Below are 57,671 nucleotides of genomic sequence, written 5' to 3' on the forward strand. Positions count from 1 at the left end.
TCAAGGGCGTGGCGATCCAGGGCGCCAATGACGGCTGCATCATCCTTGCCGAGGGCATGGCCGGCAGCGAAGACCAGTTCGCGGCCTCGATGACGCGGCGCGCTCGCGATCTCGGCATGGACAAGGCCGTCTTCGGCAATTCCACCGGCCTTCCCGACGGCAAGAGCAAGGTGACGGCCAGGGAACTGGTGACGCTCGCTGCCGATCTGCAGACATCCTATCCCTCTCTCTATTCCTATTTCGCCCAGCCGGATTTCGAGTGGAACAAGATCTTCCAGCGTAACCGCAATCCGCTGCTCGGCATGGATCTCGGCGCGGACGGCCTGGCGACCGGCTTTACGGAAGGGGAGGGCTATTCGATCGTCGCCTCGGTGCAGCGCGACGGACGGCGGCTCTTCGTGGCGCTTGCGGGCATCGCCTCCGACAAGGAGCGCACGGAAGAGGCCAAGCGCGTGCTGGAATGGGGGCTGACGGCCTTCGAGAGCCGGCAGGTCTTTGCCGACAAGGAAGTCATCGGCGCGGCAAGCGTCTATGGCGGCACGGCGCGCACCGTCGATCTCGTCGCCAAGGCGCCGGTCAGCGTCTATGTTCCGATCAACAATCCGGACCGGCTGGCCGCCCGGATCGTCTATCACTGGCCGCTGACGGCGCCCGTGAAGGCCGGCACGGAAGTCGGCACGCTGCGCATCGTATCCGGCAACAGGATGCTGCGCGAAGTGCCGCTCTATACGGTGCAATCGGTGGAAGTCGGCTCGCTCAGCAGCCGCGCGGTCGACGCGCTGCTCGAGCTTGGCGAATCGCTGTTCTTCTCGTGGCTCTGGGATACGTCCGAGCAGAGCTGAGCCGAACATTGTTGCCGCAATTTGCCGGGGAAGGTGAATATGTCGCCGCGGCAAAAGGTTTCGTTCCGCACTATCTTCGGATAGATAGAGGATGAGCGCGGCGCTCAGAATGCGGGAAAGTGTCATTGTCGTCCGGTACAGGATTGTTCGTTACGTTTGAAGGCGGAGAGGGCGCGGGCAAGTCCACGCAGATCCGCCGCCTCGCCGAGGCCCTTCGAGCCGAAGGCCATGACGTGCTGCTGACCCGGGAGCCGGGCGGCTCACCGGGCGCCGAAGCGGTGCGCCACGTGCTGCTTTCGGGTGCCGCGGAAGCCTTCGGGACCCGCATGGAGGCGATCCTCTTTGCAGCCGCCCGCAACGACCATGTGGAAGAGGTCATCCGGCCGGCGCTTTCCAGGGGCAAGATCGTGCTCTGCGACCGGTTCATGGATTCCTCGCGCGTCTATCAGGGCGTTACCGGCAACCTGGAGCCGGAATTCATCGAGACGCTGCAGCGCATCGCCATCAACGGCGTGGTGCCCGACTGCACGCTGATCCTCGACATTCCCGCCAAGCTCGGGCTGGAACGCGTTATCAAGCGGAATACCGGCGGCCCCGACCGTTTCGAGAAGGAAACGCTCGAAACGCACGAGAAGCGGCGCGAAGCCTATCTCGACATCGCCGCGCGCGAGCCGGAGCGCTGCCATGTCGTCAATGCCGCGCAGCCGGAAGAGGCGATTGCCGCCGACATCCTCGCCATCGTCAGGCAATTGCTGGAACCGGCCGCCGCAGAGCGGATGCCGGAAGCGGCCCATCATGAGTGAGGAAAGGCCCGGACTGCTCGACGGCGCCATCTGGCCGGCCGAGAACACGAAGCTTTTCGGCCATGACGAGGCCGAGGATTTTCTGGCGCAGTTCTACCGCTCCGGCAAGGGCCATCATGCGATCCTGATCGAAGGCCCGGAGGGCATCGGCAAGGCGACGCTCGCCTTCCGCTTCGCCAATCATATCCTGTCGCATCCCGATCCCGCCAGCGCGCCAGAGCGCATTGCCGATCCGGACCCGGCCTCTGCCGTCAGCCGGCAGATCACCTCGGGCGCCTCGCACAATCTCCTGCATCTTGCCCGCCCGGTCGACGAGAAGACCGGAAAGGTCAAATCGGCGATTACCATCGACGAGGTGCGCCGCGCCGGCAAATTCTTCTCGCAGACATCAGGCACCGGCAACTGGCGTATTGTCGTCATCGACCCCGCCGACGACATGAACCGCAATGCCGCCAACGCCATCCTGAAAATCCTCGAGGAGCCGCCGAAGCGGGCGATGTTCCTCGTCCTCTCGCATGCGCCGGGAAAGCTGCTGCCGACGATCCGCTCGCGCTGCCTGCCGCTGAAACTTTCGCCGCTTGACGACAACGCGCTGGTCGCAGCCCTTTCGCATCTCGGCATCCAGGGGGAGGGGCAGGCCCTGCTTTCGGCCGCCAAGGGCAGCGTCGGCGAGGCGCTGAAGCTGCTGAACTATGGCGGCGGCGAGATCATCCAGGCCTATAACGACGTCCTGTCGTCCGAGGGGCCGGCGGCGCGCAAGGCCATGCACAGGCTTGCGGATGCGCTTTCGGGCAAGGAAGCCGATACGATCTTCGATTTCTTCGTCAGCCATGTCGGCGACGACATCATGAACCGCGCGCGCCTTGCGGCCGGCGGGGGGCAGATCGCGGCGGCCGAGCGCCTGGCGCGGCTCTATTCCGAAATCACCGGGAAGCTGACCGTCTCCGACGCCTATAATCTCGATCGCAAGCAGACGATCATGGAAGTGCTCTCCGACATCAAGCAGCCGCGCGCCTGAAGCGTGCTCGACATGCTGGTCGCCTGGGTTGCCCGGTCAGCCGGCCAGCAGCTTCCAGGCGACGATGGTCAGCGTGACCGCCAGCACGATGCGGATCGTGCGCTCGTGCAGTTTCGGCGCAAGCAGGCTGCCAAGCACGATTCCGGGAATGGAGCCGACCAGCAGGGCCAAGAGCATTGCCCAGTCGATCTCGCCGATGAACCAGTATCCCATGCCGCCGACAAGGGTGAGCGGTACGGCGTGGACGATATCGGAACCGACGATCTCGCGCACGTCGAGCCGCGGATAAAGCACGAGCAGGATCGTGACGCCCATGGCGCCTGCACCGACCGATGTCAGGGTCACGAGCACGCCGAGAACGATGCCGAGAACGACGGTGAAGAAGGCGATGGTCGCCGGCTTCGGCGGCATGCGCTCGCCGATCGCCCGGCGGGCGAATGCAAGGATCTGGCTGCGGAAAACGAGCATGATCGCGGTCATGACCAGCAGCCAGCCGAGTGCCGTCGTGATGGAGCTGGTGACACCGATGCTCTTGCGATCGACACCGGCCATAAGCCAGAGCATGAGGAGGGCGGCCGGGACGCTGCCGGCGGCAAGGCTGCCGACGATCCTCCAGTTGACACGCCCATGCATGCCGTGAACCGCGGTGCCCGCCGTCTTGGTGATCGCCGCATAGAGAAGATCGGTTCCGACGGCGGTTGCCGGATGCACGCCGAAGAGAAGCACGAGCAGGGGCGTCATCAGCGAGCCGCCGCCGACACCGGTAATGCCGACCAGCGCTCCCACCATGAGACCGGACAGGGAATAAAGAGGCTCGAACGTCAAATATGCGCCTCCGACGGCGCGCGGCCCTGACGACTGCAGATCAAGAAAAATGGCACTTCGCTTCTGTCCCGCCCTGTTGCGGCACAAGGGGTAGATTGCGTCAGAACGCGAGTCAAGTTCACGACTGAGTGTCCGCGAAATCGTCGGCGGCTGCCAAACTTGATGTTTCGCTTACCCGAGACATGCGCTAAGAGCGGCTGACGATTTTTATAGAGTAAGCCGGAATTGGCCGCCATGACAGACAAGACCCCCTTCTACATCACGACTGCGATCTCCTATCCCAACGGCAAGCCGCATATCGGCCATGCCTACGAACTGATCGCGACCGACGCCATGGCGCGCTACCAGCGTCTCGACGGCAAGGATGTCTTCTTCCTGACGGGGACGGACGAACACGGCCAGAAGATGCAGCAGACGGCGCGCGCCGAAGGCATCACGCCGCAGGCGCTTGCCGACCGCAATTCCGGCGAGTTCCAGGCGATGGCGGCGCTGCTCAACGCTTCGAACGACGACTTCATCCGCACCACGCAGGCGCGTCACCACGAGACGTCGAAGAACATCTGGAACCTGATGGCCGACAATGGCGACATCTACAAGGATTCCTATGCCGGCTGGTATTCGGTGCGCGACGAGGCCTATTACCAGGAAAACGAAACGGAGCTGCGCGCCGACGGCGTGCGCTACGGCCCGCAAGGCACGCCTGTCGAATGGGTGGAAGAAGCAAGCTATTTCTTCAAGCTCTCCGAATACCAGGATCGGCTGCTGAAGCACTACGAAGAGAACCCCGATTTCATCGGCCCGGCCGAGCGCCGCAACGAGGTGATCTCCTTCGTCAAGTCCGGCCTGAAAGACCTGTCGATTTCGCGCACGACTTTCGACTGGGGCATCAAGGTGCCGAACGATCCCTCGCATGTCATGTATGTCTGGGTCGATGCGCTGACCAACTACATCACCGCCACCGGCTATATCGAGGACCGCAACGGACCGCGGGCGAAATACTGGCCGGCCGACGTGCATATCATCGGCAAGGACATCATCCGCTTCCACGCCGTCTACTGGCCGGCCTTCCTGATGTCGGCGAAGCTGCCGCTGCCCAAGCGCGTCTTTGCCCACGGCTTCCTGCTCAACAAGGGCGAGAAAATGTCGAAGTCGCTCGGCAACGTCGTCGATCCGGTCAATCTCGTGAACCATTTCGGCCTCGACCAGGTGCGCTATTTCTTCCTGCGCGAAGTCTCCTTCGGCCAGGACGGCAGCTATAGCGAGGAGGCGATCGGCACACGCATCAATTCCGATCTCGCCAACGGCATCGGCAACCTTGCCAGCCGCTCGCTGTCGATGATCGTCAAGAATTGCGACGGCAAGATCCCGGAATGCGGGCCGCTGACCGATGAGGACAAGGCGATGCTGGCGCAGGCAGACGCGCTGCATGCCTCGACGCGCGAAGACATGGGCAAGCAGCTCATCCACCGCGCGCTCGCCTCCATCATCGCCGTCGTCTCGGAGACCGACCGCTATTTCGCCGGCCAGGAGCCCTGGGCACTGAAGAAGACCGATCCGGCGCGCATGGGCACGGTGCTCTACGTGACCGCCGAAGTCGTGCGCCAGATCGCCATCCTGCTGCAGCCGTTCATGCCGGAATCGGCGGGCAAGCTGCTCGACCTCGTGGCCGCGCCCGCGGACAAGCGCGACTTCGCAGCGCTCGGCGAAGCAGGCCGCCTGGTGCCCGGAACTGCGCTCGAAGCGCCGACGCCGGTCTTCCCGCGCTACGTTGCCCCGGTGGAGGCCTAAGGCCGTGCTGGTCGATACGCATTGCCATCTGGATTTTGCCGATTTCGAGGCGGAGCGCGACGAGATCGTGGCGCGCGCCCATGCGGCCGGCGTCGCACAGATGGTGACGATCTCTACCCGGGTGCGCAAGCTCGACGGGCTGCTTGCCATCACCGAAAAATATCCTTCCGTCTTCTGCTCGGTCGGCACGCACCCGAACAATGCGGCCGACGAACTGGATATCCAGACGGAAGACCTTGTGCGGCTTGCCAATGAACATCGGAAGGTGGTCGCGATCGGCGAGGCGGGTCTCGACTATTTCTACGATACGCAGAAGCCCGAGGACCAGCAGACCGGCTTTCGCCGCCATATCGCCGCGGCGCGGGAAACGCAGCTTCCGCTCGTCATCCACAGCCGCAGCGCCGATGCCGACATGGCTGCGATCCTGACCGAGGAGACGGGGAAGGGGGCTTTCCCCTTCATCCTGCACTGTTTCTCGGCCGGTCCGGAACTGGCAAGGACCGGCGTCGAGCTTGGCGGCTACATCTCCTTTTCGGGCATCCTGACCTTTCCGAAATCGGAAGAGCTGCGCGAGATCGCCAAGACCATCCCGCACGACCGGCTGCTCGTCGAAACGGATGCGCCCTATCTCGCGCCCAAGCGCTGGCGCGGCAAGCGTAACGAGCCATCCTATGTGGTGAACACGGCCGAGGTTCTTGCCGAGACGACCGGCCTTGCTTACGAGGAGCTCGCGCGGATCACCACCGACAACGCTTTCCGCCTGTTTTCCAAAATGCCGAGGATCTAGCGGCGTGATACGGCGGCAGCGGTTCACCATTCTCGGCTGTTCGTCGTCGCCCGGCGTGCCGCGCATTACCGGTGACTGGGGTGCCTGCAATCCGGACAATCCGAAGAACAGGAGAACACGCTCGGCCTTCATGGTGCAGCAGTTTTCGGCGGATGGCGCGGCAACGACCGTGGTTATCGATACGGGTCCGGATTTTCGCGAGCAGATGATCAGGGCAGGGGTCGATCATGTGGATGCGGTCCTCTACACCCATCCGCATGCCGACCATATTCACGGCATCGACGACCTTCGCGGCTATTTCCACAATACCCGCCGGCGCGTGCCGATCTTTGCCGACCAGTTCACCATGAGCCGGCTGCGGGAGGCCTTCGGCTATTGCCTGGAGACGCCGCCGGGCAGCAACTATCCGCCGATTGCGCTGCCGATCGTGATAGAGGACCTGGAAAAGCCCGTCGAAATCCACGGGCCGGGCGGAACGATTACCTTCATGCCGCATCTGCAGCAGCACGGCGACATTCATTCGCTCGGCTTTCGTATCGGAAATGTGGCCTATTGCAGCGATGTCAGCGATTTTCCGCCGCAGACGGTGGAAAAGCTGCGGGATCTCGACATGCTCATCATCGACGCCCTGCAATATGCCTACCATCCCAGCCACCTTTCACTGGAACAGTCGCTGGACTGGATCGAGCGGCTCAAGCCCAGGCGGGCGATCCTGACGCACATGCATACGCCGCTCGACTATGACGTGGTCATGGCGCAAACGCCGGACCATGTGGTGCCGGCGTTCGACCAGATGAGCTTTGAGGTCGAAGTCTAGGCGGCGATATAGTGCGTGACCTCGAGGTATCCGCGGTAGATCATTTCCAGGGAAACATAGAGGATGATCAGCAGGCCGACATAGGCGATCCAGCGATGCTTGTTGAGCAACCGGGCGATGAGGTTCGCGGCGATGCCCATCAGCGCGATGGAGAGGCCGAGGCCGAGGACCAGGACGCTCGGATGTTCGCGGGCTGCGCCGGCAACGGCCAGCACGTTGTCGAGCGACATGGAAACGTCGGCGATGACGATCTGAGTCGCGGCCTGAAAGAAGGTCTTCCTCGGCGCTGACGCGCCGGCTTCGCTCGCATGCTCTTCGCCATGGCCGGCGCGCAGCTCACGCCACATCTTCCAGCAGACCCAGAGAAGCAACAGGCCGCCGGCGAGCAGCAATCCGACGATTGCCAGCAGATAGACGGCGACGGAAGCAAACAGGATGCGGAGCACTGTGGCCGCGAGAATACCGACAAGGATCGCCTTGCGGCGCTGTGTGGCTTCCAGGCCGGCGGCAGCAAGGCCGATGACGACGGCATTGTCGCCGGCGAGAACGAGGTCGATAGCAATGACCTGCAGCAGAGCCGTCAAACCGGCTGCTGTGAAAATGTCCATATTGAATTACCCCCAAATACGCTTGGAGCGTGCTAGCGTCTTGAGGGTTTTCCGTCAACCTGAGAAGGGATGCATTGACGGCCATCCACGGCCATGCCGTGTATCCGGCTGATGCGATCGATACGGTGTCGCGTATCGGCGGATCGATGTAGATTATGGAACGATTCTTTTCTTCGATCCGCAGGCCCATGGAAACGTCGCTCTATCTGCCCGTCAAAGGCTTTCTCGAAAAGGCAGGTTATGTCGTCAAGGGCGAAGTCGGCGGCTGCGATCTCGTGGGCTTGAGCGACGACGATCCGCCCGTGGTCGTGGTCTGCGAACTGAAGATGAGCTTCAATCTCGAACTCATCCTGCAGGCCGTCGATCGCGCGGCCATTTCCGACGAAGTCTGGATTGCGGCGCGGATTTCGGCCAAGGGCAAGGGCCGCGAGGCCGACAAGCGCTACCGCGACCTCTGCCGCAGGCTCGGTATCGGCATGCTGGGAATCTCGGATGCCGGCGACGTCAGCGTCATCGTCGGCTCCGTATCGCCGATGCCGCGGACAAATCCGAAGCGGCGTTCGCGGCTCATGCGCGAGCACCAGAAACGCCGCGGCGATCCGGCGCTCGGCGGCAGCACGCGAACTCCGCTCATGACGGCATATCGCCAGCAGGCACTCGGCTGCGCGGCAGCTCTGGCGTCAGGACCGCTGCGCACACGCGACATCAGGACCGGCGTGCCGGAGGCAGCCAAGATCCTGCGATCCAATGTCTACGGCTGGTTCGAGCGGCTCGACAGAGGCATCTATGGGCTGACGGATGCCGGGCGGGAAGCGCTGCAACGCTGGCCGCAGCCGGAGATGCAGGCGGCCGAGTAGAGCCATCCGGTATAGGTTTTAGTTCCATAATCTATCTTATGCGATCTTCATATGTAGCCGGGTACATTCTATTTCCAAGTGCGACATGCCAATGATTTCAACGGCTTCACTTTGGAGATTTTAGCATGTCCCGATGCTATACGCAGCTTGCTCTCGCCGACCGACGACGCCTACATCAGCTGGTGGCGGCAAAAGTTCCCGTCACCGAAATGGCACGTCAGCTTGGCCGCCATCGTTCGACGATTTACCGCGAGATCAAGCGCAACACGTTTCACGATCGCGAACTGCCGGACTACGACGGCTACTACAGCACGGTAGCGCACGATATCTCTAAGGAGCGGCGACGCCGGCTGAGAAAGTTGCGGCGGCACCCGGATTTACGCACGGAGATCATCAACCAGTTGGAGGCACGCTGGTCTCCGGAGCAGATTGCCGGGCGCCTGTTGCTGGAGGGGCGCAGCCTCGTCCGCGTCTGTAAAGAGACAATCTACCGCTTCATTTACAGCAAGGAAGATTACGGGCTTGGTCTCTATCAGTATCTCCCGGAGGCGCGTCGCAAACGTCGTCCACTGCGCTCCAGGAAGCCGCGTGACGGTGTGTTTCCAGCCTCGCATAGCATATCCCAACGTCCTGAATTTATTGGAGATAGATCGCAGTTTGGGCATTGGGAGGGCGACCTTCTCATCTTTGAGCGTCCCCTCGGCCGTGCCAACGTCACGTCCCTGGTGGAGCGTAAGAGCCGCTACACCGTTCTCATCAAGAATCCAAGCCGGCATTCTCGCCCGATCATGGACAAGATCATCAGAGCTTTTTCTCTTTTGCCGGCTTTTGCGCGTCAAAGCTTCACGTTTGATCGCGGTACCGAGTTTGCCGGATTCAGGGCTTTGGAAGAAGGGATCGGCGCGCGGAGCTGGTTTTGCGACCCAAGTGCGCCTTGGCAAAAAGGAACCGTCGAGAACACCAACAAGCGCATTCGACGTTTTCTGCCAGGCACCACAGACCTGACAATTGTGTCACAACGCGACCTTCTCCATCTCACGCGCCATATCAACGATCAACCGCGCAAATGCCTCGGATACAGGACACCAACCGAGGTGTTCATGGCGCATTTGCAAGAGGGAGGCTGATCCCCTACCCTCTAAGACAGGCATGATGCACTTGGATTAGATTCTCCACCGCAAAGTTAGAATGTCCTGTTTCTGCAAAGTTGGAATGTCACTCTCCTGACGTTTTGATGACGTGGGAGACAAGCGGATGGGACTGATTGCGATGAGCGAACGCGATCTGCAGCGCACCCTCGCCGATTGACGGGATGGCATCCCGGCTCCACGTCGTCGAAAGCTGTGAGCGCCGATCGCTTCTGTCAAACGACGTATATTGTTTTACGCATACTGATCTTATAAGCACGCGCAGTCGGGTTTGGGCGTCGGTCGCTTAGCGTCTCATTGGCTGCGGCGCCCGTCAGGCGTTGGAATTGAGATGATTTCATTTGCGGATTCAGCCAAGGCACAAAACCTCCATTTTGGAGATGTTATCATAGACGAGACGTGCATGTTCGTGCATCGCAACGGGCAGACACTGCAATTCACCAGGAACGAACGCGCCCTTCTTCTGGCCTTCACCGGCAATCCGCGACGCCTCATGACCCGCAGCCGCCTGCTGGATGAGATCGCTCAACCGGGCTCCGATCCATCCGACCGCAATATCGATTTTCTGGTCAACAGGTTGCGCTTGAAGCTCGGCGACAACGCGAAGTCACCCAGTTTCATTGCAACGCAATATGGCGAGGGCTATGTCTGGATCGCGACCCCGTCCCGGACCGATCCGATCGATGCCTTCCTCATTATCGGTCCGACCTTCGAGCTCCAGAGCCACCCGCTGCGTCAGCAGAGCCTGTCCCTGATGGGCAAGCTTCAGGAGATGATTGCCGCCGGTATCGGCGCCGGCTACAAGGTCGTTGTCCTCGAGCGGCATCTTCTCGCGGCCTATGACAGGTTGCGCTATTTTCTGCAGGTGGGTTTTCACGCTGATGCCGGACGCATCAACTGCGCGGCCACCTTGCGGGAAATGCCGTCGAAGCGCATCGTCAAAGCGTTTCGCCTGCATCTCGATTCTGCCGACGACGGGGCCTTTGCAAACGAGGCGTCGCGCGTCTCCGAAGGCGTTGTCAGCGTGCTGCAACAGGCCCTCAAAGAGGCGTCGAACGGGCTCGGCGTCCCCACGGATGAAGCGCCTGAAGTTCGGCACCGAAGCGCTTCCACGCTGTTGTCCGTCTCAAATCCGAAATGGCTGGCAAGCGGCGAACAGCTTGCCAAAGGCCGCGAGCAGGATCCTTTCGATGCGGACGCCGCGATCCAGTGGGGTTTGCACCTCTTTGCGCGCCTTGTGCTTACCAGCCCGTTCGAAGGCATAGACCTTGCGGAACGCGATCGCATAGAAGGCGAGATCGAAACCACCGTGCTGGAGTGCCTGCCAGAAATAGAGGACAAACCCCTGCTGATGCTGGGAGCCGCCAAGCTCCTCTATTTCATCAACCGCGGCCATCTTGAACTCGCCGAGGAAATCGTCGAGCGCGCCCTCACCCGGATCCAGGATTTCACTGCCGCCCTGCCCATTCTCGGGCAGCTCCGGTTTGCGCGCGGTCATTTCGACGAAGCTGTCGGTTTCTTCAATCAGGGCATCCGGGCGGCCGAACCGGGCTCGGAATTCCACCGCCATATGAGGGTCCTGAAATATATCGCGCTGCTCGCTGCAGGCCAGAACGCGCCTTCGGCAGCCCAGGCCACCGATATGGGCAACCTCGGTACGGATTGCCCGCCCGAGATCGCCCTGATGATCGGCTGGCTGGCCGTTCAGCCGGACCAGGCCTTACCGAACGTATCAGAGCGTGCTGCTGCTGAACTCGGCTCCCATCGCGCGACAAGGGCGATAGAGTATCTCTACTTTACGTCCACGCGCCATGTCAGATCCGAGGAAGGGCGTGCAAACATCATGCGCAACATGATTGCGCATCTGTCGCGACTGTACGGCCAGAAGGTCGTGCCTGACTTCGTGCTTAGCAGCATAGGCTCCCTCACCTCAGCCTGAACATCGCTGCCAATGGTGCAAGCGGCTAGGCCAGAGAACGCTCTGGCGGCAGGCGCTGCCGCTCGGCCTGCTCAAACCAATCACGAGACCGGTTTTTTCAATTCTCAAATATTGGGCAAACAATTGCCTGATAGCCACGACCGCTGTTGCCGATCTGACGATCCAATCCCTCCAGAAGGCGGAGACAGAGGGCAATAACTGGCTGAAACCATCACGAGCGCGACGCGTCAAAGAAAACCGCGCGCAGATTTTTTGCTGAGGGACCCTATTCACATGCCAATTCAAGTCCGGCGTATCAAATACCTAACTCTTGCTTCCGGCAGCGCTGTCAATCGCAGCGAGCCTCCTCCAGGGGTGCACACTCGTCAGTGACGGGAGGGAATTGGCGAAAGAACAGCAGGAAAACCAGGAGCTCCTTGATAATCTTTCCAAATTTTCACCAAGCGAAGCGAATGGGAGCTCGAGCACGGTCCACCCGTCCAATTCAACTGCTCCATCGGCCCCGAGCGGCCCGCCCAGCACCGGCGTCGGCGGAATTCCCCTGTAGCTTCCGCGCCCCTGCCTGGATGTCCTTGAACCGACCAGGTGCCGCCCCGCATATTTCGCGGGGCGGAACTACGGGCGAAATACAAGGGACCCTTCCCTGAATTGCCCAATCTGCAGGCAAGCGCGCCTTTCAACTCTTATCCGTGACGGAAAATAGACGTTGATGCGAGTCGCGACCTGCCTGATAGTCCGGCCGATGTCACACACCTCCCAATGGCCGCGCCAGGACAAAATGCCCCTCAAATATATGAATTTCCCTATCCTTTCGAAACTCCTGGCGGCAGCGCTTGCCGCGCTCTTCGCATCGGGTCTGCCGGCCTTTGCGGAAAATCCGTCCGTACCCTGGCCCCAGACGCAAAGCGACCTGCAGGCGGAACCCGGCATTCGTTTCGGTACGCTCGAAAACGGCATGCGGTTTGCGATCATGCGCAATGCCACGCCGCCGGGACAGGCGGCCATCCGCTTTCGGATCGGCGCCGGCTCGCTCGACGAGCGGGACGATCAGCAGGGACTTGCGCATTTCCTCGAACATATGGCCTTCAAGGGCTCGACGCATGTCGCCGGCGACGAGATGATCCGCATCCTGCAGCGCAAGGGCCTGGCCTTTGGGCCTGATACCAATGCCAACACTTCCTACGACGAGACCGTCTATGCGCTCGACCTGCCCGAGGTCGATACGGACACGCTCGCCACCGGACTGATGCTGATGCGCGAAACGGCGAGCGAACTGACGCTCGATGCCGGCGCTTTCGATCGAGAGCGCGGCGTCATCCTGTCGGAAGAACGGCTGCGCGACACGCCGCAATATCGCGCCGCAATCGGCGTCACGAACTCTCTGCTCGCCGGCCAGCGCGTGAGCGAGCGCGCTCCCATCGGCAAGGTCGACATCATCAGCAACGCACCTGTCGATCTGCTGCGCGACTACTACCGGGCCAACTACCGGCCCGAGCGCGCAACGCTGATCGTCGTGGGCGATGTCGATCCCGACACGATCGAAACCCAGATCCGGCAACGCTTTGGCGACTGGAAGGCCACCACCCCTGCCCCGCCTGAACCCGATCTCGGCACGCTCCGGCCGAAAAGCGAAAGTGCCGAGATCATTACGGTCCCCGGCGGCACCACGAATGTAAAGATCGCCTGGACGCGCCCCTACGACGCCTCTCCCGACACGTTCGCCAAGCGCCGCCAGCAGCTGATCGAAGATCTTGGACTTCTGGTTCTCAAGCGTCGGCTGGGCGCCATGTCCAACAGGGCCAATGCGCCTTTCCTCAGCGCCACCGTCGGATCGCAGGATCTTTTCGATTCTGCCCATCTGGTCGTCGTCATGGCAAATTCCGAGGCGGACAAGTGGCAGGCGGCGCTTGCGGCCATCGATCAGGAGCAGCGCCGCTTCCAGCAGTTCGGGGCCGACCAGACAGAGGTCGATCGCGAAATCACGGAATATCGCTCGCTGCTCGAGGCCGCTGCCGCGGGTGCTCAGACGCGCACCAGCACCGATATCGCTTCGCTGCTGGCCAACAGCGTCGATGACAACCAGGTCTTCACCTCGCCTGCCGAAGACCTGTCGATGTTCGAAAACATCGCGACTGGGCTGACGGCGGCCGAGGTCAACCAGACGCTGGCTCGGCTCTTTTCCGGCAACGGCCCGCAACTCGTGCTGCAGACCGCACAGGCACCAAAGGGTGGCGCAAACGACCTGCGGCAGGTCTATGACGCCTCCCGTGCGGTTCCCGTCACGGCGCCCTCCTCCGCGGCAGCCGTCGTCTGGCCCTATACGCATTTCGGCGAGCCCGGTGCTGTCGTCGAACGCAAGGCCGTGGAGGATCTCGGCCTGACGATGGTGCGCTTTGCCAACGGCGTGCGGCTCACCATCAAGCCGACCAAGCTGCGCGCGAACGAGGTGCTGGTGCGCGAGGATATCGGTCACGGCCGGCTGGGCCTGCCGAACGACCATCCCCTGGCGATCTGGGCATCGCCGGCTGTCGTCCTGTCAGGCACCAGGGCCATGGACTATCCGGATCTGCAGAAGGCGCTGGCCGCCAAGATCGCCGGCATCGACTTTTCCGTGGGCGACAGCTCCTTTCAATTCACCGGCCAGACACAGACGGGGGATCTTGCGACCCAATTGCAGATCATGGCCGCCTACACTTCCGATCCCACCTATCGACCGGAGGTTTTCAAGCGCGTCCAGCAGGCGTATTTGAACAATCTCGATCAGTATGATGCGACGCCGGGGGCCGTCATCAGCCGCGATTTCGCCGGCCTCGTGCATTCCGGCGATCCACGCTGGACCTTTCCTGACCGCGCACAATTGTCCGCCACAAGGCTTGAAGATTTCGAAGCACTGTTCCGGCCCCACGTCTCCACCGGTCCGATCGATATCACCATCGTCGGCGATATAGGGATTGACGATGCGATCCGCCTGACGGCCGAAACCTTCGGCGCTTTGCCGGCCCGACCGGACACGGCGCCAGGCGATATGGCAAACGACGTGCATTTTCCCGTCCCTGCCGAAAAGCCGGTCCTGCGGACCCATAACGGCCGGTCCGACAATGCCGCAGCGATCGTGGCCGTTCCCGTCGGGGATATGCTTTCAGACATGCAGCGGGGCTTTGTCGCGAATATTGCCGGCCAGATCTTCGAAAACAGGCTGATCGAACAGTTCCGCATCGCGGAAGGCGCAACCTACAGCCCGCAGGCTGCAATGGACCTGTCATGGGACATTCCCGGCTATGGCTACGCCTATCTCTATGTCGAGACGACACCGGGCAAGGTCGAAAATTTCTATGCGCTCGTGGACAGGATCGCCGCCGATCTCAGGTCAAACGATGTGTCGCCGGACGAACTGGTGCGCGCCCGCGCGCCGATTGTCGAGACGCTGAGGCACCAGCAACAAGGCAACGAATATTGGGTACAGTATCTGAACGGCGCTCAAACGGACCCTCGCCGCCTGGATCGAATACGCAACAATCTCAGCGGCTACGAGAAAGTCACCGCCGAGGATATTCGCCGGTTCGCCACGACTTATTTCCAGCCGGACAAGTTCTGGAAATTCGAAGTGTTGCCGGCGGCGGTAAGATAGGCCCTCACTGCAGCTGAAGCGGAAGCCGTGCCGGCGCCAACGCGGCGCCCCGGCAAAACGCACCCCGCCTGCCGGGGAAAAGCCGCCTGCCCCGGGGTCCGCCGGGCGAGTGGCCGGACCGCATCATGCGTCCGGCGCCTGGCCCGGTTTTGCTGGTTTCCGCCGGCAAAGCGTCGCTTTCGGGACGGCGCATCGATCTTTCTGGTCTACTCTGTGACAGGCAACCGCAGCGGGAGGAGCTGCTCGCGCGTTGCCCTGACTTCAACGGAGGAGACGGAAATGAGCAAGAACCGTGGCGTCGTCTATTTGCGGCCCGGAAAAGTGGAAGTCCGCGACATTGACGATCCGAAACTCGAAGCGCCGGATGGCCGCCGCATCGAACATGGCGTTATCCTGAAGGTCATCTCCACCAATATCTGCGGCTCGGATCAGCACATGGTGCGGGGCCGCACGACAGCCATGCCCGGCCTTGTGCTCGGACATGAAATCACCGGTGAAATCATCGAAAAAGGCATCGATGTCGAAATGCTCGATGTCGGAGATATCGTGTCCGTGCCCTTCAATGTGGCCTGCGGGCGCTGCCGCTGCTGCAAATCGCAGGACACCGGCGTCTGCCTGACGGTCAACCCGTCACGCGCCGGCGGCGCCTACGGCTATGTCGACATGGGCGGGTGGATCGGCGGCCAGGCGCGTTACGTCATGGTCCCCTACGCCGATTTCAACCTCCTGAAATTTCCGGACCGCGACAAGGCGATGGCCAAGATCCGCGACCTCACCATGCTGTCCGATATCCTTCCGACCGGTTTCCACGGCGCGGTGCGCGCCGGCGTCGGCGTCGGTTCGACGGTCTATGTCGCGGGCGCCGGTCCGGTCGGGCTCGCGGCGGCCGCCTCCGCGCGCATCCTCGGTGCGGCCGTCGTCATGATCGGCGACTTCAACAAGGACCGCCTCGCCCATGCGAGCCGGGTCGGCTTCGAAGCCATCGATCTCTCAAAGAGCGACCGGCTCGGAGACATGATCGCGCAGGTGGTCGGTACCAATGAAGTGGACAGCGCCATCGATGCCGTCGGCTTCGAAGCGCGAGGACATTCCGGCGGCGAGCAGCCGGCGATCGTGCTGAACCAGATGATGGAAATTACCCGCGCCGCCGGCTCCATCGGCATTCCCGGCCTCTATGTCACGGAAGATCCGGGCGCGGTGGACGATGCCGCAAAACACGGCAGCCTGTCGCTGCGCTTCGGCCTCGGCTGGGCCAAGGCTCAATCCTTCCACACGGGCCAGACGCCGGTGCTCAAATATAACCGGCAGCTGATGCAGGCGATCCTGCACGATCGCCTGCCGATCGCCGACATCGTCAACGCGAAGGTGATTTCGCTGGAAGACGCCGCCCAGGGCTATGAAAGCTTCGACCAGGGTGCGGCGACGAAATTCGTTCTCGACCCGCATGGCGCAATCGCCAGGGCGGCGTGAGCGACAGGATGCGCCGGGGCGAAGCCGTCCCGGCCCTCCTGCCCTTCGGCCGGCCAGCTACTGTTCGCGGAACGTATGGCTGATCTGGTCCATCAGCGGCTTCGTCATGTAGGAGATGACGGAGCGGTCCGCGACCTTGATGAAGACCTCGGCCGGCATGCCGGGATAGAGCGCCATGTCGGTGAGCTTCTCCAGGCTTGCCGGTTCCGGCTTGATGCGCACAGGATAATAGTCCAGGCCGCTGCGCTGCTCGGTCACGACATCGGGCGAAATCGATACGACATCGCCCTGCACTTCCGGCGTGGTGCGCTGGTCGAAGGCGCTGAAGCGGATATCGACCTTCTGGCCGAGCGTAAGCTGGTCGATATCGCGCGTGGCGATCTTGGCTTCGATGGTCAGGTCGCGCTGATCCGGCGCCAGCAGCATCAGAACCTCGCCGGGATTGACGACGCCGCCGACAGTATGGACAGTCAGCTGATAGATGCGCCCGCTCATCGGGGCGCGCAGCTCCAGCCGGTTCAGCTGATCGACGGCTGCGATGCGGCGCTCCTGCAGCTCCGAAATCCTGGCCTCGACATCGGTCAGGTCCTTGGAATTCTCCGTCCTTCGATCCTCGTCGAGCTGCAGGATCTGCAGGTTGATCTCGGCGATCTTGCCTTCGGCCTGCGCACGGGCCGAAAGGCGCTCGCCGCGATTTCCGTCGAGCTCGACACGCTGGCGCTTGAGGCTGTTGACCCGCTGCATGGTGACGATCTGCTGGTCATAGAGCTTGCTTGCGGCATCATATTCCTGATCGACGAGCCGGATCGCCTCGTCGATCGATGCGAGTTGCAGCGTATCGCCCTGTATCTCCTCGGCTAGCTGCGCCTTGCGCTCTTCCAGCTGCCTGCGCATGCCGAGCAGCGACGACTGGCGAGCGTTGAAGAGCTGGAGCTCGCCGTCGACGAGGTTCCTGTTGGCGGCGATATCGATGCCATCCGCGGCAAGGTCGTCGGTGGAAAATTCCGTCGCGCCGACGCGTTCGGCCTGCAGGCGCGCGCGCCGCACATGAAGCTGGGCAAGATTGCTGTCGATGATGGCGAGATTGGCCTTTACCGAGGCGCTGTCGAGACGCAGGAGGACGTCACCGGCCTGCACATGCGCCCCTTCCCGCGCCATCAGTTCCGAGACGATGCCTCCCGTCAGATGCTGGATCTTCTTCACGTTCTGGTCGATGATCACAGTCCCCTGCCCGACGACGGCATTGGACAGCGCGGTCGAAGCGGCCCAGCCTCCCATGCCGCCGACAAGGGCGACGGACAGGACCCAGACGGACAGGATATGGCGGTTCAGCGAGCGTTGCGACTGCATCGTCATCTGCCTTGCTCCGTTTCGTCGCCAACCACCTTCAATGCCGCATGTCTTGGCTGTTCGGTCAGATTTTCGGTGCGGACGACCTTGGCAAGCACGAGGTCCTTCGGACCGAAAGCCAGCGCCTGCCCGTCGCGCATCGCCAGGACGAGATCGACGCTCGAAAGCGTGCTTGGACGATGGGCGACGACGATGACGATGCCGGCCCGCTGGCGAATGCCCGCTATCGCACCCGCCAATGCCATCTCGCCGTCGATATCCAGGTTGGAATTCGGCTCGTCGAGCACGACGAGGAAGGGATCGCGGTAGAGCGCGCGGGCAAGCGCGATGCGCTGACGCTGGCCGGCGGAGAGCATGGAACCATCAGGCCCTATTTCGGTCTCATAGCCTTTGGGGAGCCGCAGGATGAGATCGTGAACGCCGGCATTGCGCGCTGCCGCGATAATTTCCTCTGCCTTCGCATCCCTGCGAAAACGCGCAATGTTCTGCGCGACGGTGCCGGCAAAGAGTTCCACATCCTGCGGCAGGTAGCCGATATGGCGCCCGAGCGCGGCGTCATCCCACTGGCCGAGCGCTGCGCCGTCGATGCGCACCGAACCGCGATACACGGGCCAGAGGCCCACGATGGCGCGCACCAGCGAGGATTTTCCCGAAGCGCTCGGGCCGATGATGCCGAGCGCGCTGCCTGCCGCCAGCGTGAAACTGACCCCCTGGACGATGAGTTCCTGCCTGCCGGGCGGGCCACTTGAGACCGCCTCGACGGAAAGCTCATGGGAGGGTGCCGGCAGCGCCAGCGGCGAAACCGTCTCCGGCAACAGGGCCAGCATCTGGCGCAGCCGGCTCCAGGATTGCTGGGCCGCGACGAAGCCCTTCCAATTGGCGATCGCCTGCTCGACCGGTGCCAGCGCCCGCGATGTCAGGATGGATGCGGCAATGATGATGCCGCCCGAAGCCATGTTTTCGATAACCAGCACGGCGCCGGCGGCAAGCACGCCCGATTGCAGCGCCATGCGGAAGATCTTCGAGACGATCGCATAGCCGTTGACCGTATCGGCATTGCTGCCTTGCACTTCGCGATAGGCATCGTTGCGTGCCGACCAGTTGTCGGCGAGTTCGTCGGCCATGCCCATGGCCTGGACCACTTCCGCATTGCGCTGCGCCGCACTTGCGAGCGCGTTTCTTTCGGTCGCGAGTTCGTGGACCCTCTTGGTTGAAGCCTGCGAACTTCTGTTCGTCAGATAGGTCAGCACCATCAGGATCAGCGCGCCGCAAATGGCAATGATGCCGATGATGGGATGGAACAGGAAGCAGATGCCGACATAAAGCGGCACCCAGGGCAGATCGAAAAAGGCTGATGGGCCGGAGCTGGAAAGAAAGCTGCGAACCTGATCGAAGTCGCGCAGCAGGGAGAGGCCATCGCCCGCCGCCCTGCCCTTGAGCGGCGCCTTGAGCGTCGCCTTGAACACACGGCGGCTCATCACCTCGTCGAAGACACCGGATATGCGCACGAGGATGCGCCCGCGCACAAGATCGAAAGCGCCCTGGAAGGCATAAAGCAGCAATGCCAGAAGAGCGAGCGCAATCAGCGACGGGATGCTGCGGCTCGGTATGATGCGGTCGTAGACCTGCAGCATGAAGAAGGAGCTGGTCAGATAAAGCAAATTGACCAGGGCACTGGCAACGGCGACGGCAATCAAACCTCCGCGGCTGCGTCGCATCGCCTCTGCGGCGAGGTCTTTCCCGCCCTGACGAGCCGGCGAGATGCCAAGTCCGTTCAATATCGAATCTCCGTGGAACATCCTGGCTGATTGTACAGGGCAATTCAGTCGCCGCTTCGCAAACATATTGCGAGCAATACAATATGATTAACAGACCATAACTTTGGCGGATTCCACTGTATAGAGTCAAATTGCTTTTGAAGAGAATCACTATACCATCAAAGCAGCAAATTCTACTTCCGGGCGAGGAGCGCAATAATGGTCCAAGCTGTTAGAATTAATGATGTTATCGACTCCTTCGGAATTGATACGCACATCGATTACACGGATGGAAAATACGCCAATATCGCAGAGGTTGTTGAAGCCCTGGACTATCTCGGCCTCGACACGGTTCGCGATCATGCCCCTACCCCCGCTTCCGACCCCTATGGCCAGGGCCATCTCGGGGATGCGGCGGATGCCGGCGTAAAATTCGTCTTCGTCTCGGGGCGTGACGATACTCCTGCCACCGTCGTCCAGAGGCTGCACGCCTTCGTGGAGGCGCATCCCGGTTCGATCGTCGGCATCGAAGGCCCGAACGAAGTCAACAACTGGCCCGTCTCCTACAAGGGACTGTCGGGAGAGGCCGCCGCACTCGCCTACCAGAAGGACCTGTTCAACGCGGTAAATGCCGATCCGCTTTTGAAGGACATTCCGGTTCTCGGCTTTACCGGTTACACGGTTGCCTCTTCCAACGACTACACGACGATCCACACCTATGCGAAGGAGGGCGACCAGCCCTTCACCTGGCTCCAGCGCGAATCCGGCAACCAGATGAGCGCCGACCCCGGCAAGCCGCTGACCATCACCGAAATCGGCTACCACACGTCGCTGACCGCCGATACAAATGGCGGTTGGGAAGGCGTCGATGAGACGACGCAGGCGAAGCTGCTTCTCAACACGCTGATGGACGGCGCCTTTCTCGGATCGAAAGGGACGTTCATCTATCAGCTTCTCGATGCCTATTCCGATCCGGGAGGCGCCGACCAGGAAAAGCATTTCGGGCTGTTTCGCCTGGATTATTCCCCCAAGCCGGCTGCAACGGCGATCCACAACCTGACGGAAATTCTTGGGGATGACGGGGCAACGCAGGCGACCTTCAATCCGGGAACGCTCAACTATTCGATCAGCGGGCTGCCATCGACGGCGCGAAGCTACCTGACGGAGAAATCCGACGGCAGCTACCAGATCATCATCTGGAACGAACCGGATATCTGGAACCAGACGACCGACAAGGCGATCCAGGCGGCAACGGCCAGCGTCAACGTCAATCTGGGTGGCGCTTTCGGGACGGTGCAGGTCTACGATCCGCTGACGGGCAGCTCGCCCGTCAAGAGCTTCAGCAACGTCTCCTCGCTGAACGTGGATGTCGTCGACCATCCGATCATCATCAACATCGCAGCGGGCGCAGGGGCGCCGCAGGAACCCGGCCACATTTATGGCAGTACCGGCGACGATATATTCACCGTCACCTCGCCGACCGACATCGTCGACGAAAGCCGCGGCGGCGGGACCGATACCGTCATGTCGTCGATCAGTTTCAGCCTCGGGGATCCTGCGCATGTGATCGGCGCCGTGGAGAACCTGACCCTGACCGGCAGCGCCAGCATCAACGCCACCGGCAATGGCCTCGCCAACATTCTCGTCGGCAATTCCGGGGCAAACGTGCTGAATGGCGGCGCCGGCGGCGACAGTATGACAGGCAAGGCCGGTGACGACACCTATATCGTCGACAATGCCGACGACATGGTCATAGAGGCCGGAGGCTCCGGCAAGGACACGATCAAATCCTACATTTCCCTCAGCCTGGGAGACACGGACCATGTGACCGGGACCGTCGAGAACCTCGTCCTGATCGGCACGGCCGATATCGATGCGACCGGCAACGGCTCAGCCAATATCCTCACCGGCAATTCAGGGGACAACAATCTCAACGGCATGAAGGGCGCCGATCGCATGGCCGGCGGATTGGGGGATGATACCTATACGGTCGAATCTGCCGGCGATATCGTCGACGAGACCAACGGCGGCGGCAACGACACCGTCGTCTCCTCCATTTCCTTCAATCTGGCGAATGCGTTGGGCACGGTGGAAAATCTGACGCTGTCAGGTTCGGCAGCGCTCGGCGCCACCGGCAACGATGCGGACAACGTCCTGACGGGCAATACCGGCGCCAACATCATTTACGGCGGTCTGGGGAACGACCGGCTGATCGGCGGCGGCGGCATAGACACCCTGAACGGCGGCGCCGGGGCGGATTATTTCGTATTCAGCACAAAGCCGAGCAAGGCGAGCAATGTCGACAAGATAGAAGATTTTTCCGCAGCGGCCGGCGACAAGATCGTGCTCGACCATGACATCTTCGCAGCGATCGATCCGTCCAGCTTCTCATCGGCCAATTTCGTTATCGGCATCAAGGCAATGGATGGGAACGACAGGCTCATCTACAACCAGTCCAGCGGCGCGCTTTTCTACGATGCCGACGGAAACGGGCGCGGTGCGGCCGTTCAGGTTGCGACGCTCACCAATCTGGCGACGCTTCATCACGACGACTTCCTGTTTCTTTGAAAGCGGCGCGACGTCTTCAGGCGGCGGACCTCACGGGGCTCCTTTGCGGAGCCCTTTTTCTTGCCGCATGCCGATGTGGATGCGCCCCATCGGCCACGCGGGGATCTCGTAACCGGCGTTCTTCCGGCGCAGATTTTCGGGCGGGACAAAGACTGACAAGTGACTTGCATGATGCAAGTGACTTCTGTAGTGACTTGCATCATGCAACGAACAAGCTTCGCCAATTTCAGATGCCCGGCCGCGCGCGCGCTCGACAGCGTCGGCGACTGGTGGAGCATGATGATCCTCCGCGACGCCTTTCAGGGGCTGACGCGTTTCGACGAATTCCAGAAGAGCCTCGGCATTGCGCCGAATATCCTGACGCGACGGCTCGCGCATCTGATCGACGAGGAGCTGTTCGAGAAGCGGCTCTATAGCGAGCGCCCTGCCCGCTACGAATATGTTCTGACGGCCAAGGGGCGCGATTTCTTCCCTGTTCTGATGGCTCTGTTTTCCTGGGGACGCCGGCACGTTCCGCAAGAGGACCTTGCCTTCCTGCTCGGCAATGCCGCCTCCGGTGAGGAACGCCGGCCGGTCCTGGTGGATGCGGCCAATGGCGAAGAACTCAAGCCCGAAAACACCTGCCTGCTGCCCGGGCCGGCAGCCGAGGAAAGCGACCGCGAGCGGATTGCTCGCATGCGCGCTTATTATCTTGGCATCGATGCCTAGAAAACCTCGTTTCCCCCGGAGTGCCGGAAATGCTCGATCTCTTTGTTTTTGCGCAATTCCGAACGCAAACCGACTGCGCATTTATGCTGGACTTGCTCTAGAAAGGACGAATCCATGGAACGCATTGTTGTCACCGGCATGGGACTTGTTTCGCCGCTCGGCGTCGGCGTGGAGACCGCATGGAACAGGCTTGTCGCGGGTGGTTCCGGTCTGCGCGTGCTGCCGGAGGACGTGGTCGGCGACCTTGCTGCAAAGGTCGGCGGCGTCGTTCCCTCGCTCGAGGAGGATGCGGGAGCCGGCTTCGATCCCGACCGCGCGGTCTCGCCCAAGGATCAAAAGAAGATGGACCGCTTCATCCAGTTCGCGATGATGGCGACCGACGAAGCGGTGCGCCAGGCCGGATGGATGCCCGAGGGCGTGGATGAGCGCGAGCGGACCGCGACGATCATCGCGTCCGGCGTCGGCGGCTTCCCCGCGATCGCCGATGCGGTGCGCACGGCTGAGACACGCGGCGTGCGGCGGCTCTCGCCCTTTACCGTGCCGTCCTTCCTCGTCAACCTGGCGGCCGGTCAGGTCAGCATCCGCTATGGTTTCAAGGGACCGCTCGGCGCGCCGGTGACGGCCTGCGCCGCAAGCGTTCAGGCGATCGGCGATGCGGCGCGGCTGATCCGCTCCGGCGAGGCGGATGTCGCTATCTGCGGTGGTTCTGAAGCCTGCATCGACAAGGTGAGCCTCGGCGGCTTTGCGGCGGCCCGCGCACTCTCGACCGGTTTCAACGACAGGCCGGAACTTGCTTCGCGTCCCTTCGATACGGCCCGAGACGGCTTCGTGATGGGCGAAGGGGCCGGCATTCTCGTCATCGAAACACTTGAGCACGCGCTGGCGCGCGGGGCGACGCCGCTTGCCGAACTGGTCGGCTACGGCACGGCAGCCGATGCCTATCACATGACGGCAGGGCCGGAAGACGGCGACGGCGCCCGCCGGGCGATGGAAGCGGCATTGCGGCAGGCGAAGATTCCGGTCTCCGAGGTCAAGCATCTCAACGCCCATGCGACATCGACACCAGTCGGTGACAAAGGCGAGATCGCTGCGATCGGTACGGTCTTCGGCCGCGACGGCGGCATTGCCGTCAGCGCCACCAAATCCGCGACCGGTCATCTCCTGGGTGCCGCAGGCGGGCTTGAAGCCATCTTCACGATCCTTGCGCTGCGCGACCAGATCGCCCCGCCGACGCGCAATCTGGAGACGGCCGATCCGGCGGCAGAGGGCATCGATCTCGTCGGCAGCACGGCCCGCAAGGTGGCGATGGAATACGCGATCACCAACGGCTTCGGCTTCGGCGGCGTGAACGCCAGCGCCCTCTTCCGCCGCTGGTCCTGACCGGCTCTTTCCTTGCGCCGAAAATCGCCTACACTTGTCCGGATATAGCCGGAGGCGATCCCATGCGCGCATTCTTCGCAGTGCTGATCCTGTGTGCCGTATCCGTGATGTCGGGCGTGCCCGCCTATGCCGAAGATCCCGTCCAGACGACGCAGACGATGATCGAGGCGCAGATCCGGGCCTTCCTCAAGGACGATGCGGATACGGCCTATTCCTTCGCCGCGCCCGGCATCAAGGCCATGTATCCCGACAAGAATGTCTTCTTCGCCATGGTGAAGAAGAGTTACGAGCCGGTTTATCACCCCGGCAACTATGCCTTCGGGCGCAGCAGATCGATCGACGACGGGGCCATGATCTATCAGGAAGTGCTGATTTCAGGCCGCGACGGCAAGGACTGGACGGCAATCTACCAAGTCGCTCGTCAACCTGATGGCAGCTTCAAGATCAACGGCGTGCAGATCGTGCCCAATACCGACAGCAAGGGCATATGAGGTGCTGTCTGGCCCCCATATCTTCTTTTTCTTCCGGTTGGCCTGGCCAGCTACGCCCTTAAAAACGGATGGGATGTCTTCAAGCTGACCGAGCTTCCGCTGAAAGCGGCCCTGTTTATTCCCAGCACAGGCGTGGAAAGCCTCTTTCCCTTCAACGGCCCCAGTTGGTCTCTGTTTTTCGAGCGTTGGGTTGGGCTGTTGACGAGCCGGTGCGCAAGAGGTTGAAATCGATGCTTGTGCCCGAAACTCCAACCGCCAAACCTGTCGCGTCCGCCGCGAGGACGAACTGATCCTTACACCGGTTCGATATCGCCCCTTGCCCATTCCTCGATCGTCTCGGCCATGAAATCCGCGAAACGGCCTTCGGCAATCGCCTTGCGGATACCCTGCATCAGTTCCTGATAGTAGTTCAGGTTATGCCAGGAGAGCAGCATGCCGCCGAGCGCCTCGTTGGCCCGGACGAGATGGTGGAGATAGGCGCGGGAATAATCGCGCGTTGCCGGGCAGTTCGACTGTTCGTCGAGCGGGCGCATATCCTCCGCATGACGGGCGTTGCGGATATTGACCTTGCCGCGGCGGGTGAAGGCCAGGCCGTGACGGCCCGAACGCGTCGGCATCACGCAGTCGAACATGTCGATGCCGCGGGCAACGGATTTCAGGATATCGTCAGGCGTGCCGACGCCCATCAGGTAACGCGGCTTTTCGCCCGGCAGGACCGGCAGCGTCTCTTCCAGCATCTTCAGCATGACGTCCTGCGGCTCGCCGACCGCAAGGCCGCCAACGGCGTAGCCCTTGAGGTCGAGCTTGGCGAGTTCCTCGGCCGATCGGACACGCAGGGCCGGCACGTCGCCGCCCTGGACGATGCCGAACATGGCTTTGCCGGGCTGATTGCCGAAAGCGACCTTGCAGCGTTCGGCCCAGCGCAGCGAGAGCTCCATGGCGCGCTCGATTTCCTTCGGCTCGGCCGGCAATGCCACGCATTCATCGAGCTGCATCTGGATATCGGAGCCGAGCAGGCCCTGGATCTCGATGGAACGCTCCGGCGACATGTGATGCAGGCTGCCGTCGACATGCGACTTGAAGGTGACGCCCTGCTCGTCGAGCTTGCGCAGGCCGGAAAGCGACATGACCTGAAAGCCGCCAGAATCCGTCAGGATCGGATGCTCCCAGCGGATGAGCTTGTGCAGGCCGCCGAGGCGGGCGACACGCTCGGCCGTCGGACGCAGCATCAGGTGGTAGGTATTGCCGAGAATGATGTCGGCGCCGGTGTCGCGCACCTGGTCGAGATACATGGCCTTGACCGTACCGACCGTGCCGACCGGCATGAAGGCCGGCGTGCGGATGACACCGCGCGGCATGGAAACCTCACCGAGACGGGCGGCGCCATCGGTCTTCTTCAGGGTGAACTGGAAGTTCTCAGTCGTCATCGGTCTTTCCGGAAAAGGAGGCTCGCATCGCCATAGGAATAGAAGCGGTAGCCTGTCGCAATGGCGTGTTCATAGGCCGCGTGCATGGTTTCGAAACCGGCGAAGGCGGCAACCAGCATGAAGAGCGTCGAGCGCGGCAGGTGGAAGTTGGTCATGAGGACATCGACCGCCTTGAAACGGTAGCCCGGCGTGATGAAGATGCCGGTGGCGCCAGCCCAGGGCCTGATGTTGCCGCTTTCTTCGGCGGCGCTTTCGATCAACCGCAGCGAGGTCGTGCCGACGCAGATGATGCGCCCGCCCCTTTGCCTGACCGCATTCAGCCGCGCGGCGATCTCGGCGCTGACGTAACCACTTTCCAGATGCATCTTGTGATCGTCGGTATCGTCGGCCTTGACCGGCAGGAAGGTGCCGGCGCCGACATGCAGCGTCACGAAATGCCGTTCGATGCCGGCCCTGTCGAGGGCCTCGAAAAGAGCAGGAGTGAAATGCAGGCCGGCGGTGGGGGCAGCAACAGCACCCTCCTCCCGCGCGTAGATGGTCTGGTAATCGGCGCGGTCGCGCTCGTCCTCCGGCCGCTTCGCCGCGATATAGGGCGGCAGCGGGATATGGCCGACGCTGGCGATCGCCTCGTCCAGCGCTGGACCGGAAAGATCGAAAGCGAGCGTCACCTCGCCTGCCTCGCCCTTCTCCTCGACGGTGGCATCGAGCGCGCCGATCAGGCAGCTTTCGCCGCTGTGGCCGAAGGCGATGCGATCGCCCTCCTTGATGCGCTTGCCGGGCTTGGCAAAGGCTTTCCACTTGTTGGCGCCGACGCGCATGTGCAGCGTCGCCGAAACCTGCTGGCCGCCTGCGCCCTCGCGATGGCGGATGCCCTCGAGCTGGGCCGGAATGACCTTGGTATCGTTGAAGACCAGTGCGTCGCCGGCCCGCAGGAAGGACGGCAGATCGAAGACGCGGTGATCCGACAGCTGCGCCTGCCCATTCGGATCGACGACGAGCAGGCGCGCGCTGTCGCGCGGCTCGGCGGGCCGCAGCGCAATGCGTTCATCCGGCAGGTCGAAATCGAAGAGGTCTACGCGCATCGAGGCACTTTCGGGCAAAGCGAAACCCGCCCCGCGCTTTCGCGCAAGGGCGGGTTCCAGCAGAAATCACAATCAGACGTCGGCGGCAACCCGCATGGAGACGATCGAATCCGGATCGGAAACGGGCTCGCCCTTCTTGATCTTGTCGACGTTTTCCATGCCCTCGATGACCTGGCCCCAGACGGAGTACTGCTTGTTCAGCCACGGAGCGTCGGTAAAGCAGATGAAGAACTGGGAATTGGCCGAGTTCGGGTTCTGCGAACGGGCCATCGAGCAGGTGCCGCGGACATGCGGCGTTGCGGAGAATTCAGCCTTGAGATCATCCTTGGAAGAGCCGCCCATGCCGGCGCGGCCCGGGTTGAAGTTCTCGCCGCCCTTCTTGCCGAACTCCACGTCGCCCGTCTGCGCCATGAAGTCGGCGATGACGCGGTGGAAGACGACGCCGTCATAGGCCTTCTCGCGGGAAAGCTCCTTGATGCGCTTGACATGTTCGGGGGCGACCTGCGGCAGAAGCTGAATGACAACCTTGCCCTTGGTGGTTTCCAGAATGATGGTGTTTTCCGGATCCTTGATCTCGGCCATTGTCGTTCTCCTTCTCGTCTTGAATTTAGTTCTTGCCCAGCGTGACCTTGATCATGCGGTCAGGATCGCTGACTTCGCCGTTCTGGCCTTCGCCCTTCTTGATCTTGTCGACGTTTTCCATGCCCGAGACAACCTTGCCGACGACCGTGTACTGGCCGTTCAGGAAGGAGCCGTCGGCGAACATGATGAAGAACTGCGAGTTGGCGGAGTTCGGATCCTGGGCGCGCGCCATGCCGACCGTGCCGCGCACGAAAGGCGTCTTGGAGAATTCCGCCGGAAGGTCCGGCAGGTCGGAGCCGCCGGTGCCGGCAAGGCTCGCGTCGAAGTTCTTTTCCATGTTGCCATACTTCACGTCGCCGGTCTGGGCCATGAAGCCGGGGATGACGCGGTGGAAGGCGACATTGTCATACTCGCCCTTCTTCACCAGCGCCTCGATCTGCGCAACATGCTTCGGCGCCACATCGGGAAGAAGCTGGATGACGACCGGGCCGCTCTTCAACTGGATGGTCATGTAGTGATCGGCAGCCTGCGCAAAGGCGTCGCCCGCGAAGGAGGCGAGATAGAGCACGCCGGCAAATGCAAGATAGAAGAGTTTCATGTGAGCTCCGTTGAGGCGAGGTCCGCCTAGGCTTTGCGCTTGGATTTCAGGGCTTGCAGGACGGCCGCCGGCACGAAGGCGCTGACATCGCCGCCCATGGCTGCGATCTGGCGCACCAATGTGGCGGTAATGGGCCGCGAGGCCGTGCCTGCCGGCAGAAAAATGGTCTGGATATCAGGGGCCATCTGCCGGTTCATGCCGGCCATCTGCATTTCGTAATCGAGATCGGTGCCGTCGCGCAGGCCGCGGATCAAAAGGCTTGCGCCATGTGCGCGAGCGGCGTCGACCACGAGATTGTCGAAGGAGACAACGTCGATATGGGCGCTCTTATCCGGAAAGACCTCGGCCAGAGACGCGCGGATGAGCGCTGCCTTTTCCTCGAAGGAGAAGAGCGGGGTTTTGCCGGGGTGGATGCCGATTGCAACGATCACTTTCCCGGCGACGTTGAGCGCCTGGACCAGCACGTCAACGTGTCCGTTGGTGATCGGGTCGAAGGACCCCGGATAGAAAGCTGTCGTCATCTGGCCCGGCCGTTTGTTTCACGCCTTTTGTCATGGAAGCCGGTTTCCCGCAAGTGATTTAGCCGTGCCGGCCGATGCGGCTGAACGATGAATGAACGGCGCGTTCAAGACCTCTTCAGATGCGATCTGCTTTATTCGGATCGTCAACACAGATGCCGCCGGCCCCGGTGGCATTTCCCCCGGAAAGACCTTGATCATGCTGATCATCCTGATTGCAATTGCCGTTATTTTCTCGCTGGTTGCAGAACTTTTCTACGGCTATCTCGCAGATCGGCGTCAGCCTGGCTGGGTGCGTCCCGAGGTCAACGAACATGCGGCCATCATGCGCCAGCTCGGGCGCATGCGGTCTAATCGATTTGAATTCTGAACGGCAGATGAACGAGGTATTCAAGGTCGCTTCAGAACACGGTTGGTAAACACCCCGTCAACATCCGGCGGGAACCATTTAAAGACGGATGCGTTCATTTGATCGACACATATGAGATGCGAAAGCGCGGCAGGAAGGGAATGAAGATGCCTGGTAAGATCACCATGATTAACGTGCTTTGGATGGCAATGGTTACAGGCATGCTGACTGCCACAGTCGCTCTCTATGACAACCAGAAGATCGATACCTCCAAAGTATATGGTCCCTACGCTTCGGCTCGCTCCGTAAGCGTTCTCGGCCAGTACTGAGGGGCGTGAACGCAACCCTCGACAGAAAGGAACGCCACCATGTTCACGATCCTGACAGTTTTGACAGCACTCATCAGCATCATGTTCATCGTGTCCGTGACCTCAACGATTTCCGCGCTGCGCCGTGAAAGCGAGGACGTGAAATCGATGAACGAGAAGCACAGCGCTTTCTAAAGCCGCTCCCCCAGCGCAAAGCCTGAACGCAAGCCGGATGTTCTGCATCCGGCTTTTCTCATGCCGGCGACGGCCGCAGCGCCAGGCAGCCGCTCTTTCGCAGCGGCAGGACAAGCAGCGCGCCCCTGCCATAGAGCGCGAGCACATAATCGCTGCGCTCGCTCGTGACGACGGCAAAGCCCCTGCCCCACCGCAGGATCGAAACGCCCTCCGGCAAGGCGCCGGGCTCGATGCTGGCGGCGGGAAAAATCACAGCGGCCGGCGCCTTACCGGTTGCGGCAAAGACGACGGCAAACAGCCCGAAGACTGCGGCGACGACCGCAATCGCAATGCCTGTCCTGCGCGCCAAGCGTCTGATCAAGGGGCCATCCGTCCGATGTTTCAGAAATCGAATATATGTTCGAGCCCGGGATCGGCAATCGGCCGGCCTTTGAGCAGAGGCGCAAGATCGGCCATCCTGACCGAAACGAGCAGACGGTCGCTGGCAAAACCTGTGCGAGACAGGCGCGCAATCGCCTCGCCGGGCAGATTGTCCGGCTCCGTCCCCCGCGGCACAGTCAGCGACACCATGATCTCGTCATTGCCGGCAATCTCGCGGATTGCGCCACCCGCCGTGGCGATCTCAGCGAGGATATGGGTGAAACGGTCGTAGCGCGGCGTCTCGATCAGCACGCCATCGGCACTTTCCGAAATGACCGATACGTCGGGAATAGCCGAAAGCGCGGCGGCCGGCAGGCCTGAAACGACCGATCGGATCGTCAGCTTCGCCTCGCCGGTTGCGGCAACGGCGCTGGCGATCACGCCGGCATAGGCAATCTTGGCGCGCCATTCGCCGCCGAGCGCCAGGCGGCGCTCCCAGCCGCGCAGCGGCTCTTCCACCGGCGCGGCCCAGAGCCTTTCGATCCAGGGCTGAAAGGGATATTTGTACCACGGGGTCTGGCGAAGGAAGGCGGCATAATCGATCGCCATATCGCGGGCGACAATATCCTGGGGCGTCTTTTCACTCCCGCGCCAGAGCGCGAAAACCCGTCCTATCGTTTCCTCATAGGCGGCCTTCAGGCCCATTTCGAGCGTGAAGCTGACACCGATCGTCGCTATCATCATGCGCGTCTCGCTGTCGGCGCCGCCATGCCGATCGGCAATCCGCGTCAGCGCACAATCGGCCGTCCAGAAATCCCGCACGCTGGAGAAATAGCCGAAGCCATGTTCGTCGCCCGTTTTCAGGATTTCGGCAAGGCCGTCATAGGCATAGACGATGTGCCACTCGGGATAGGTGAGGTAGGTATTGGCCTCCTGCCGGCGGAATTCGGCATCCGCTATCAGCGGCTTGTAGCCGTCGGGCTCGGGATCGGCATGGCAGAAGGTCTCGACATAGGCGACGGGGCTCAACAGCAGCAGGACCACGACCACGAGCATCGCAAGCAGCCAGCCGACGGTCTTGACAAGGCGTCGCATCACGGAGCCTCCCGGCGGAAGATATAGCTGGAGGCAATCCCTGCGCCGCCCAGGAAGAGATGCGGAAGGTTGGCGAGGATCTTGAAGGTGAAGGGAAGATCCTGAATGCCGTAGTTGACGATGCCGAGATCGAGATAGCCCGACCCGGTTGCCAGCCCAAGCAGGCCATCGCTGAAATAGAGCAGACCGAAATAGAAAAGAAAGTTTCGGGAAGCACGGGCAGACAGGAAGGCAGCGATGGCGGCCCAGGCGGCAGAGGCCAGATGCAGGCTGTCGTCATAGATATCGAGCGCGAAGATGCCGAACGCGCGTCCCTGCGCATCCGTCAATCCGGGAATATAGTTCAAAGCGGCCGCAAAGAGCAGAACCACAGTATAGAGCATGGCGATCAGCCGAAGCCTGGACATGATGATCCCCCTAGAGGCTTGCGAGATAGCGATCCCAGAAACGGTTGCGGAAGGTAAGGGCGGGATCCAGCCGGCGCTTGGTGGCGGCGAATTCGCCGGCGCGCGGATAGGCGCGGGTAAACTGATCCAGCCTGGCATGCGGCCGGTATGGCAGATAGTAGCTGCCGCCGATGGCCAGCACGCGCTCGATCAGGGCTTGCGTCATGCGCTGCATGTCGGCCTCGCCTCTTACCGTTTTCTCCTGGGAGAAGAGCATGACCGCGGCAATGCGAGGCTCCGTCGCATAGGCCAGCACGCTGTCGCGATCGGTATCGACATAGCGCAGCGTGATGTTGAGGAGTTCTTGGTAGGAAGCCGGAATGACCTCCTGGCAGGCATTGACGAAATCGGCGAAACGCGACGGCGCGACGAAATATTCGTGCAGGATATCGGTGCGGGACGGATCCCGGTCATCGAGCGTGACGACGGGCTCGTTCATCAGGCTGTTGCGCGTCGCCTGCGCTGCGATCGATGGATTGACGACGGCCTCCGTCCACCAGCGCAGATGCTTGGCCCTGTCCGAACCGAGCTGCGCGCGGAAGATGTCTCGCGAGACGTGGCTTATGAAACCGGAACCGGAAGCTGGAGGTATCCTGGTCTGGACCGACGCAGCGCGATATGTAATCAGCAGTGCATCTTCGAAGAAGCGATCGAGCGAGATATCCATGCGGCCATAGGCCATGGCGATGGTGCTGTCGCTCGCCAGAACCTCGGCAAAACGGCGCCCGAGATCCTCGCCCGCCAGATGCTCGAAACTCGGCTCCAGCAACAGGTTCGGCACCATGTCGAGTTCGAGCTCGGTAATGATGCCGAAAAGACCGTAGCCACCCATGGCATGGTTGAAGAGTTCCGCATTTTCCGTGCGCGAGCAGGACACGAGATTGCCGTCCGCTGTCATCAGCCTGATGGACCGCACCGTACTGCCGCATCCGCTGAAGGGAACCGGCCAGCCATGGGCATTGACCGAGAATGTGCTGGCAACGCCGAAATCATTGTTGGACTGCATGACGGCGGGCGAGAAACCGATGGCATCGAGCTTGGAAATGACCGTCGACCAACGGGCTCCGGCGGCGACACGATAGGTCCTTGAGGTCGTATCCGCCTCCAGCCAGTCCTGATCGAGCGTGAGCGCCGTGCCGTTCTCGGCAAGGCTCTGGCCGCCCATCGAATGGCGCGCAGCGCTGGCGATGAAGGGTCTGTTTGCCTTGGCGGCCTCGGCGAGCGCCGTGCGCAACCGGCCGGTCATGGCGTCCTGCGGCGGCTCCCTGGCGGTCAGATGGACCGCAACCCGCGTCGGCGTCAGCTCTCCGGCATCGTTGAGAACGATCGCGCCGTCCTCCACGGGAATCTCCGCTGGAAAGGCCGGTCCCGGATCGCTTTGCGGCTGAAGCAGGAAACGCCCCGCCGCAACGCCGGCTGCGGCCGAAATGCCGGCCAGCACCCCCCGCCTTGTCCACCTGCCCATAACATTCCCCCTCCGGATGAATCGGCAAGTTCTTCATAGCGCAATAAAAAACCGGGCGGCAGGGGCCGCCCGGTTCGCAACGCGAATGTGGTAAAATTATTCGCCCGACGGGGTCTCGTCGGCTTCTCCCGCGGCAGGCGCCCCGCCTTCGGAAAGCACCGCTTCGTCACCATTGTCGGCCGTTTCTTCCTCTTCCGGCTCGCTGATGCGCTCGACGGAGACGACCTTTTCATCCTTGGCGGTCGAGAAGATCGTGACACCCTTGGTTGCGCGGCTGGCGATACGGATGCCGCCGACGGGAACGCGGATCAGCTGGCCGCCATCGGAAACGAGCATGATCTGGTCGCCATCGTCGATCGGGAAGGCGGCGACCAGTTCGCCGATTTCGCCGGTCTTCGACGTGTCGGTGGCGCGGATGCCCTTGCCGCCACGGCCGGAGATGCGGAAATCATACGAAGACGACCGCTTGCCGAAGCCCTTTTCGGAAACCGTCAGCACGAACTGTTCGCGCGCCTTCAGCTCTTCGTAGCGGTCGTCGGAGAGCTGTCCCTCTTCGGTGACTTCCTCGCCGACCAGCGCAATATCCTCTTCGTCCACGCCCGTCGCCCGACGTTCGGCGGCGGAGCGCTTGAGGTAGGCGGCGCGTTCCCACGGCTCGGCATCGACATGGCCGACGATCGTCATCGAGATGATGCGGTCGCCTTCGCCGAGATTGATGCCGCGCACGCCGATCGAGTTGCGGCCGGCAAAGACGCGGACGTCATCGACCGGGAAGCGGATGCACTGGCCGAGCGCCGTCGTCAGCAGCACGTCGTCCTGATCGGTGCAGGTCTCGACGGAGAGGATTTCGTCACCCTCCTCTTCCAGCTTCATGGCGATCTTGCCGTTGCGGTTCACCTGCACGAAGTCGCTGAGCTTGTTACGGCGCACAGTGCCGCGCGTCGTCGAGAACATGACGTCGAGGTTATCCCAGCTGTCCTCATCCTCGGGCAGCGGCAGGATGGTGGTGATGCGTTCGCCGGGTTCCAGCGGCAGCATGTTGATGAGCGCCTTGCCGCGTGACTGCGGCGTGCCGATCGGCAGGCGCCAGACCTTTTCCTTGTAGACGATACCGCGCGAGGAGAAGAACAGGACCGGCGTGTGGGTATTGACAACGAATAGCCGGCTAACAAAATCCTCATCGCGGGTCGTCATGCCCGAACGGCCCTTGCCGCCGCGGCGCTGCGCCCGGTAGGTCGTCAGCGGGACGCGCTTGATATAGCCGAGATGCGAGACGGTCACGACCATGTCTTCGCGGGCGATAAGGTCCTCGTCGTCCATTTCGAGACCGCCGTCGACGATCTCGGTGCGGCGCGGAGTGCCGAACTCGTCGCGGATGGCGGCAAGCTCGTCCTTGACGATCGTCTGGATGCGCACGCGCGACGACAGGATATCGAGGTAATCCTTGATTTCCTCGCCTATCTTATTGAGTTCATCGCCGATTTCGTCGCGGCCGAGAGCCGTCAGGCGGGCGAGGCGAAGCTCGAGGATGGCGCGAGCCTGCTCCTCCGAGAGATTATAGGTCAGGTCGTCGTTGATGCGGTGGCGCGGATCGTCGATGAGGCGGATCAGGCTCTCGACATCCTCCGCCGGCCAGCGGCGGGTCATCAGTTCTTCGCGGGCCGACTGCGGGTCCGGTGCCTGGCGGATGACGCGGATGACTTCGTCGATATTGGCAACCGCAATCGCGAGACCCACCAAGACGTGGGCACGTTCACGCGCCTTGCGGAGCAGGAATTTCGTTCTCCGGCTAACGACTTCCTCGCGGAACGAGACGAAGGCGCGCAGCATGTCGAGCAGCGTCAGCTGTTCCGGCTTGCCGCCGTTCAGCGCCACCATGTTGCAGCCGAAGGAGGTCTGCAGCGGCGTATAGCGGTAAAGCTGGTTCAGGATGACGTCGGCATTGGCGTCGCGCTTCAGCTCGACGACGACGCGGTAGCCCTGACGGTCGGATTCGTCGCGCAGGTCGGAGATGCCCTCGATGCGCTTTTCGCGCACCAGCTCGGCCATCTTCTCGATCATCGTCGCCTTGTTCACCTGATAGGGAATTTCAGTGATGATGATCTGCTCGCGATCGCCGCGCATGGGCTCGATGGTGGCAACACCGCGCATGACGACGGAACCGCGGCCGGTTTCGTAGGCCGAACGGATGCCGGCGCGGCCGAGGATCTTGGCGCCGGTCGGGAAGTCGGGACCCGGAATGATCTGCATCAGGTCCGGCAGTTCGATTGCCGGGTCGTTGATCAGCGCAATACAGCCGTCGATGACCTCGGAGAGGTTGTGAGGCGGAATATTCGTCGCCATGCCGACGGCGATGCCGCCTGCCCCGTTGACGAGCAGGTTCGGGAACTTGGCGGGAACCACGACCGGCTCGGACAGCGTGCCGTCGTAGTTGTCGCGGAAATCGACCGTTTCCTTGTCGAGGTCGTCGAGCAGCGAATGCGCCGCCTTCTGCAGGCGGCATTCGGTGTAGCGTTCGGCTGCCGGCGGGTCGCCGTCGACGGAGCCGAAATTGCCCTGGCCGTCGATCAGCGGCAGGCGGAGCGACCAGTCCTGCGCCATGCGGGCGAGCGCGTCATAGATCGCGGCATTGCCGTGCGGATGGTATTTACCCATCACGTCCCCGGTAACGCGGGCGCATTTGACGTATTTCTTGTTCCAGTCGATGCCGAGCTCGGACATGCCATAGAGGATGCGCCGGTGCACGGGCTTCAAGCCGTCGCGCACGTCGGGAAGTGCGCGGGACACGATCACGCTCATCGCGTAATCGAGATAGGACCGCTGCATTTCCTCCATAATGGAGATCGGCTCGATGCCTGGCGGGAGCTTCCCGCCGCCGGGGGGTGTTTGCTCAGTCAAAACGGTTCACGTTCTCTTCTAGAATCACTCGAAGATTTATAGCGGAAAGCCTGTTCCCACGCCAATTTGGCCGGCAGTTTTGAACAGGCTTTTGCGGTCTAAAGAGGGCAAATCGCGGCATTTGCCCATGGTGAAAGACGAAAGGAGATCATGTATTTGCCAAATCGGAAGCCGCGCATCACAATCATCAAAAACAAGCGTGTATATGGGGTTTTGGAGAACCGATGGCAAGCGCCGACCAACTGATTAACGCATTCACGACGCTGCTCGTCACCATCGATCCGCCAGGACTTGCACCGCTCTTTCTCGGCCTCACCGTCGGCATGAGCCGCCCGGAGCGCAAGCAGGTGGCGCTGCGCGGCGTGACGATCGCCTTCATCATCCTTGCGGTCTTTGCGCTGTTCGGTTCCAGCGTGCTCGGCGTGCTCGGCATTTCGATCGGCGCCTTTCGGCTGGCCGGCGGCCTGCTGCTGTTCTGGATCGCCTTCGAAATGGTGTTCGAGCGGCGGCAGGACCGCAAGGAAAAGACCACGGAAGTGGCGATCACCAAGGACCATATCGAAAATATCGCCGTTTTCCCGCTGGCGCTGCCGCTGATTGCCGGGCCGGGCGCGATTTCGGCAACGATCCTGCTCGGCGGCACCCTGCCCTCCACGGTCGAGCGCGCGCAATTGATCGGCGTCATCGCGGGCTGCCTGCTGATCACGCTGGTGGTGCTCTTCCTCGCCGACCGGCTGGACCGCTTCCTCGGCGTGACCGGCCGGGCGATCCTCACCCGCCTTCTCGGGGTGATCCTCGCCGCACTTGCAGCGCAATTCGTCGTCGATGGCGCAAAGTCCGCCCTCAATCTGATAAGCGCCACGCCGACATGAAAACGGCGCCAACAGGCGCCGTCGTCAATTCATTCTGACAGCTTCGATCAGAACGGAATGTCGTCGTCGAGATCGCGCGAGAAGTTGCCGCCACCGCCGCTGCTGCCGGCGCCACGATTGCCGCCGCTGCGACCGCCGCCGGAAGACGGGCCGGAGCCGTAATCGTCCCCATAACCGCCGCCACCGAAATCATCGCCGCCACGACCGCCGCCGAAGCCGGAGCTTGCGCCGCCGCCTTCGCCGCGGCCGTCAAGCATGGTGAGCGTCGAATTGAAGCCCTGCAGCACGACTTCGGTCGAGTAACGGTCGTTGCCGTTCTGGTCCTGCCATTTACGGGTCTGCAGCGCGCCTTCGATATAAAGCTTGGCGCCCTTCTTCACATATTGTTCGACAACCTTGCACAGGCCTTCGTTGAAGACGACGACCGTATGCCATTCGGTCTTTTCGCGGCGCTCGCCGGAATTGCGGTCGCGCCAGGTTTCCGAGGTCGCGATGCGAAGATTGGCGATCGGCCGGCCATCCTGGGTGCGGCGGATTTCGGGGTCGGCACCCACGTTTCCGATAAGAATTACCTTGTTCACACTGCCAGCCATACCATTCACCTTACTGCCGCCCTGACCGGCGGCGTTCAAAAATCATCGGCGCACCTTAAACCATAGAGGACATGCGATGCGCATCCAGGCCCTCTTAATCCACAAGGAATTTTGTTCTTTATTTGTTCTAATTATTCGCTATGATCCTGTCAACAGAATCGAAAACATTTGTTGTTCCGGACATTCAGCCTCGACTCGACCGTCGGCATCACTAAATAAGGGCTGTTATTCCCCAAACGACCTGAAGCAGAGACGATGAGCGAACTGAAGACGATCTCCATCCGCGGCGCGCGCGAGCATAATCTGAAAGGCATCGACCTCGATCTGCCGCGCAACAAGCTCATCGTCATGACCGGGCTTTCCGGCTCCGGCAAATCCTCGCTCGCCTTCGACACGATCTATGCCGAAGGCCAGCGCCGCTATGTCGAAAGCCTTTCGGCCTATGCCCGCCAGTTCCTGGAAATGATGCAGAAGCCCGATGTCGACCAGATCGACGGGCTCTCGCCGGCCATCTCGATCGAGCAGAAAACGACCTCGCGCAACCCGCGCTCGACGGTCGGCACCGTTACCGAAATCTACGACTATATGCGCCTGCTCTTTGCGCGCGTCGGCGTTCCCTATTCCCCGGCGACCGGCCTGCCGATCGAGAGCCAGACGGTCAGCCAGATGGTCGACCGGGTGCTCGCCTTCGACGAAGGCACACGCCTCTACATTCTGGCGCCGATGATCCGCGGCCGTAAGGGCGAGTACAAGAAGGAACTGGCGGAGCTCATGAAAAAGGGCTTCCAGCGCGTCAAGGTGGACGGCCAGTTCTACGAGATCGCCGACGCACCGACACTGGACAAAAAATACAAGCACGATATCGACGTGGTCATCGACCGTATCGTCGTGCGCCCCGACATGGCCTCGCGCCTGGCCGACAGTTTCGAGACGGCGCTGAAGCTCGCCGACGGGCTTGCCGTTGCCGAGTTCGCCGACAAGCCGCTGCCGCCCGAGGAAACCGCGGCCGGCGGCTCTGCCAACAAGTCGCTCAACGAGACGCATGAGCGCGTGCTGTTTTCGGAAAAATTCGCCTGCCCGGTCTCCGGCTTCACCATTCCGGAAATCGAACCGCGCCTCTTTTCGTTCAACAATCCGTTCGGCGCCTGCCCGACCTGCGACGGCCTCGGCTCACAGCAGAAGATCGATCCCGACCTGATCGTGCCGGAACCGGAGCGGACGCTGCGCGATGGCGCCATTGCGCCCTGGGCAAAATCGACCTCGCCCTATTACAACCAGACGCTCGAAGCGCTCGGCAAACATTTCGGTTTCAAGCTCGGCAGCCGCTGGAACGATCTTCCGGAGAAGGCCAAGGACGTCATCCTGAACGGTACGGACGAGAAGATCGAATTCCACTATGCCGACGGCGCGCGCTCCTACACGACCTCGAAGAATTTCGAGGGTATCGTGCCCAATCTCGAACGGCGCTGGAAGGAAACGGATTCGGCCTGGGCGCGCGAGGATATCGAGCGCTTCATGTCGGCGGCCCCCTGCCCGGCCTGTGGCGGCTTCCGCCTGAAGCCGGAAGCACTCGCGGTCAAGATCAACAAGCTGCATATCGGCGAGGTCACGCAGATGTCGATCCGCGTCGCCCGCGACTGGTTCGAAGCGCTGCCGGCGACGTTCAACGCCAAGCAGAACGAGATTGCGGTGCGCATTCTCAAGGAGATCCGCGACCGCCTGCGCTTCCTCAACGATGTCGGCCTTGAATATCTGAGCCTGTCGCGCAATTCCGGAACGCTTTCCGGTGGCGAGAGCCAGCGTATCCGCCTTGCCTCGCAGATCGGTTCCGGCCTGACCGGCGTTCTCTATGTGCTCGACGAACCATCGATCGGCCTGCACCAGCGCGACAACGCGCGCTTGCTCGAGACGCTGAAACACCTGCGCGACATCGGCAATACGGTCATCGTCGTCGAGCATGACGAGGACGCGATCCTGACGGCCGACGATGTTGTCGATATCGGCCCTGCGGCCGGCGTGCACGGCGGCCAGGTGGTGGCGCACGGCACGCCGCAGGAAATCATGGCCAATCCGAAGTCGCTGACCGGCAAATATCTGTCGGGCGAACTCGGCGTCGCCCTGCCCGACGAGCGGCGCAAGCCCAAGAAGGGCAAGGAGATCAAGGTCGTCGGCGCGCGCGGCAACAATCTGAAGAATGTCACGGCGGCGATCCCGCTCGGCGTGTTCACGGCTGTGACGGGCGTTTCCGGTGGCGGCAAGTCCACCTTCCTGATCGAAACGCTCTACAAGTCGGCGGCGCGCCGCGTCATGGGTGCCCGAGAAATTCCTGCCGATCATGACCGGATCGACGGTTTCGAGCATATCGACAAGGTGATCGACATCGACCAGTCGCCGATCGGCCGCACGCCGCGCTCGAACCCGGCCACCTATACGGGCGCCTTCACGCCGATCCGTGACTGGTTCGCCGGCCTGCCGGAGGCCAAGGCGCGCGGCTACCAGCCGGGCCGTTTCTCCTTCAACGTCAAGGGCGGCCGCTGCGAGGCCTGCCAGGGCGACGGCGTCATCAAGATCGAGATGCATTTCCTGCCCGACGTCTATGTCACCTGCGACGTCTGCCACGGCAAGCGTTACAACCGCGAGACGCTCGACGTGACCTTCAAGGGCAAATCGATCTCCGACGTGCTCGACATGACGGTCGAGGAAGGCGTGGAATTCTTTGCGGCGGTTCCGGCCGTGCGCGACAAGCTGCAGTCGCTCTTCGATGTCGGCCTTGGCTATATCAAGGTTGGCCAGCAGGCCAATACGCTTTCGGGCGGCGAGGCGCAGCGCGTCAAGCTTGCCAAGGAACTGTCGAAGCGTTCGACGGGGCGCACGCTCTATATCCTTGACGAGCCGACCACCGGCCTGCATTTCCACGACGTCGCCAAGCTTCTGGAAATGCTGCACGAGCTGGTCGACCAGGGAAATTCGGTCGTCGTTATCGAGCACAATCTCGAAGTCATCAAGACCGCCGACTGGATCCTCGACTTCGGCCCGGAGGGTGGCGATGGCGGCGGCGAGATCGTGGCGGTCGGCACGCCCGAGACGATCGTCAAGGAGAAGCGCTCCTATACCGGACAATTCCTGAAGGATCTGCTGGAGCGGCGGCCGGTCAAGAAGGTGGTTGCAGCGGCGGAATGACAACATTTCGAGGGAAATAATGGACGATCATTTGGAAAGCTGGGATATTTTTATTTCTCACGCATCTGAGGATAAGGAGATCTTTGTTCAACCCCTCGCGGAGGCGTTAGCCGCATTTGGGGTACGGGTTTGGTACGATAAGTTTACACTGAAAATTGGTGATAGCCTCAGCAGGAGTATTGATCGAGGTTTGTCTAAATCAAACTATGGATTAGTTATTCTTTCTCCTGCCTTTATATCGAAGAGTTGGCCAGAATATGAACTTCGGGGATTAACGGCACGCGAACTGAGCGGAAACAAGATCATCCTTCCCGTCTGGCACAACGTTTCCCATCAAGATATTTTGAATTTTAGTCCACCGCTTGCAGACAAACTCGCTGTTAATTCTAAAGATCTCACACCCCTTCAGGCTGCAGTTGAGATTATAAAGGTAATACGTCCAGATATTTTCACAAGAATATTGAGGCGGACCGCATATTACCGGATGTTACAGGGAGCCGAAATCAGACAAGTTCCTACAAAAAACATTAAACAGAGCCCCATACAGCATCCAACGCTGCCCTCAGACCTGATCGGTCGAATCCGCCTCATCAGAGCCGCCTTGTTTGAGGTATATGGCCACACCATGAAATTCTGGATTGACGGATTCAGAAGAGATGCGCACCCTTCGCGCGAGATTGAATACTGGGAGCACCTTTCCGCGGTCTATCTAGAGTACACCCAAGCAAATCCAGATTTATCGAGAGAACAAAAACGTAGTATTTTCTCAGCTATACTTTCAATCGGGAACTCCGCTGACGAAAACCAACTACAGCTCAAAGAAAATATCCTACCTGAAAACTCCTTAAATACCTTGAAAGCACTATGGGTGTCGGCCATTCCTTTGTATGAATTTGAGGTAAGTCCATCTATTTTCGAGGGCGATTCAGTTGATCCTATCGCGGAGGTGGAGAGACTGGATAAGGAACACTTTCCAAACGATCTCCCAGACGCGCTGGTAAGAGAAATTATGGAGAGTTCGAAATGAGCAAATCGGGCACGATCCGCGTGGGAATTGGCGGCTGGACATTCGAGCCGTGGCGCGGCCATTTCTTTCCTGCCGATCTCAAGCAGAAGGACGAGCTGAACTATGCCAGCCGCCAGCTCAAGGTCATCGAGGTCAACGGCACCTATTACAGCACGCAGAAACCCGCGGTTTTCGCCAAATGGGCGGCAGATGTGCCCGACGGCTTCATCTTTTCGCTGAAGGCGACGCGTTTTACGACGAACCGGCGCGTGCTTGCCGAAGCCGGGGAGTCGATGGAGAAATTCCTCTCCTCCGGCATCAGCGAACTCGGCGACCATCTCGGCCCCCTGCTCTGGCAGTTCGCGCCGACCAAGAAATTCGAGCCTGACGATTTCGAAGCCTTCCTCAAGCTCTTGCCGGACAAGCAGGACGGGCTGAAGCTGCGCCATGTCGTGGAAGTCAGGCACGATTCCTTCAAGGTGCCGGAATTCGTCGCCCTGCTCGAAAAATACGGCGTGGCACCTGTCTGCGCCGAGCACTTCGATTATCCGATGATCGCCGATGTGACCGCGGATTTCGTCTATACCCGGCTGCAGAAGGGATCGGACGATATTGCGACCTGCTATCCGGAACCGGAGCTGAAGGACTGGACCAAACGGCTTCAGGCCTGGTCCGAAGGCAAAGTGCCTGACGACTTGCCGCTGATCGACAAGAACAGGAAGGTCAAGGCCGAGCCGCGTGACGTTTTTGCCTTCATGATCCACGAGGGCAAGGTCAATGCGCCGCACGGGGCGATTGCCCTGCAGAAGCGGGTCGACGGCTGATCGTTTCAGGCGTGCCGGGCAATCTTTCAGATTCGCTCGCCGCGCCTGGCTCCTGTTTTCGCGCGTTGCTGCCAAAAACCGCGGCACGCTGCTATGTGACATGCATCAGAAGGGCAGCACCTGGGCTGCGAGGTCTTCGGCCGTCAGGCCCTTGCCGGCGCGATGGCCTGCCTCACCATGCAGCCAGACAGCGGCAGCGGCTGCCTCGAAGGCCGGCAGACCCTGGGCGAGCAGGCCGCCGACAATACCCGCCAGCACATCGCCGGAGCCGGCAGTGGCGAGCCAGACCGGCGCGTTGGTGTTGATCAGCGCCCGCCCGTCCGGCGAGGCTATGACCGTATCCGCCCCCTTGTAGATGATCGCGGCGTTGGAGCGGCTGGCTGCGGCCAGTGCCTTGTCCACCTTGCCGGCCCCCTTGTCGGCGGCGATATCGGGAAAGAGGCGGGCAAACTCGCCGTCATGCGGCGTCAGAACGAGGCGCGGCTCTCCCTTAAACAGCGTGAACAGTGCCTGCGGGTCGTCCTTGAACGAGCTGATCCCGTCCGCGTCGAGAACGAGACGGCGGTCGCGCAACAGGGATACGAATTTGCGGGCTCTCTTTCCAATCCCGAATCCGGGTCCGAGGACGAAAGTCTGAAGCCGTGCGTCTTCAAGCCAGTGCCCCAATGCCGCCGCATCATCGATGGCGTGCAGCATGACGGCGGTCAGATGGGCGCTGTTGGCTGCGAGGGCTTCCGTCGGCGCGGCTATCGTCACCAGCCCTGCCCCGGCTTTCAGGCCGGCCATCGCGGACATTCGGGCCGCCCCCGTCTTGCTCGCCTCGCCCGAAAACACGACAAGATGGCCGCGCTTGTATTTGTGGGTTTCCAGCTGTTCGGCCGGCATGGCGGCGCGCCAGACGGCCGGCGTGTTCTCGGCCACGCGCCCATTCGTCTGTGCTCTGACGATGCGGCCCGGAATGCCGATATCGACGATTTCCAGGCGGCCGCAAAGCTCCCTGCCCGGCATCAGCAGATGGCCGGGCTTGCGGGTCATGAAGGTCACGGTATGGGCCGCGCGGAAGGCGGCTCCGAGCACCGCGCCGGTGCGCCCGTCAAGGCCGGATGGCAGGTCGATGGCGACAACGGCAATGCCCGCCTTCCCGACCTTGCCGATCAGATCGGCCACGTCAGAGGGAACATCGCGCGCAAGGCCGGCTCCGAAGAGGCCGTCAATGACGACGTCGCCCTGCCGCGGTGCGTAGCGGCCTATATCCTGTCCCGTCCGCCCGCAGGCCGCCTTTGCGCGGGCCGCATCCCCCTTGAGCCTGTCCGGATCGCCGAGATGGAAAATCTCCACCGGCGCGGCGCTCTCCCGCAGAAGCCGGGCGACGACATAACCGTCGCCGCCATTGTTGCCGGGACCGCAGAATACGGCAAAACGCTGCGCGCCCGGATAGAGACGCAATGCAGCGGCAGCGACCGCAGCCCCCGCTTTCTCCATCAGGCCGTAGGTATCGATACCGGATGCGGCAGCGGCCCTATCAGCCGCAGCCATTTCAGCAGGCGTCAGGAGAAGATCTGGAAGGCGTTCGCTCATCACACCATTCAATTCAAAAAGCGCCTAAAAAACAACCGCATGGCCACAAAAACAAAAGCACACTCTTTAGGCATATGCATATTTTTTAATCGAATCGATGATGACCTCCCGAAATTGACGTCGGGACGATTTTTTCGCTTTTCACGCCAGTTTTGCAAAAAATGCAGCCTTGCGAACCTCGTTTTTCATCAAAACGACATGCAAATGCAGGCAAACAGAGCCGCGCACGTAAAATTCCGCGATTTTTTGACCGAGACGGATTTCAAACTGGCACGATATCTGCATCATATCCCGCGAGCGGGAAAGTTCCTGCTGTAACGGGAGAAGCGGAGAGACATTTTCTCATGAAAAAGATCGAAGCGATCATTAAGCCTTTCAAGCTGGACGAGGTGAAGGAAGCCCTTCAGGAAGTCGGTCTGCAGGGTATCACTGTCACGGAAGCGAAGGGCTTCGGTCGCCAGAAGGGCCATACCGAACTCTACCGCGGCGCCGAATATGTCGTCGATTTCCTGCCGAAGGTGAAGGTTGAGGTCGTGCTCGCAGACGAAAACGCGGAAGCCGTGATTGACGCTATCCGCAAGGCCGCGCAGACGGGGCGCATCGGCGATGGAAAGATTTTCGTTTCCAACGTCGAGGAGGTTATCCGCATCCGCACCGGTGAAACCGGTATCGATGCCATCTGACCGGCTTTGCCGTCCGGCAGGGCCATCTATCCTCATCGCACATAACGTAAAGTCATCACAAAACAGAGGAAGCATCTTATGGCGAGTGCAAGCGAAATCCTGAAGCAGATCAAGGACAACGACGTCAAGTTCGTCGACCTGCGCTTCACCGATCCCAAGGGCAAGCTGCAGCACGTGACGATGGACGTAGCCTGCGTCGATGAAGACATGTTCGCCGATGGCGTGATGTTCGACGGCTCCTCGATCGGCGGCTGGAAGGCCATCAACGAGTCCGACATGGTGCTGATGCCCGACACCGAAACGGTGCATATGGACCCGTTCTTCGCTCAGTCGACCATGGTCATCGTCTGCGACATTCTCGACCCGGTTTCCGGCGAAGCCTATAACCGCGACCCGCGCGGCACCGCCAAGAAGGCCGAAGCCTACCTCAAGGCATCCGGCATCGGCGACACGATCTTCGTCGGCCCGGAAGCCGAATTCTTCGTCTTCGACGACGTCAAGTACAAGGCCGATCCGTACAATACCGGCTTCAAGCTCGATTCCACCGAACTGCCGTCCAACGACGATACCGATTACGAGACCGGCAACCTCGGTCACCGTCCGCGCGTCAAGGGCGGTTATTTCCCGGTTCCGCCTGTCGACAGCGCCCAGGACATGCGTTCGGAAATGCTGACGGTTCTCTCCGAAATGGGCGTCGTCGTCGAAAAGCACCACCATGAAGTGGCTGCCGCCCAGCACGAGCTCGGCATCAAGTTCGACACGCTGGTCCGCAACGCCGACAAGATGCAGATCTACAAATACGTCGTCCATCAGGTCGCCAACGCTTACGGCAAGACGGCAACCTTCATGCCGAAGCCGATCTTCGGCGACAACGGCTCGGGCATGCACGTGCACCAGTCGATCTGGAAGGGCGGCAAGCCGACTTTTGCGGGCGACGAATATGCCGGCCTTTCGGAAACCTGCCTCTACTACATCGGCGGCATCATCAAGCATGCCAAGGCGATCAACGCCTTCACCAACCCGTCGACGAATTCCTACAAGCGTCTCGTCCCGGGTTATGAAGCACCGGTCCTGCTCGCCTATTCGGCCCGCAACCGCTCGGCCTCCTGCCGCATTCCGTTCGGCTCCAACCCGAAGGCAAAACGCGTCGAGGTCCGCTTCCCGGATCCGACCGCCAACCCCTATCTCGCCTTCGCCGCCATGCTGATGGCCGGCCTCGACGGTATCAAGAACAAGATCCATCCCGGCAAGGCCATGGACAAGGACCTCTACGACCTGCCGCCGAAGGAACTGAAGAAGATCCCGACCGTCTGCGGTTCGCTGCGCGAAGCGCTGGAAAGCCTCGACAAGGACCGCAAGTTCCTGACGGCCGGCGGCGTCTTCGACGACGATCAGATCGATGCCTTCATCGAACTGAAAATGGCCGAAGTGATGCGCTTCGAAATGACGCCGCATCCTGTCGAATACGACATGTACTACTCGGCATAAGACAAGACTTGAAAGCCCCGGTTCGCCGGGGCTTTTTTCGATCCGGAGGCCAGGAGGACCGATGGGCGCAGATGACAGTCATGTGACGAAATCCCGCGAAAATCTTGATTTGCGGGGGACCGATCACCAAATTGGGTGAGAAAGGAAGTCGTACCATGAAAGAAAGAGTTGCAAAGTTCAGTATAGGCGAAGTGGTCCGGCACAAGGTTTTTCCGTTTCGCGGCGTCATCTTCGACGTTGATCCGGAGTTCGCGAATACGGAAGAGTGGTGGAATTCCATTCCCGCGGAAGTCCGCCCCAGCAAGGACCAGCCGTTCTACCATCTGCTCGCCGAAAACGACGAAAGCGAATATGTCGCCTACGTTTCCGAGCAGAACCTGGTAAGCGACGAGAGCGACACGCCGCTTCGCAATCCGCAGGTCGAGCAGATCTTCGACCGCAGCCCGACGGGCCAGTTCAAACCCAAGATGAGCTTCGCCCACTAAGTCGGACCCATGACCTCCGCGACAAGGCCCCGCATGACGGGGCCTTTCTTTTGGGCAACAAAAAACCCGGCTCGTGACCGGGTTTTTCATGAATTCCTGAAAGCCCTGATTACTGGGCCTTTGCTGCCTTCTGGGCGTCTTCCAGCTTCTTGCGGGCTTCCTCAGCCTTCTTCTGCATGCTGTCCTGCAGGCTGCGCTGGCTTTCGGCGAGCTTCGATTCGGAAACCGGTTCGCCGTCATAAGCGCCGGTGAAGCCTTCGAGCGAAACCTTGATCGGGTTCGGAGCGCGGCGGAAGTTGATCGAGGTGAAGACCACGTCGCTGCCCTTCTTGAGGCTTGCGATCATGGCGTCCGTCAGCGGGATTTCAGCGGTGCACTTGTCGGGCAGGCAGACGGCGTAATCGAGCTTCTGGCCCTTGCCGCCATCGATCTGCATGCTGATGCCCGGAGGAATCAGGCGTGCGGCCGGAACCGAAACCTGAAGGATCTTGCGGTTGATCTTGCCGGAAACCGAAATCAGGCCAACGGCCGTAACGAGCTGGCCGCCATTGGCAAGAACCAGGTTCTGAACAACGCAGATGTCGTTGTCTTCCTGCTTGCTGCAGGTCTTGTACCAGCCGAGGCGCGGCGCGCCGACAGCCTGTGCGGGCGCGTCTGCCGACACTGCCGGAGCCTGGGCGGCCGCGTCCTGTGCGAAGGACGAAACCGGAGCCGAAGCACCGAAGACCACTGCCATAACGGACAGTGCTGCCCGCATTTTCTTTTCAGACTTGAACATCATAACGAATTCCGTCTCCTGATATCCGTTGCGGGGCTACGTTCGGCCGCCCCAACCACCGGGTCGTTCGGCACTCCACCTCGTGGAAAATTAAGGCAAATGCATGACCCCAAAAACTTCGGGTCACGTGTTACATCGCACCGCTGAAGATATCCAGCATTTCTTTGGCAATTTCGCGGGCATTTTGGCACATAGGTAAAGAAAGCGGCGGCTGCGGTTGGAATCGAGCTGTCACATGCTACCCTTCCGGCGAATCGTGCCCATTGCCGCGCATCAAGGAATTTCAGCAATGCTCCGGATCGCCCTTTTCGCCGCTTTTGCGCTTGCCGCCAGTGCCGCCGCCGCAGAGCCCGTGCACGGTATCGCCATGCACGGCACACCGGCGCTGCCCGCCGACTACAAGAACTTCCCCTACGTCAATCCGGACGTGAAGAAGGGTGGAAAGATCACCTATGGCGTGGTTGGTACCTTCGACAACCTGAACCCGTTCATCATCAAGAGCAACCGCACGACCGCGCGCGGCATGTGGGATCCGCAGTTCGGCAACCTGGTCTACGAGGCGCTTCTGCAGCGCTCCAGCGACGAGCCTTTCACGCTCTACGGGCTACTCGCCGAGACCGTGGAATGGGACGAGGACCGCACCTTCGTGCAGTTCAACCTCAATCCCAAGGCCAAATGGTCCGACGGGCAGCCCGTGACGCCCGAGGACGTGATGTTTTCCTTCGAACTGCTGCGCGACAAGGGCCGTCCGCCCTTCTCCAGGCGTCTCGACGTCGTTTCCAAGATGGAGAAGGTCGGTGAACACGGGGTGCGCTTCACTTTCAACGACAAGGCCGATCGCGAGACACCTCTGATCTTCGGCCTGTTTCCGGTGCTGCCGAAACATGCGATCGACCCGGAAACCTTCGACCGCACGACCCTGACGCCGCCGGTGGGATCCGGCCCCTACAAGGTCAAAAGCCTCAAGCCCGGCGAGAGCATCACCTATGAGCGCGATCCGAACTACTGGGGCAAGGATATTCCGGCCAAGGTGGGCATGGACAATTACGACCAGATCAGCGTGCAATATTTCCTGCAGGATACGACGCTCTTCGAATCCTTCAAGAAAGGCGATATCGACATTTATCTCGACGGCAATCCGGGGCACTGGGCGAGCGCCTACGACTTCCCGGCCGCGACGTCAGGGACTGTCGTGAAGGATGTCTTCCAGCCGAAACTGCCGAGCGGCATGCTGGGTTTCGTCTTCAATACGAGGCGGCCGATCTTTGCCGATATCAAGGTACGCGAGGGCCTGTCGCTGGTCTTCGATTTCGAATGGGCCAACAAGAATCTCTATTCGGGCGCCTACAAGCGCACGCAAAGCTTCTGGCAGAATTCCGACCTTTCGAGTTTTGGCGTGCCGGCCGATGCGCGCGAACTGGAACTGCTCGGCCCGATCAAGGACAAGATCGATCCCGCCATTCTCGACGGCAGCTACAAGCTGCCGGAGACGGACGGCTCGGGACGCGACCGCAAGGTGCTGAAACAGGCCGTCGATCTTCTGAAACAGGCGGGATACACGATCCAGGGCGGAAAGATGGCGGATGCCAGCGGCAAGCAGCTCGCCTTCGAGATCATGACGCAGAACCCCGATCAGGAAAAACTCGCCGTCGCCTACCAGCGCTCGCTGCAGACGATCGGCGTTGCCGCCTCGATCCGCACCGTCGATGATTCGCAATATCAGAGCCGGACCAACAGTTTCGACTATGACATGATTATGAAGGCCTATACTTCGTCTCTGTCACCCGGCAACGAGCAGCTCGGCCGCTGGTCGTCCGCAGCCCGCACCCGCGAGGGCACCGACAGTTTCGCCGGCGCCAACGATCCGAATATCGACACGCTGATCGATCACCTGCTGCGGGCACGCTCGACCGAGGATTTTACGGCTTCGGTGCGCTCCTACGACCGGCTGCTGCTTTCCAACCACTATGTCTTGCCGCTGTATCACATCGATCATCAATGGGTGGCGCGCAACAAGCGCATCGGGCGTCCCGACAAGATGCCGCTCTACGGCTACCAGCTGCAGACCTGGTGGGATACGAGCGCGCAATAGTCACATCATCCGGCGCGCCGCTCTATTTCCTTTCTCTTGCCGCGACCTTCCTCTAAAGATCGTCCGGAACATTGCTCCGATCTCGGCCCTGCGCCATCGGAGGTTACAGAACAAGGAAATCGGAATGGAACGCATCACCATCGACGTCGTCTCCGATGTCGTCTGCCCCTGGTGTTATCTCGGCAAGGCGCGGCTGGAGCTGGCTATCGCCGAGGTGCAGGATGAAATCGGCGTCGATATCAATTGGCGTCCCTATCGCCTCAACCCCGATTATCCGCCCGAAGGCGTCGACCAGAAGAAGATGCTGGAAGAGAAGCTTGGCGGCGCAGAACGCGTGGCGCAGGCGCACAAGATGCTCACGGACTATGGCCGCGAGGTGGGCATCAACTTCGATTTCGAAGCCATCAAGATCGGCCCGAACACACTCGACGCGCATCGGCTGATCCATTGGGCCGTGGTCGAGGACCGGCAGAAGCAGGAAGCGGTCGTGTCGGCGCTGTTCAGGGCCAATTTCGAAGAAGGCCGCAATGTCGGCGATCACGAAGTGCTGCTCGATATCGCCGAGAAAGCCGGCCTGCAGCGCTCGGTCATCGCCGCCCTGCTTGCTTCGGATGCCGACCGCAGCGTCATTCTCTCGGAAATCGACGCGGCACAGCGCATGGGCGTCAACGGCGTGCCCTTCTTCATCTTCGACCAGCAATATGCCGTCAGCGGCGCACAGACGCCGGATGTGCTGGCGGGCGCGCTCCGCGAGATCGCCAAGGCGAAGGCCGAAGCGCGCGCCGGGTTGAACTGACCCGCGCCAGCATCGTCAAATTGGGAAGACAGTGGGGCAGTCCGGTTTAGCCGGGCTGCCCTCAGCTTTTTGCGAGTTCCGCAAGTTGCGTCATGATGACAGCGGCGCCTTGCAGGCGCTTTTCCGGGGTCGGCAGATCGCGGGTCAGGAACAGGCTGTGGTCGGGGCGGATCTTCGCCATCGTGCCCTGCTTGCCGATATAGCCGACGAGATTGGCCGGGTTCGGGAATTCCTTGTTGCGGAACTGCACGACGACGCCTTTCGGGCCGGCATCGAGCTTTTCGACATTGGCCGTGCGGCAGAGCGACTTGATATAGACGATCTTCAGCAGATGCTGGACTTCCGCCGGCATCGGCCCGAAGCGGTCGATCATCTCGGCGCCGAAGCCGTCGATCTCCTTGAGATCGGTCAGTTCGCCCAAACGACGATAGAGCGCCATGCGCAGATGCAGATCCGGCACGTAATTGTCGGGGATCATGACCGGCGTGCCGACGGAAATCTGCGGCGACCAGCCGGTATCGGCAATCTCGTCGATACCCTTCACTTCGGCAACGGCCTCTTCCAGCATCTGCTGGTAAAGCTCGAAGCCGACCTCCTTGATATGGCCGGACTGTTCCTCGCCGAGCAGGTTGCCGGCGCCGCGGATATCGAGGTCGTGGCTTGCGAGCTGGAAGCCGGCGCCGAGCGTATCGAGCGACTGCAGCACCTTGAGGCGGCGTTCGGCGGTTGCCGTCAGCACCTTGTTGACCGGCAGGGTGAAGAGCGCGAAGGCGCGCACCTTCGAACGGCCGACGCGGCCGCGCAGCTGGTAGAGCTGGGCAAGGCCGAACATATCGGCGCGGTGGACGATCAGCGTGTTGGCAGTGGGAACATCGAGGCCGGATTCGACGATGGTCGTCGAGAGCAGCACATCATAGCGGCCTTCGTAGAAGGCGTTCATGATGTCCTCCAATTCACCGGCCGGCATCTGGCCGTGGGCGACGGCGACCTTCAGCTCCGGCACGTCGGACTGGAGGAAGGCGTGCACATCCGCCAGATCGGCAAGGCGCGGGCAGACATAGAAGCTCTGGCCGCCGCGATAGTGCTCGCGCATCAGCGTTTCGCGGATGACGAGGCTGTCGAAGGGCGAAATGAAGGTGCGCACCGCCATACGATCGACGGGCGGCGTGGTGATGAGCGAGAGCTCGCGCACCCCGGTCATGGCAAGCTGCAGCGTGCGCGGGATCGGCGTTGCCGAGAGCGTCAGGACGTGGACGTCGCTCTTCAGCTCCTTCAGGCGCTCCTTGTGCTTCACCCCGAAATGCTGCTCTTCGTCGATAATCAGCAGGCCGAGATTGGCGAACTTGATGCCGGCGCCGAGCAGCGCATGGGTACCGACGACGATATCCGTCTTGCCCTCGGCCACTTCCTTTTTCGTCAGCGCCAGTTCCTTGGAGCCGACGAGGCGCGAGGCCTGCTGGACGCGGACCGGCAGACCACGGAAACGCTCGGAGAATGTCTTGAAATGCTGGCGGGAGAGCAGCGTGGTCGGCACGACGACGGCAACCTGTACGCCGTTCATGGCCGCAACGAAGGCGGCGCGCAGGGCCACTTCGGTCTTGCCGAAGCCGACGTCGCCGCAAACGAGGCGGTCCATCGGGCGGCCGGCGCCGAGATCGCTTCGCACGGCTTCGATCGCGTTGTCCTGATCCTCCGTTTCGTCATAGGGGAAACGGGCGGCGAACTCGTCATAGAGCCCTTCCGGCGTCGTCAGCACCGGCGCGTGGCGCGTCAAGCGTTCGGCGGCGATGCGGATCAGCGCATCGGCCATATCCAGCAGGCGGCGCTTGAGCTTGGCCTTGCGCATCTGCCATGCGCCGCCGCCAAGCTTGTCGAGCGGGACGTCGGTGCTTTCGCCACCGAAGCGCGAGAGCAGGTCGATGTTTTCGACCGGCAGGAAGAGTTTGGCATCGTCGGCATATTGCAGTTCGAGGCAGGCATGCGGGGCGCCTGCCGCCTCGATCGTGCGCAACCCGACGAAACGGCCGATACCATGTTCGGCGTGGACGACGATCGATCCTTCGTCGAGGCCGGCGACTTCGGAAATGAAATCGGCGGCGCGCTTGCGGCGGCGGGAACGGCGCACCATGCGGTCGCCGAGAATATCCTGCTCGCCGATGACGACGAGATCGCCGCTCTCGAAGCCGGATTCGAGGCTGAGCACGGCTGCCGCCGCCTCACCTTTCGCGAGGCCCGACACATCCTTCAGCGCCGCGATCGGCTTGACGCGTTCGAGGCCGTGTTCGTTCAAAACCTGCAGCAGGCGCTCCAGAGACCCTTCGGTCCAGGCGGTGATGACGACCTTCGCGCCGCCGGCGCGTTTATCGGCAATGTGCCTGACGACCACGTCGAAGATGTTGACACGCTCGGCATCCCCGCCGCCTTCGGCATTGGAGCGCGCCCAGCGCTGGCCCTGGCGCGCATCGAGATTGACGACGCGGCGCGCCTCCCCCTCGTGCTCGTTGAAGGGCGAGACCCTGATCGCGTTGATCGCATCGAGCGTGCGCGCAAAGGTCTTGCTGTCGAGATAGAGCTGGCCGGGCGTCACCGGCTTATAGGGCGTGCCCTGCGCCATCTGGCCCTTGCCCTGCTGGCCGGAATTCAGGCGCGCATCGTAATAGTCATAGACGAGCTTGGAGCGTTCCTCGGCTGCTTCACGCACCGTATGGTCGGTGACGATGCGGAAGCCGGAGAGGTAATCGAACACCGTATCCAGCTTCTCGTAGAAGAGCGGCAGCCAATGTTCCATGCCAGGGTAGCGGCGACCTTCCGACACGGCGAGATAGAGCGCGTCATCGCGCGTGGCCGCACCGAAGGCGGAGAGGTAATTCTTGCGGAAGCGGCTGATCGTATCCGGGGTCAGCGTCACCTCGCTCATGGGATTGAGATCGAGGGAGCGTACCTGCCCCGTCGTGCGCTGGCTGGCGGGATCGAAGCTGCGGATCGATTCCAGCGTATCGCCGAAGAAATCGAGGCGAACCGGCTCTTCCGAACCGGGCACGAAGACATCGAGGATGCCGCCGCGCACGGCATATTCGCCGACTTCGCGCACGGTGGCCACCCGCTCGAAACCGTTGCGCTCCAGCCGGCCGGCAATATCGTCCATGCGCACCTGATTGCCGGGGCGCGCCGAGAAAGCCAGGCTTTCGATGATGTCCTGCGGGGCCACCTTCTGCAGCATGGCGTTGACCGTGACCAGCACGATGGCCGCATGCGGTTTCTTATGGTGCGCGATCAGGCCGGAGAGGGCCGCGAGGCGGCGCGCCGAGGTATCGGCGCTCGGCGAGACGCGGTCATAGGGTAGACAGTCCCAGGCCGGTAGCGTCAGAACCGGAATATCGGGCGCCACGAAACCCAGCATCTGCTCCAGATCGGCCATGCGATGGCCGTCCGACAGAACATAGGCGACCGGCTCGCCGTTGCGGGCGAGTTCGGCGAGCAATAGCGGCTCCATGCCGGCCGGCACGTTGCCGATCGTCAGCGGCTCGGCGGCGGCTGCGAGTTTCTTGGCGTCAAAACCAGGGATCATTCCGGTATCCGGGGCGTCTCGAAATCGGGCTTGTAGGCGGCGATGCGGGCAAACATGGGGGTCTGCAAATGCTCGGGCGTCGGCCAGGTTCCCATGATCCAGCGCACGAGGTCGTTATCCTCTTCGGCCATGATCGTCTCGAACTCGTCGAGCTCGGCCTCGCTCATGGTGGGAAGTTCGTTTTCGGCGAACTGACCGAAGACAAGGTCCATCTCTCTGATGCCGCGATGCCAGCAGCGGAAAAGAATCCGGCGTCGGCGCGGGTCGAGACCGGCGCTCGTGAGCGTTACTCCTGTCATGGCATCACCTTCCTTGTTGATGCGCCTCTATAGACCCTCGAAAGCGGCTTGTCAGCCTTGCCAAGGCCCTATTGTTCATCGCATTTTGGCATCCATGCGCCCCGCCATTCTCGATCCGCTGTTTTCTCCCGTTTCGGGCCTTCCGGGCGTCGGCCCGAAGATCTCGGAGCTTTTCGTCAAGCTGCTCGGGCGCGAGACACCGGAGGATTGCCGGGTTATCGATCTCCTGTTCCATGCGCCCTCCTCGCTGATCGACCGCCGCAACCAGCCGGGAATCGCCCGCGCGCCGCAAGGCGCGATCGTGACGATCACGGCGCGTGTCGATCGGCATCAGGCGCCGCCGCGCGGCAATCGCAACGTTCCCTACCGGGTCTTCCTGCATGACGAGACGGGCGAGCTGACGCTCGTCTTCTTCCGCGGCCAGGCGGCGTGGCTGGAAAAGCAGTTGCCGATCGACGAGGACGTAACCGTCAGCGGCAAGGTCGACTGGTTCAACGGCCGCGCCTCGATGGTTCACCCAGATTACATCGTCAAGGCAAGCGAGGGTGAGAACCTGCCGCTGGTCGAGCCGATCTATCCGCTGACGGCGGGGCTTTCCCCGAAGACGCTGCGCAAGATCATCGAGGCGGCGCTGCCGCGCATGCCGGAGCTGCCGGAATGGATCGATCTTTCGCTGTCGCAGAAACAGGGCCTGCCCTCCATCCGCGACAGTTTCCATATGTTGCACGAGCCGCGGGATACGTCCGACATAGACCCGCAAACCCCTGCCCGGCGCAGGCTCGCCTATGACGAATTCCTCGCCGGCCAGCTGTCCTTGGCGCTGGTGCGGCAACGGCTGCGAAAGGTCGCCGGCCAGCCCGTGCATGCCACCGGAGAAATCAGCAGCAAGATATTGCGGGACCTTCCCTTTTCGCCGACGAGCAGCCAGACGCAGGCCGTTGCCGACATTCTGAGGGACATGGCCGGCAATGAGCGCATGCTGCGGCTGCTTCAGGGCGATGTCGGCTCCGGCAAGACGCTGGTGGCGCTGCTTTCGATGGCTGCCGTCATAGAAAGCGGCGGACAGGCCGTGCTGATGGCGCCGACCGAAATCCTCGCCCGCCAGCATCATGCGACAATCTCGAAATTCGCCGATGCCGCCGGGCTTGCCGTCGAGGTGCTGACGGGTCGCACCAAGGGGCGTGAGCGCGAGGATATTCTCGAGCGTATCGCGTCCGGCGAAGCGCAGATCATTATCGGCACGCATGCGCTCTTCCAGGAGAGCGTCAACTACAAGAACCTGATGCTGGCCGTCGTCGACGAGCAGCACCGTTTCGGCGTGCACCAGCGCCTGCGGCTGACGGCGAAGGGCATCTCGCCGCATATGCTGGTCATGACCGCAACGCCGATCCCGCGCACGCTCGTGCTGGCGGCCTTCGGCGACATGGACGTCTCCAAACTGACGGAGAAGCCGGCGGGGCGAAAGCCGATCCAGACGATCACCGTGCCGGCCGAGCGCACGGGCGAGATCGTCGGCCGGCTGAAGAGTGCGCTCGCCGACGGCAAGAAGGCCTACTGGATCTGCCCGCTGGTGGAAGAATCCGAAGAACTCGATCTGATGTCGGTGGAAGAGCGGCACGCGACGCTCGTCTCGGCCCTCGGCCCCGGCATCGGCCTCATCCACGGGCGCATGAGCGGACCGGAGAAAGATGCGGTCATGCTGGCCTTCAAGAGCGGCGAATTGCGGCTGCTGGTGGCGACGACCGTTGTCGAGGTCGGCGTCGACGTGCCGGATGCGACGATCATGGTGATCGAACATGCCGAGCGCTTCGGCCTGGCGCAGCTGCACCAGCTTCGCGGCCGTGTCGGGCGCGGAGACGAGGCCTCCACCTGTATCCTGCTCTACAAGGGGCCGCTTGGCGAAACCGGCCATGCCCGGCTTTCGATCATGCGTGAAACGGAAGACGGTTTCCGCATTGCCGAGGAAGATCTGAAACTGCGCGGCGAAGGCGAGCTTCTCGGCACGCGCCAGTCCGGCACGCCAGGTTTCCGGATCGCGAGCCTGGAGGCGCATGCCGATCTCCTGGAGATCGCCCGCAAGGATGCAGCCTATCTTATCGAGCGCGATCCCGAGCTGACGAGCGAGCGCGGCGAGGCCGTGCGCACCCTGCTCTATCTCTTCCGCCGCGATGAGGCGATCCGGTTCCTGAGAGCGGGTTAGAGCCTAATCGACCTTCGATATCGCCTTCGGCTTGGGGCGCAGGACCGGGACATGTTCCGGGGCGACAAGGCCGCCCGATATCAGGAACTTGGCGGCATCTTCCGGGCTCATGTCGAGCACGGTGATCTTGTCGCGCGGCACGAAGATCAGGAATCCGGCCGTCGGCACCGGCGTCGGCGGCAGGAAGACGGCGACCATATCCTGCCCCATCGCGTTGAACTTCGATGCGATCTCGCCCTTGGCGTCGGTGGCGACGAAAACCAGCGACCACAGGCCCGGCCCCGGATATTCGATGAGGCCGACCTTCTTGAAGGAATTCGACTGTTCCTTCAGCACCGTTTCGAAGATCTGCTTCACGCTTCTGTAGATGGTGCGCACCAGAGGCATGCGCTGGACGATCGATTCGCCGAAACGGACGATGCTCTGGCCGATCAGGTTCTTGCCGAGGAAGCCGACAATGGTGATCAGCACCACGGCGATCAGCAGGCCGAAACCGGGAATGGCGACGTTGATATAACTCTCGGGGTTCCAGCGTGCCGGGATATAGGGCCGCACCCAGCTGTCCGACCAGTGGATGAAGGTCCAGGTCAGCCAGATCGTGATGGCGATCGGTGCGCAGATGATCAAACCAGCGAGGAAATTATTCCTCAGCCGCATGGCGACCGGCACTCGGGGGGCCTTATCGGTCATCTTTTCTGATGAACTCCGTTTCAGTCTCTAGACAGGCCGTTTCACCGGCCTTCCCCCTGTGTCCGCAGGCACAAAATTGCCAGAATTCGCGTTGCTGCACAACATGTTTCAGCCCATCCGGGCTTACTCCACAGTCACCGATTTTGCGAGGTTGCGCGGCTGGTCGACATCGGTCCCCATGAAGACCGCCGTGTGATAGGCGAGCAGCTGGATCGGCAGCGAGAAGATCATCGGCGCGATGATCTCATCGACAACGGGAAGCGTGATCGTCGCCATGGTCGGCAGCTTGGAGGCGGCAGCACCGGCCTCGTCGGTGATGAAGATGATGCGGCCGCCGCGGGCGGCCACTTCCTGCATGTTGGAGACGGTCTTTTCGAAGAAACGGTCGTAGGGGGCGATGACGATGACGGGCATGTTTTCATCGATCAGCGC

General features: G+C 61.6%; 48 protein-coding genes (2 of these 48 running past the window's edge). 27 read left to right on the forward strand and 21 right to left on the reverse strand.

Going from position 1 to position 57,671, the window contains the following annotated elements:
* The 3 genes from ACU8HS_RS21525 to ACU8HS_RS21535 all read left to right on the forward strand — a co-directional run.
* Positions 1-842: the 3' portion of a D-alanyl-D-alanine carboxypeptidase family protein gene (locus tag ACU8HS_RS21525; RefSeq protein ID WP_112567845.1), read on the forward strand. It extends 352 nt beyond the left edge of the window; the window shows 842 of its 1,194 coding nt (coding positions 353-1,194); the start codon falls outside the window, past its left edge; the stop codon is at positions 840-842.
* Positions 843-967: 125 nt separating this feature from the next.
* Positions 968-1,645, forward strand: a complete 678-nt coding sequence (gene tmk, locus ACU8HS_RS21530; protein ID WP_112706194.1) for a dTMP kinase — start codon at positions 968-970, stop codon at positions 1,643-1,645.
* Positions 1,638-2,663 carry a DNA polymerase III subunit delta' gene (locus ACU8HS_RS21535; protein WP_447015166.1) on the forward strand — a complete coding sequence of 342 codons (1,026 nt, stop codon included), beginning with the start codon at positions 1,638-1,640 and terminating at the stop codon, positions 2,661-2,663. The genes tmk and ACU8HS_RS21535 overlap by 8 nt, the downstream gene beginning before the upstream one ends.
* A 36-nt stretch (positions 2,664-2,699) precedes the next feature.
* Here the strand turns inward: ACU8HS_RS21535 and ACU8HS_RS21540 are convergent, their stop codons facing one another.
* The gene (locus ACU8HS_RS21540) at positions 2,700-3,488 is read right to left on the reverse strand and encodes a sulfite exporter TauE/SafE family protein (RefSeq protein WP_112567851.1); all 789 of its coding nucleotides are present in this window, start codon (positions 3,486-3,488) and stop codon (positions 2,700-2,702) included.
* Between the two features lie 234 nt (positions 3,489-3,722).
* On the opposite strand from ACU8HS_RS21540, the gene metG reads away from it, so the two are divergent.
* Genes metG through ACU8HS_RS21555 form a run of 3 tightly spaced genes read left to right on the forward strand, consistent with a single transcriptional unit; the run spans position 3,723 to position 6,880 of the window.
* Entirely contained in the window at positions 3,723-5,276 is a 1,554-nt protein-coding gene (gene metG, locus ACU8HS_RS21545) for a methionine--tRNA ligase (RefSeq protein WP_112706192.1), read from the forward strand.
* Between the two features lie 4 nt (positions 5,277-5,280).
* Positions 5,281-6,063, forward strand: coding sequence for a TatD family hydrolase (locus ACU8HS_RS21550; RefSeq protein WP_112754478.1), 783 nt, complete (start codon positions 5,281-5,283; stop codon positions 6,061-6,063).
* A gap of 4 nt (positions 6,064-6,067) precedes the next feature.
* A complete protein-coding gene (locus ACU8HS_RS21555) occupies positions 6,068-6,880 on the forward strand; it encodes an MBL fold metallo-hydrolase (RefSeq protein WP_112706190.1) in 813 nt (270 codons plus the stop codon).
* Here the strand turns inward: ACU8HS_RS21555 and ACU8HS_RS21560 are convergent.
* Positions 6,877-7,488 (reverse strand): TerC family protein, encoded by a 612-nt coding sequence (locus ACU8HS_RS21560; protein ID WP_112567859.1) that lies wholly within the window; start codon positions 7,486-7,488, stop codon positions 6,877-6,879. The two genes, ACU8HS_RS21555 and ACU8HS_RS21560, sit on opposite strands and share 4 nt — an antisense overlap.
* A gap of 188 nt (positions 7,489-7,676) precedes the next feature.
* Here ACU8HS_RS21560 and ACU8HS_RS21565 point away from each other — a divergent pair, with 188 nt between their 5' ends.
* The 5 genes from ACU8HS_RS21565 (at position 7,677) to fdhA (ending at position 16,530) form a co-directional block, all read left to right on the forward strand.
* On the forward strand, positions 7,677-8,345 hold the full coding sequence (locus ACU8HS_RS21565; protein WP_112568273.1) for a DUF2161 domain-containing phosphodiesterase: 669 nt from the start codon (positions 7,677-7,679) through the stop codon (positions 8,343-8,345).
* 125 nt (positions 8,346-8,470) lie between these two features.
* The gene (locus tag ACU8HS_RS21570; protein WP_447015167.1) at positions 8,471-9,472 is read left to right on the forward strand and encodes an IS30 family transposase; all 1,002 of its coding nucleotides are present in this window, start codon (positions 8,471-8,473) and stop codon (positions 9,470-9,472) included.
* A gap of 352 nt (positions 9,473-9,824) precedes the next feature.
* Positions 9,825-11,432, forward strand: a complete 1,608-nt coding sequence (locus ACU8HS_RS21575; RefSeq protein ID WP_447015168.1) for a winged helix-turn-helix domain-containing protein — start codon at positions 9,825-9,827, stop codon at positions 11,430-11,432.
* Positions 11,433-12,210: 778 nt separating this feature from the next.
* Positions 12,211-15,060, forward strand: a complete 2,850-nt coding sequence (locus ACU8HS_RS21580; protein WP_447015169.1) for a M16 family metallopeptidase — start codon at positions 12,211-12,213, stop codon at positions 15,058-15,060.
* A 279-nt stretch (positions 15,061-15,339) separates the two neighbouring features.
* Complete coding sequence (gene fdhA / locus ACU8HS_RS21585; RefSeq protein ID WP_113414503.1) at positions 15,340-16,530, forward strand: formaldehyde dehydrogenase, glutathione-independent; 1,191 nt, start codon at positions 15,340-15,342, stop codon at positions 16,528-16,530.
* 57 nt (positions 16,531-16,587) lie between these two features.
* On the opposite strand, the gene ACU8HS_RS21590 is transcribed toward fdhA, so the two are convergent.
* Both ACU8HS_RS21590 and ACU8HS_RS21595 read right to left on the reverse strand, forming a co-directional pair.
* Positions 16,588-17,886 (reverse strand): HlyD family type I secretion periplasmic adaptor subunit, encoded by a 1,299-nt coding sequence (locus ACU8HS_RS21590; protein WP_112567867.1) that lies wholly within the window; start codon positions 17,884-17,886, stop codon positions 16,588-16,590.
* Positions 17,883-19,598: a type I secretion system permease/ATPase gene (locus tag ACU8HS_RS21595; RefSeq protein ID WP_447015934.1), complete on the reverse strand. Its 1,716-nt coding sequence runs from the start codon at positions 19,596-19,598 to the stop codon at positions 17,883-17,885. The genes ACU8HS_RS21590 and ACU8HS_RS21595 overlap by 4 nt, the downstream gene beginning before the upstream one ends.
* A 258-nt stretch (positions 19,599-19,856) precedes the next feature.
* Between ACU8HS_RS21595 and ACU8HS_RS21600 the strand changes: the two genes are divergently transcribed.
* The 4 genes from ACU8HS_RS21600 (at position 19,857) to ACU8HS_RS21615 (ending at position 24,784) form a co-directional block, all read left to right on the forward strand.
* Positions 19,857-22,205: a calcium-binding protein gene (locus ACU8HS_RS21600; protein WP_447015170.1), complete on the forward strand. Its 2,349-nt coding sequence runs from the start codon at positions 19,857-19,859 to the stop codon at positions 22,203-22,205.
* Positions 22,206-22,406: 201 nt separating this feature from the next.
* Positions 22,407-22,913, forward strand: a complete 507-nt coding sequence (locus tag ACU8HS_RS21605; RefSeq protein ID WP_447015171.1) for a winged helix-turn-helix transcriptional regulator — start codon at positions 22,407-22,409, stop codon at positions 22,911-22,913.
* 114 nt (positions 22,914-23,027) lie between these two features.
* A complete protein-coding gene (gene fabF, locus ACU8HS_RS21610; protein ID WP_447015172.1) occupies positions 23,028-24,293 on the forward strand; it encodes a beta-ketoacyl-ACP synthase II in 1,266 nt (421 codons plus the stop codon).
* Between the two features lie 62 nt (positions 24,294-24,355).
* Complete coding sequence (locus ACU8HS_RS21615; RefSeq protein WP_447015173.1) at positions 24,356-24,784, forward strand: DUF4864 domain-containing protein; 429 nt, start codon at positions 24,356-24,358, stop codon at positions 24,782-24,784.
* A 293-nt stretch (positions 24,785-25,077) separates the two neighbouring features.
* Here the strand turns inward: ACU8HS_RS21615 and tgt are convergent, their stop codons facing one another.
* From tgt to coaD, 5 genes are all read right to left on the reverse strand, one after another.
* On the reverse strand, positions 25,078-26,211 hold the full coding sequence (gene tgt, locus ACU8HS_RS21620) for a tRNA guanosine(34) transglycosylase Tgt (protein WP_112754462.1): 1,134 nt from the start codon (positions 26,209-26,211) through the stop codon (positions 25,078-25,080).
* The gene (queA, locus tag ACU8HS_RS21625) at positions 26,208-27,293 is read right to left on the reverse strand and encodes a tRNA preQ1(34) S-adenosylmethionine ribosyltransferase-isomerase QueA (RefSeq protein ID WP_112758027.1); all 1,086 of its coding nucleotides are present in this window, start codon (positions 27,291-27,293) and stop codon (positions 26,208-26,210) included. Before queA ends, tgt begins: the two co-directional genes overlap by 4 nt.
* 72 nt (positions 27,294-27,365) lie before the next feature.
* Positions 27,366-27,875 (reverse strand): peptidylprolyl isomerase, encoded by a 510-nt coding sequence (locus ACU8HS_RS21630; RefSeq protein ID WP_112754460.1) that lies wholly within the window; start codon positions 27,873-27,875, stop codon positions 27,366-27,368.
* Positions 27,876-27,900: 25 nt separating this feature from the next.
* Positions 27,901-28,473, reverse strand: coding sequence for a peptidylprolyl isomerase (locus tag ACU8HS_RS21635; RefSeq protein ID WP_112567883.1), 573 nt, complete (start codon positions 28,471-28,473; stop codon positions 27,901-27,903).
* 26 nt (positions 28,474-28,499) lie between these two features.
* Positions 28,500-28,994 (reverse strand): pantetheine-phosphate adenylyltransferase, encoded by a 495-nt coding sequence (coaD, locus tag ACU8HS_RS21640; protein WP_447015174.1) that lies wholly within the window; start codon positions 28,992-28,994, stop codon positions 28,500-28,502.
* A 91-nt stretch (positions 28,995-29,085) separates the two neighbouring features.
* On the opposite strand from coaD, the gene ACU8HS_RS21645 reads away from it, so the two are divergent.
* Together ACU8HS_RS21645 and ACU8HS_RS21650 are read left to right on the forward strand one after the other, a co-directional pair.
* A complete protein-coding gene (locus ACU8HS_RS21645; protein ID WP_113414507.1) occupies positions 29,086-29,361 on the forward strand; it encodes a hypothetical protein in 276 nt (91 codons plus the stop codon).
* Between the two features lie 347 nt (positions 29,362-29,708).
* Complete coding sequence (locus tag ACU8HS_RS21650; RefSeq protein WP_377309991.1) at positions 29,709-29,843, forward strand: hypothetical protein; 135 nt, start codon at positions 29,709-29,711, stop codon at positions 29,841-29,843.
* A gap of 58 nt (positions 29,844-29,901) precedes the next feature.
* On the opposite strand, the gene ACU8HS_RS21655 is transcribed toward ACU8HS_RS21650, so the two are convergent.
* The 5 genes from ACU8HS_RS21655 to gyrA all read right to left on the reverse strand — a co-directional run bounded on the left by ACU8HS_RS21655 (position 29,902) and on the right by gyrA (position 36,107).
* Positions 29,902-30,204, reverse strand: coding sequence for a hypothetical protein (locus tag ACU8HS_RS21655; RefSeq protein WP_447015175.1), 303 nt, complete (start codon positions 30,202-30,204; stop codon positions 29,902-29,904).
* Positions 30,205-30,224: 20 nt separating this feature from the next.
* A complete protein-coding gene (locus ACU8HS_RS21660) occupies positions 30,225-31,298 on the reverse strand; it encodes a hypothetical protein (RefSeq protein WP_447015176.1) in 1,074 nt (357 codons plus the stop codon).
* A complete protein-coding gene (locus tag ACU8HS_RS21665) occupies positions 31,298-31,705 on the reverse strand; it encodes a hypothetical protein (protein ID WP_447015177.1) in 408 nt (135 codons plus the stop codon). Before ACU8HS_RS21665 ends, ACU8HS_RS21660 begins: the two co-directional genes overlap by 1 nt.
* Positions 31,706-31,715: 10 nt before the next feature.
* Positions 31,716-33,209, reverse strand: coding sequence for an FAD-binding oxidoreductase (locus ACU8HS_RS21670; protein ID WP_447015178.1), 1,494 nt, complete (start codon positions 33,207-33,209; stop codon positions 31,716-31,718).
* A gap of 96 nt (positions 33,210-33,305) precedes the next feature.
* The gene (gene gyrA / locus ACU8HS_RS21675; RefSeq protein ID WP_112706170.1) at positions 33,306-36,107 is read right to left on the reverse strand and encodes a DNA gyrase subunit A; all 2,802 of its coding nucleotides are present in this window, start codon (positions 36,105-36,107) and stop codon (positions 33,306-33,308) included.
* A 224-nt stretch (positions 36,108-36,331) separates the two neighbouring features.
* Between gyrA and ACU8HS_RS21680 the strand changes: the two genes are divergently transcribed.
* The gene (locus ACU8HS_RS21680) at positions 36,332-36,979 is read left to right on the forward strand and encodes a MarC family protein (protein ID WP_112567899.1); all 648 of its coding nucleotides are present in this window, start codon (positions 36,332-36,334) and stop codon (positions 36,977-36,979) included.
* 47 nt (positions 36,980-37,026) lie between these two features.
* On the opposite strand, the gene ACU8HS_RS21685 is transcribed toward ACU8HS_RS21680, so the two are convergent.
* A complete protein-coding gene (locus ACU8HS_RS21685) occupies positions 37,027-37,572 on the reverse strand; it encodes a single-stranded DNA-binding protein (protein WP_113413955.1) in 546 nt (181 codons plus the stop codon).
* A 255-nt stretch (positions 37,573-37,827) separates the two neighbouring features.
* Here ACU8HS_RS21685 and uvrA point away from each other — a divergent pair, with 255 nt between their 5' ends.
* From uvrA to ACU8HS_RS21700, 3 genes are read left to right on the forward strand one after another with little or no spacing between them, the layout of a single operon-like run.
* A complete protein-coding gene (gene uvrA / locus ACU8HS_RS21690; RefSeq protein WP_447015179.1) occupies positions 37,828-40,752 on the forward strand; it encodes an excinuclease ABC subunit UvrA in 2,925 nt (974 codons plus the stop codon).
* Between the two features lie 19 nt (positions 40,753-40,771).
* A complete protein-coding gene (locus ACU8HS_RS21695; RefSeq protein ID WP_447015180.1) occupies positions 40,772-41,779 on the forward strand; it encodes a toll/interleukin-1 receptor domain-containing protein in 1,008 nt (335 codons plus the stop codon).
* Entirely contained in the window at positions 41,776-42,582 is an 807-nt protein-coding gene (locus ACU8HS_RS21700; RefSeq protein ID WP_112567907.1) for a DUF72 domain-containing protein, read from the forward strand. The genes ACU8HS_RS21695 and ACU8HS_RS21700 overlap by 4 nt, the downstream gene beginning before the upstream one ends.
* Before the next feature lie 105 nt (positions 42,583-42,687).
* Here ACU8HS_RS21700 and ACU8HS_RS21705 read toward each other — a convergent pair whose 3' ends face one another.
* The gene (locus ACU8HS_RS21705) at positions 42,688-44,160 is read right to left on the reverse strand and encodes an NAD(P)H-hydrate dehydratase (RefSeq protein ID WP_113413953.1); all 1,473 of its coding nucleotides are present in this window, start codon (positions 44,158-44,160) and stop codon (positions 42,688-42,690) included.
* Positions 44,161-44,504: 344 nt separating this feature from the next.
* Here ACU8HS_RS21705 and ACU8HS_RS21710 point away from each other — a divergent pair, with 344 nt between their 5' ends.
* The 3 genes from ACU8HS_RS21710 (at position 44,505) to hspQ (ending at position 46,816) form a co-directional block, all read left to right on the forward strand.
* The gene (locus tag ACU8HS_RS21710) at positions 44,505-44,843 is read left to right on the forward strand and encodes a P-II family nitrogen regulator (protein WP_003539626.1); all 339 of its coding nucleotides are present in this window, start codon (positions 44,505-44,507) and stop codon (positions 44,841-44,843) included.
* Between the two features lie 78 nt (positions 44,844-44,921).
* Positions 44,922-46,331: a type I glutamate--ammonia ligase gene (gene glnA / locus ACU8HS_RS21715; RefSeq protein ID WP_112567911.1), complete on the forward strand. Its 1,410-nt coding sequence runs from the start codon at positions 44,922-44,924 to the stop codon at positions 46,329-46,331.
* Positions 46,332-46,486: 155 nt separating this feature from the next.
* The gene (hspQ, locus tag ACU8HS_RS21720; protein WP_112567913.1) at positions 46,487-46,816 is read left to right on the forward strand and encodes a heat shock protein HspQ; all 330 of its coding nucleotides are present in this window, start codon (positions 46,487-46,489) and stop codon (positions 46,814-46,816) included.
* A gap of 109 nt (positions 46,817-46,925) precedes the next feature.
* Here hspQ and ACU8HS_RS21725 read toward each other — a convergent pair whose 3' ends face one another.
* Entirely contained in the window at positions 46,926-47,597 is a 672-nt protein-coding gene (locus ACU8HS_RS21725; RefSeq protein WP_447015181.1) for an invasion associated locus B family protein, read from the reverse strand.
* A gap of 286 nt (positions 47,598-47,883) precedes the next feature.
* Between ACU8HS_RS21725 and ACU8HS_RS21730 the strand changes: the two genes are divergently transcribed.
* On the forward strand, positions 47,884-49,686 hold the full coding sequence (locus tag ACU8HS_RS21730; protein ID WP_447015182.1) for an extracellular solute-binding protein: 1,803 nt from the start codon (positions 47,884-47,886) through the stop codon (positions 49,684-49,686).
* A 124-nt stretch (positions 49,687-49,810) separates the two neighbouring features.
* Positions 49,811-50,482 (forward strand): DsbA family oxidoreductase, encoded by a 672-nt coding sequence (locus tag ACU8HS_RS21735; protein WP_113413950.1) that lies wholly within the window; start codon positions 49,811-49,813, stop codon positions 50,480-50,482.
* A gap of 61 nt (positions 50,483-50,543) precedes the next feature.
* Here the strand turns inward: ACU8HS_RS21735 and mfd are convergent, their stop codons facing one another.
* Positions 50,544-54,050: a transcription-repair coupling factor gene (gene mfd, locus ACU8HS_RS21740; protein WP_112706164.1), complete on the reverse strand. Its 3,507-nt coding sequence runs from the start codon at positions 54,048-54,050 to the stop codon at positions 50,544-50,546.
* Positions 54,047-54,349, reverse strand: coding sequence for an FAD assembly factor SdhE (locus tag ACU8HS_RS21745; protein ID WP_112567923.1), 303 nt, complete (start codon positions 54,347-54,349; stop codon positions 54,047-54,049). The genes mfd and ACU8HS_RS21745 overlap by 4 nt, the downstream gene beginning before the upstream one ends.
* A 94-nt stretch (positions 54,350-54,443) precedes the next feature.
* On the opposite strand from ACU8HS_RS21745, the gene recG reads away from it, so the two are divergent.
* A complete protein-coding gene (recG, locus tag ACU8HS_RS21750; RefSeq protein WP_112567925.1) occupies positions 54,444-56,549 on the forward strand; it encodes an ATP-dependent DNA helicase RecG in 2,106 nt (701 codons plus the stop codon).
* A 3-nt stretch (positions 56,550-56,552) separates the two neighbouring features.
* Here the strand turns inward: recG and ACU8HS_RS21755 are convergent, their stop codons facing one another.
* Both ACU8HS_RS21755 and glmS read right to left on the reverse strand, forming a co-directional pair.
* Positions 56,553-57,239, reverse strand: a complete 687-nt coding sequence (locus ACU8HS_RS21755) for a DUF502 domain-containing protein (RefSeq protein ID WP_112567927.1) — start codon at positions 57,237-57,239, stop codon at positions 56,553-56,555.
* A 123-nt stretch (positions 57,240-57,362) separates the two neighbouring features.
* Positions 57,363-57,671: the 3' portion of a glutamine--fructose-6-phosphate transaminase (isomerizing) gene (gene glmS / locus ACU8HS_RS21760; RefSeq protein WP_112567929.1), read on the reverse strand. 1,518 nt of this gene lie beyond the right edge of the window; only the last 309 of its 1,827 coding nucleotides appear in the window; the start codon falls outside the window, past its right edge; the stop codon is at positions 57,363-57,365.

Source organism: Rhizobium sp. KDH_Rht_773_N (genome assembly GCF_052946295.1).

Excerpts from the sequence above, each read along its gene's own strand:
- ACU8HS_RS21535 (WP_447015166.1), top strand. The coding sequence starts at position 1,638 with ATGAGTGAGGAAAGGCCCGGACTGCTCGACGGCGCCATCTGGCCGGCC.
- metG (WP_112706192.1), top strand. The coding sequence starts at position 3,723 with ATGACAGACAAGACCCCCTTCTACATCACGACTGCGATCTCCTATCCC.
- ACU8HS_RS21560 (WP_112567859.1), bottom strand. The coding sequence starts at position 7,488 with ATGGACATTTTCACAGCAGCCGGTTTGACGGCTCTGCTGCAGGTCATT.
- ACU8HS_RS21565 (WP_112568273.1), top strand. The coding sequence starts at position 7,677 with ATGGAAACGTCGCTCTATCTGCCCGTCAAAGGCTTTCTCGAAAAGGCA.
- ACU8HS_RS21570 (WP_447015167.1), top strand. The coding sequence starts at position 8,471 with ATGTCCCGATGCTATACGCAGCTTGCTCTCGCCGACCGACGACGCCTA.
- ACU8HS_RS21575 (WP_447015168.1), top strand. The coding sequence starts at position 9,825 with ATGATTTCATTTGCGGATTCAGCCAAGGCACAAAACCTCCATTTTGGA.
- ACU8HS_RS21580 (WP_447015169.1), top strand. The coding sequence starts at position 12,211 with ATGCCCCTCAAATATATGAATTTCCCTATCCTTTCGAAACTCCTGGCG.
- fdhA (WP_113414503.1), top strand. The coding sequence starts at position 15,340 with ATGAGCAAGAACCGTGGCGTCGTCTATTTGCGGCCCGGAAAAGTGGAA.
- ACU8HS_RS21590 (WP_112567867.1), bottom strand. The coding sequence starts at position 17,886 with ATGACGATGCAGTCGCAACGCTCGCTGAACCGCCATATCCTGTCCGTC.
- ACU8HS_RS21595 (WP_447015934.1), bottom strand. The coding sequence starts at position 19,598 with ATGCGACGCAGCCGCGGAGGTTTGATTGCCGTCGCCGTTGCCAGTGCC.
- ACU8HS_RS21600 (WP_447015170.1), top strand. The coding sequence starts at position 19,857 with ATGGTCCAAGCTGTTAGAATTAATGATGTTATCGACTCCTTCGGAATT.
- ACU8HS_RS21605 (WP_447015171.1), top strand. The coding sequence starts at position 22,407 with ATGCAACGAACAAGCTTCGCCAATTTCAGATGCCCGGCCGCGCGCGCG.
- fabF (WP_447015172.1), top strand. The coding sequence starts at position 23,028 with ATGGAACGCATTGTTGTCACCGGCATGGGACTTGTTTCGCCGCTCGGC.
- ACU8HS_RS21615 (WP_447015173.1), top strand. The coding sequence starts at position 24,356 with ATGCGCGCATTCTTCGCAGTGCTGATCCTGTGTGCCGTATCCGTGATG.
- tgt (WP_112754462.1), bottom strand. The coding sequence starts at position 26,211 with ATGACGACTGAGAACTTCCAGTTCACCCTGAAGAAGACCGATGGCGCC.
- queA (WP_112758027.1), bottom strand. The coding sequence starts at position 27,293 with ATGCGCGTAGACCTCTTCGATTTCGACCTGCCGGATGAACGCATTGCG.
- ACU8HS_RS21630 (WP_112754460.1), bottom strand. The coding sequence starts at position 27,875 with ATGGCCGAGATCAAGGATCCGGAAAACACCATCATTCTGGAAACCACC.
- ACU8HS_RS21635 (WP_112567883.1), bottom strand. The coding sequence starts at position 28,473 with ATGAAACTCTTCTATCTTGCATTTGCCGGCGTGCTCTATCTCGCCTCC.
- coaD (WP_447015174.1), bottom strand. The coding sequence starts at position 28,994 with ATGACGACAGCTTTCTATCCGGGGTCCTTCGACCCGATCACCAACGGA.
- ACU8HS_RS21645 (WP_113414507.1), top strand. The coding sequence starts at position 29,086 with ATGAACGGCGCGTTCAAGACCTCTTCAGATGCGATCTGCTTTATTCGG.
- ACU8HS_RS21650 (WP_377309991.1), top strand. The coding sequence starts at position 29,709 with ATGTTCACGATCCTGACAGTTTTGACAGCACTCATCAGCATCATGTTC.
- ACU8HS_RS21660 (WP_447015176.1), bottom strand. The coding sequence starts at position 31,298 with ATGCGACGCCTTGTCAAGACCGTCGGCTGGCTGCTTGCGATGCTCGTG.
- ACU8HS_RS21665 (WP_447015177.1), bottom strand. The coding sequence starts at position 31,705 with ATGTCCAGGCTTCGGCTGATCGCCATGCTCTATACTGTGGTTCTGCTC.
- ACU8HS_RS21670 (WP_447015178.1), bottom strand. The coding sequence starts at position 33,209 with ATGGGCAGGTGGACAAGGCGGGGGGTGCTGGCCGGCATTTCGGCCGCA.
- ACU8HS_RS21680 (WP_112567899.1), top strand. The coding sequence starts at position 36,332 with ATGGCAAGCGCCGACCAACTGATTAACGCATTCACGACGCTGCTCGTC.
- ACU8HS_RS21685 (WP_113413955.1), bottom strand. The coding sequence starts at position 37,572 with ATGGCTGGCAGTGTGAACAAGGTAATTCTTATCGGAAACGTGGGTGCC.
- uvrA (WP_447015179.1), top strand. The coding sequence starts at position 37,828 with ATGAGCGAACTGAAGACGATCTCCATCCGCGGCGCGCGCGAGCATAAT.
- ACU8HS_RS21695 (WP_447015180.1), top strand. The coding sequence starts at position 40,772 with ATGGACGATCATTTGGAAAGCTGGGATATTTTTATTTCTCACGCATCT.
- ACU8HS_RS21700 (WP_112567907.1), top strand. The coding sequence starts at position 41,776 with ATGAGCAAATCGGGCACGATCCGCGTGGGAATTGGCGGCTGGACATTC.
- ACU8HS_RS21705 (WP_113413953.1), bottom strand. The coding sequence starts at position 44,160 with ATGAGCGAACGCCTTCCAGATCTTCTCCTGACGCCTGCTGAAATGGCT.
- ACU8HS_RS21710 (WP_003539626.1), top strand. The coding sequence starts at position 44,505 with ATGAAAAAGATCGAAGCGATCATTAAGCCTTTCAAGCTGGACGAGGTG.
- glnA (WP_112567911.1), top strand. The coding sequence starts at position 44,922 with ATGGCGAGTGCAAGCGAAATCCTGAAGCAGATCAAGGACAACGACGTC.
- hspQ (WP_112567913.1), top strand. The coding sequence starts at position 46,487 with ATGAAAGAAAGAGTTGCAAAGTTCAGTATAGGCGAAGTGGTCCGGCAC.
- ACU8HS_RS21725 (WP_447015181.1), bottom strand. The coding sequence starts at position 47,597 with ATGATGTTCAAGTCTGAAAAGAAAATGCGGGCAGCACTGTCCGTTATG.
- ACU8HS_RS21730 (WP_447015182.1), top strand. The coding sequence starts at position 47,884 with ATGCTCCGGATCGCCCTTTTCGCCGCTTTTGCGCTTGCCGCCAGTGCC.
- ACU8HS_RS21735 (WP_113413950.1), top strand. The coding sequence starts at position 49,811 with ATGGAACGCATCACCATCGACGTCGTCTCCGATGTCGTCTGCCCCTGG.
- mfd (WP_112706164.1), bottom strand. The coding sequence starts at position 54,050 with ATGATCCCTGGTTTTGACGCCAAGAAACTCGCAGCCGCCGCCGAGCCG.
- ACU8HS_RS21745 (WP_112567923.1), bottom strand. The coding sequence starts at position 54,349 with ATGACAGGAGTAACGCTCACGAGCGCCGGTCTCGACCCGCGCCGACGC.
- recG (WP_112567925.1), top strand. The coding sequence starts at position 54,444 with ATGCGCCCCGCCATTCTCGATCCGCTGTTTTCTCCCGTTTCGGGCCTT.
- ACU8HS_RS21755 (WP_112567927.1), bottom strand. The coding sequence starts at position 57,239 with ATGACCGATAAGGCCCCCCGAGTGCCGGTCGCCATGCGGCTGAGGAAT.